Below are 48,853 nucleotides of genomic sequence, written 5' to 3' on the forward strand. Positions count from 1 at the left end.
CCGGCGGCGCGGGTGGTCGTCCTCACGACCTTCGACGACGACGATCACCTCTATCCGGCGCTGCAGGCGGGCGCCTGCGGATTCCTGGCCAAGAACGCCGGCCCCGACCGGATCCTCGCCGCGATCCGCGCGGCCGCAAACGACGAACGCCCGTTCAGCCCCGAAGTCCTCGCCCGTCTCGTCGGCCGGGCCGTCGCCCACAGTGCCGCCCCGGCGCATACTCCGCTCACCCCGCGCGAACGCGAGGTGGCCGGACTGGTCGGCGCCGGGTACACCAACCAGGAGATCGCCTCGGCTCTGCATCTCGGGATCACCACGGTCAAGTCGTACCTGACCACGGCCATGGACAAGACTGCGGCCAGGAACCGGGTTCAGCTCGCCGTCTACGCCCTCCGCCACGGACTGGTGCCGTAACCGCTACGAATGCTGCTCGCCGTGCCTGATCCGGTCACGCGGTGCGGCGAAACGGACGGTCTCCCAGACGATCAGCAGCACCAGGACCGCGCACAGCATCGCCAGGGCGGCGAGTGCGGGCAGCGCCGCCGCCAACGGGATGAGGGCGAGCAACACCACGATCGCGACGACGCGGGATACCGTCACCTGCCCGGTGGCATAGGCCTTGCCGCCGACGAGCCCGATCAGGAAGAGCGCGACACCGCCGTACAGCGCGAACAGCGGGATTCCGTACAACGCGTCGGTGAGCCGGTGGTGCGAACTGTCTCCGACGTAATAGAGCACCTTCTTCAGGCCCAGGGACAGCGCGATGACCCCGACGATCATCGGGAAATGCCAGTAGGTGTAGCAGTTGCGAGCAATCTTGATCTGCCGTTCCCCGTCGGCCGCGGCCAGTGCGTGCTCGACCGACAGCGCGGCGACATCGAAGTACGCCCACCACAGCAGTCCGGAGACCGCCAGGCCCAGCAGCGAGCCCACGGTGATGGGCCAGGAGATGGGCAGCGCGGCCACCCCGATCCCGATCGAGACGATGGATTCGCCGAGCGCCACGATGATGATCAGACCGTAGCGTTCGGAGAAATGCTTGGCCGAGTTCACCCGCCAGCCGTTACCGGCGAGCAGGGTCCAGGCCATATCGCCGGCCACCGCCGCGATCCACAACCCGATCTGCACGGCGCCCGAGGTGGTCGCCGCGATCACCAGCAGCACGGTCCCGATGGTGATCGACCCCAGCCCCCAGCGGATCACCTGCGCGCGCAGTTGCGGATCCTGTGCGCTGGCCAGCCAGAACATGCCCAGATGGACGAGCCGGGCCGCGAGATAGGCCAGTGCGAAGACCAGCGGGCCCGACCAGCCGCCGGGCAGGTCGTGGAAGGCCTCCGGAATGGTCAGCGCGGCGATGAACCCGGCGCCCATGGCCGCGAACATGGCCACCCGCGCCAGGCCTTCGTCGGCGCGCACCACATTGCCCAGCCAGCTGAAGGCGATCCACACCCACCACATCACGGCCAGGACCAGCAGCGCCCGCAGCATGTTCACGGCCGAGGTGTCCTCGGCGGCCAGATCGGTGACCTTGGTGAGGGCGAAGACCACCACCAGATCGAAGAACAGTTCGAGCTGGGTGACCGCGGCTCCCTGGGCGACCGGCTGCAACCGCATGCGCTTGGATCCACTCATACGGCAAATACTCGCACCCGGCGGCGCTCGTCGCAGCTCAGCCGGATCGGCGACACGACCAGGTTTCGAGCGCCGGAAATCGGACACGCGGTCTACGGAGGATGCCGGAGCGGATCCTACGGCCCGGCACCCCGACGAGAAGGGAGGTCCGATGAGTACCCGCGATACGATCGCCCAGCTGAATCAGGACATCACCACCGCCGAGGACGCAGGTGACGAGGCCACGGCGGCCCGGCTGCGGCGCGAACTGGAAACCGCCCTGCGGGAAGCGAAGGATCCGAGCGGATCGGCCGATACCGAATAGTCCCCGCGGGGACCCTCGGTGATCGACCGGGTGACCTGTCCGGACGGGCGGGCCACTCGGTGGGTTCCACCGCTTGCGGACGGCGCGCGACCTCGCACGATCCCGGCGATCACCTCCGGGTTGCCGGTCCACGACCACACTCCGCGGCAACCGGATATGATCTTGGTCGGGTCGGGGGCGGCGAGTAGTGCGTACATCATGGTGCCTCGTCGAACGATTCATGAGTTCTCCCCCAATCCGCTCATGCGATCGATGTCGATGGAGGAATTGTCATGTCCAGACGCGCGCCCGTATTCCGGGTCCGGAACCTGCTCACCGGGTTCGTCGTGGCCGGTTGCGCCGTACTAGCGCTGTCGGGGTGCTCCGGCGCGGATTCGTCGAGCTCCGCGAGCCCGTCCCCCGCGACCACCGTCCCCGGCCAGAACGGGACCGACGAGGGTGGCGACGTCTCCTTCGACGCCGAGATCGGCCAGTGTGTCACCCTGTCGGGAACCATGATGGACGCCGAGATCGACCACGCCGAATGCGGTAGCGAGAAGTCGAACTACAAGGTCGTCGCCAAGGCACCGACCCAGGACGACTGCGCCGCCGACGTCGACCAGACCTACTACGTCACCCTCGGCGGCGAGGAACAGGGTGCCCTGTGCCTCGATATCGACTGGGTCGTCGGCCAGTGCATGACCATTCCTACCGGTATGGACAGCCCCTCGCACAGCCCGTGTACGGCGGGCAAGCCCGATACCGTCCGGGTGCTCGCGATTCTGCCCGGCACCACCGATGAGGCCGGTTGTCCCGCGGAGGCCACCAGCTACTACACCTACGACGAACGCAAACTCGTCACCTGCGTCGCCGAGGTCTAGCGACCCGAGCGCGATATGTGGCCTCGGCCCACGGTCGAGGCCACATACGCGTTCTCGGCAGCACGGGGTGCGAACTCCGCGCGGAATACCGCCGGACGCAGTCGATTCCGGCCAGGCGATCGGTTCGGGGCAACCCGCCGATTTCGATGCCGTACCCGGTGCCGGTTGCCTACGCTCTGTACGGGGAGCAGTCGCGCCGGTGGGCGTGTGGTCACCCTCGACGGCGGCCCGACCGGTGTCGAGATGCCCTGACACCGGACCTGCGTCCGCACAACCGTCTGGAGCCTGCATGAGTTCATCCACCCTCACCGTCGCGGTGCTGGGCGCCGGCCTGCTCGCCGATCCGATCGCGGACCGGATCGCGGAGCGGGCCGATCTGGAGCTCACCGCACGGATCGCGCATGCGCAGGCACCGCCCGCGGGCACCGAATGTATCGTCTACGTACCGTCTTTCGCCGAGATCGCCGCGGACGCGCCGGCCGCGATACTGCCGCGCCTGCTACGCGCCGGGTACGACGTGATCTCCACGGCGCCGCAGAACACGCACGGCCGCGAATCCGCACTCGCCGACGCCTGCCACACCGGAAATTCGGCCTTCCATGCGACCGGCGCGTTCCAGACCACCGTCCCGGCCCGCCTCATCCGATCGATCACCGAGGTCACCCGCGATATCCGCCGGGTGGAACTCGTGGAGGAACTCGACTTCACCGGAACCGGTGTCTACCCGTGGGGCGCACCGGCCGAGGTCGGGATCGGCGCTGTCGACCCTGCGGTGGCCACGCGGGCCGCGGCCTTGGTGGACGGCTATTACACGGCGGGACTCCATGTTCTGGACGAGGCGGTTTTCGACAGCACGACCGGCGCCACCGAGATACCGGCCGGCACGGTGGATGTCGTCACCGACAGCACGGGCGTGGTCGAAAAGGTGATCGTGGACCGCGATCTCGGCCCGGCCTTGAGCTATCGCTCCATCTGGTCGGCGGCCACCGCGGACCGGGCGCCGCTGCGCTACCGGCTCACCACGACCACCGATACCACCGAGGGGACAGCGAATGTCCGCTTCAAATGTATGGCGGGCGTCCATCCTGCCGACCATCTGACGTGCGTCAATGCCGTGGAAGCGATCCGTCCGGTCCACGAGAGTGCCCGGGTGCGGCCCGCGACGACCTGTGCGCCGTCCGTCCGATGCGCGACCGGCGGCTGACCGGCGGACCCACGGGTACCGCTCCGGGCGGGAACGGGATGCGCCACGAATTCAGGCGTCGAACAGCAGATAGAGCCCGGTGAAGGTGTAGCCGACCATCAGCAGCATGAGTGCGAGCTGGCCGGTGAGCCGATGCGCCGGCGGGAGCAGGCGCAGGCAACGGTCGTGGGCGGCGGCGACGCCGAGCACATGGCCGGTCACCACGGCTACGACCTTGATGGTTCCCAGCATCGCGGGGTGTGCGGACAGGAGGTAGGCGACCTCCCGGTCGGCGAGGCCGAACAGGTTCCATCCGGCGGCGAACGGGTCCGCGAACAGGATCACCGTGGCCTGCCCCTTCTCGACCAGGAAGCTCAGATAGTGCGCGACCACATAACCCGCGATGATCGGTGTCAGGGTGTAGGCGAGCCGGGTCGGGAGCAGGCGGCGTTCGGTGCGGTCGAGACCACCGGTCGCCGCGGCGGCGACCCGGAAACTCACCCCGACGACGGCGATGAACACCAGGAGACCGGCAGTACTCACCACGGTCCGCGGGAACGAACCACCGGCGTCGGCGAGCAGGCCGCGCCACCATTCGAACAGCGAGAAGCTGTCGAATGCCGTGGAACCCAGCAGGGTCGCGGCCACGGCCACGGAACCCGGCCCCACCGGCGTCCCCGCCAGATTGGCCAGCGGCGAGCGGAGGACGAGGGCGCCGCCGGTATCGCGCCCGAGCGGGCTCAACCGGCCGAGCAGACTGCTGTACACCTCCAGCGGGTCGGCGTGCTCGGCCCATTCGGCGCCGAAGACGACCGACCCGAGGACTGTGACGATCAGGTACCCGGCGACCCAGCTGGTCACGGCGGCCACCGAACCGGGGTCGGGAGATGCCAGCTCCAGCCATACGAAGGTGAACAGCCCGAACGCCGCCGGCCACCGGCCCCACGCCCGCGGATACCGCAGCCATCCGTCCTCGGGTGCGCGACCGGTGGCCGCGCACAGCGCGCGGTGCAGGGCCCGCGCCGGCGACAACAGCTTCCACACCGGCCCGGCGACCAGCGAGGCGACCATCACCCCGACCCACATGAGGACATAGACGACACCGGGTACCGGGTTCGCGGCAGGATCGGCGGGACCGAAGACTCCGACCGCCAGGAGCAGCGCGGTCGCGGCGACACTCACCACGGCGACGACCGCACGCAGAACCGGGGAATCCACCACAGCACGCACCGTCGCCGGTACCGGTTTTCCGCGTGCGGCCGGGTCCAGGCGGGGTTCCCGCCAGGCGAACGCGATCACCGCGAACGAGAAGGCCAGGGCCCAGGCCGCACCGAGCAACGCGTAGGTCAGCGGGATCGGCAGATCGGCGGCTCCGCCGATCCCGTGGGCCAGCGTTGTCACGGCCGGACGAGCAGGGTCGCCACCGTGACCCCGGCATGGTGCAGTTCGATCTCCACCCGGCCCGGGACCTCGACGGCGAACCGGAAACGCTGTCCCGTCCCCGGGACGACGCCGAACGTATGGTCCGGATTCGCGTGCACATGCAGTTCGTCGGAGACGTCACTGTCCACGATCACCTCGACCGGCTGACCGACCCGCGCGTCGAGCCTGCTGTCCACCGGCGTCACCACGCCGTTTGCGATCCGCACGGGTAGCCGCACGCTCGCGACCGACTCCGGTGCGCCCGGCGTCGTCTCCGCGCCGGGGCCCTGCGGTTCGGAGGCCGCGCAGCCGGCCGTGAGCAGGCCCGCCACGAGCAGCGGCGCGCACAACCGCGATAGGGACATCAGTTCTCCTCGTCGATATCGGACGCGGTATCCGCCTTGCGCGGCGGAGCCGGTTCGTCCTCGCCGCTCCTGCGGTCGCGCACCGCGATGACGAGGACGACACCGGCGATGAGAAAGGCCGGGAGGAAGGCGGGGATCGCCAACAGGACCGAGTGATCCGCCAGGACCACCACACCGTCGTACCGGTCGTTCACGAAACCGGTGCCTGCTCCGGCGCGTGAACCCCGGATCGGCGGGGGTAGCGGTCGTTGATCCGGGCCGCGCCCCAGCACAGCGCGGCGATCAGCACCAGGCTGCACAGCAGGACCAGCAGCGAGGCGGCCGTGAAGAGCCAGGCGGGGTGATCGAATGATCGTTCCCGCTGCAATACCGTGATCTCCGCGACGAACGGGCGGGTGAATTCGTCCAGCGCCGGGACCTCCTCGGCACCGATACCGGGGTCGGCGGCCATGAAGATCGGCAGCGCGGTCTGCGTGCGCCCGTCCTGGAGGCGCAGGATCGTCTTCCAGGTGCCGTGGGCCGGAACAGGTTTCGTGGTCACATAATGTCCCTCGCCCACCCGGCTCAGCTGGTCCACCACCAGCCCGCGCCCGGGGCTGTCACTGCCCACACCGCCCTGCCAGGCCAGGATCTGGACCCACTCCGGGTCGGCGCCGACCAGGTCGGCGGGCGTGATCCGGATATCGGCGTGCACCATGCGGCCGCCGTCCGCCGGGGCTTCTCGCAGCTGCACTGCCGCGCCGGCGTCCTGCGGAACGTCGATCACCAGACCGTTGGCGGTGGCTGCGGCCACCACGACCACGGCGGCGGTCACGAGTGTGCGCCGAACCGCGGGGCGCGGTAACGGTTCCCCCAGCAGCACGGTGGCGAGCAGCGCGCCGATCACACCGCCCGCGATCCCGGTCGGGATCGTCATCAGCAACAGTTCCGGCCACATCGCGGCGGGCCACGGGTCGACGAACATCGCCGCGACCCATAGGGATTCCAGCCAGATCCCGATCGTCGCGGCCACCAGACCCGTCAGCGCGCCCCACAGGATCCGGCGCCGGGCCGCGGGTAGTAGTGCGAGGACCTCCACCACCACGGCGATCCCCAGATAGAGCGGGAAGACATTGCGCGGCGCGTCGATGATCGGCCCGCCGACCAGCCAGGCCACCACGAGACGTACCACGGCGGCGAAACAGGCCACCACCAGGGCGGCGCCCGTTCCGAGGGTCAGCCGGGCGGCGATCAGTGCCACGGTCGCCGCCGCCACGATCAGCATGGGCTGCAGTACCAGCCGGAACTGCTCGACACCGAAGTCGTACTCCACCTGGAATACCGAAAGCCCGATGAGCAGCCCACCGAATGCGAAGGCCCGCATCCACCACATCCGGCGCGGGCGTGGCTCGTCCGGGCTCGGACGGCTGCGCCGACCCTCGAATTCGAGCAGCAGCACACCCACCAGCGACAGCCCCGCACCGCCGATGAGCATCAGATGCGTCGGACCCCACAACGTGACGTCCTGCCCGAATATCCGATGCCACAGATCGTCGAGCGGAAATCCGATCAGGGCATACAGGCCGGCGCCGGCCAGCAGGATCCCGCCGACGGGCGCGTACCAGGTGCGGGTGATCCGCACCGCCGCCGGGCCGGGTTTCTCGTCGAGTGGCAGCACGATCGCCGCCATACCGGCGGTGAACAGGAAGAACAGGCCCGCGAGGATGAAGTAGTGCGCCGGATTCGCCAGCGGGCCCTCGTCGCGGCCGTTACCGATGTGCAGACTCACATCCCAGATGAAGCCGAGCAACGCGGTGAGAATGGTGGCCAGGAACATGGCCAGTGGCAGCGCGACCCAGCCGGGCTGATCGAATATGCGGCCGAGCCGGTCCGCGATCCGCTGTAACCAGGTGATGCGGCGGGTGCGGTGCAGGTAACCCACCCACATCAGTCCGAGGGCGATCACCCCCGCGGCCCCGGTCATGATCGCGACCTGGTCCAGGGCGGCGCCCCCGCCTTCGTTCCCCTGGGCAAGCGACCGCCCGATCATTTCGTGCACGCCGTACGGCACTGGACCTCCACACCAGCCGGAATGTATGTGACGAAAAGTAGCATGAAAAATGACCGGGGGCGCAGTGTTCGCCTGACATCGGCGAAGCGTTCGGCCGCAATACTATTCGTCGGACGGTGCCGGGATCGGCAGTGCCCGCCGACCCCGGCTCACCGCAGGCAACCGCTCAGTCGCGGAAAGCGTCCTTCACCTTCTCGCCGGCATCCTTCAGATTCGATTTGACCTGATCGGCCTTGCCTTCGTTCTTCTTGTCCTCGTCTCCGGCGGCCTCGCCGTATTTCTCCTTGGCCTGACCGGCGAGTTCTTCGGCCTTGTTGCTGATCTTGTCTGTTCCGCTCACAGCCGGACTCCTCTCGTATCGGCGACCGGCCTGCCCTATCCGGCCGGCCTGCGGCGCGGGTAACCATCGACCGGCCGCGTAAACAGGCAGGACACGGAAACCGATCACCCGGACTCCGCACCACAACACGACCGGCCCACGCCTGCGGCCCGAGCGGCAGCCCCACGGCATGCATTCAGGCAAGCTTGCGCTTTCATATCAACTGATGCTATAAGAAATCTGCGTCATCTGGCATAGGTTATCTCTTGGAGAAGTACTTGGTCATGACCGTTTCGGAACTACAGACAGCGCCCGCCCGTGAGCGTGGCGACGCCTTTTCGGAAATGAATCCAGTGGTGTGGCCGGAGCCGAGCCCCCTCGACGAGTGGTGGCAGCAGATCATGCACGGGACCGCGCCGAAGGGCGGTCGGCGATGAGCGCACCCGCGTCCCCGTGCTCGCATACCGAATCCGGACCGCACTCGGTGGACGACACGTCCCCGTGGCGGCACGGCCGGGTGATCTGGTTCGACGCCCGCAAGGGTTTCGGATATCTGCAACCCGACGACGACATCGCGCCGGTGTTCGTGGAATACCGCAGTATCGACGCCTCCGGATACCGGACGCTTTTTCCCGGCCAAGGTGTGATGTTCACCAGTGCTCAGCGAGCGGGAGGCGCGGAGGCCGTCACCGTCCGCACCTGCGACCGCCCCGGAGACCGAGCCGCGGAACCGGTGACCGACCTTCCACGGTCGGCGTGAGAACACGCCCGGCTCCTGCCGCGGCCGATCCGCACCGCGCCGCCCGCGAGACCCTGGAAGCGTCCGGCCCGCGATTGTTCCGCCGGCCCGACATCAGGCAGGATGGCCCGGTTCCAGATCCGCCACGCCCTGATAGTGCAGCGTCCCGGGTTCCGGCGCCAGGAACTCCCCGCCCTCGGGCGCCAGGACCAGCCCGACGTGATCGCCGAAATCATGGCGGGCGAGAACCCGGCCGCAGAACCAGGCCGCGGCGTCGTCCAGCACCGGCACATCATGCGGCCCGGCCCGCCACGAGCAGTGCGCGAACTTGTCGATCTCGTCGCCGGTCTCGCCACCGAACAGCATCGCGAGGGAGGCGTGGCCGGTGCCGATGAGGTGCACGGCCACGAAATCGGTGTCCTGCGCCAGCCGGTAGGTGTGGTTCGCCTTGGACAGGCACACCAGGAACCGCCGCGGTTCGATGGCCACCTGGGTGGCGAAACCCACCAGGCATCCGGCCCGCTGCCCGTCGGCGGTGAGGGTCACCACGAACACCGGCGGGTCGGCCGCGGCGACCAGAGCGTCGAAGGAATTCTCCGGCATCTGCCGTGTATAGCAGGTCGCCGGGGTTCGAAGCGCCCGGCTCGCGCCGCTGGGTACGCATCGACCCCACACCGAATTGGTTGCGCACCGCCTTTCACCATTCTCGCGTGCGACCCGACCAGTTCTACTATCATCCGTAGTAGACAGTGGGAGGGCATGTCATGCACACCATCACAGTCGAGCGGGTCATCGCGGCACCCATAGGCGAGGTATTCGACTGGTTCGCCGATTCGCGCAACTACGCCGGTTCACCGTTCGTTCTGCGCAATCGCTGGGCCCGGTCGGGGGACGAGGCACCGTACGGCAGCGGTGCGGTCCGGGTCCACCTCTGGTCGATCGGATGGTTCCGCGAACGCATCACCGCGTACAACGCACCGCACGGCTTCGAATACCTCGTCGAGCGCAGCTTTCCTCCCGCACGCCATGAAGGCGGCAGCATGACCTTCACCGAAGTGCCGGACGGGACGCGCGTGGTCTGGAGTACGACCTCCGAACTGCCCCTTCCCTTCCCGGCTCTGCGCGCTGCGGCGATGCGGCTCCTCGGGCCGGTGGTTGGGAAAGCATTCGAGACAATCCTGGATGCCGCCGAAGCCGCCCTCGCCGATCGGCACCGCGGATCGGCTTCCAACCAGTGACTTCGGACGTCGTTCGCCGGTGGATTTCCGGTGTCGGTGGCCGGTGATGTTCTCCCGGCATGAGGCGGATGGGCCGTGGCGACGTGGAGGATCCATGAGGGCGGCGGGGATACGATGGCATCCATGTTCTGCGACCGAACGCTGCGGGCTACCGGAGTGATGGTGGTTCGCCGGACCTGTCCGGAGGATGTCTGTGCCTTCCGAATCTGATTCCGAGGAGCTACTGGTGCCCGCGGTGCTGGGGCGAGCACATGAACAGGCCGAGGAGCTGGCCGAGATCGCCGGCCGGGCCGGGCTGCAGGTGGCGGTCGCGGAATCGCTGACCTCCGGCCAGATCGCGGCGGCGCTGGGCGCGGCCGGCAACTCCGGTGAATGGTTCCGCGGGGCCGTCGTCGCCTACAGCAGAGCCGTCAAACATCATGTGCTGGGTGTGCCGGACGGGCCGGTGGTGTGCGCGCCGGCCGCCGCCGCGATGGCCGAGGGCGTGCGGACACTGTTCGAAGCGTCCCTTGCCGTGGGTGTAACGGGCGCCGGAGGCCCCGATCCGCAGGACGGGCACGAGCCGGGGTCGGTGTGGTTCGGCGTATCCGTGGACGGCTCGGTGCGGACCCACCATCGGAATTTTCCCGGCGAGCCTGCCGAAATCCTCGATCAGGTCGTTGCTCACGCGGTGCAGCTGCTGCTCGACGCCGCGCGGGAAAAGGCGGCCTGAGCCCGGACCTCCGGCACACCGCGCATTCGTGCGGTCGCGACCTCACGAACTCCGCAGCATCCGGCCCGCGGCCTCGACGGCCGGGCCGGAACTGCCGGCGTCGGCGACGAAGACCGCGAAGGCGAGATCGCCGCGGATACCCACGAACCAACCGTGCGCATTCGTGTTGTCACCGTATTCGGCGGTCCCGGTTTTGCCGAGCAGGCCGGGGATATCGGCCAGCTGGGTGGCGGTACCGGCGGTCACGGTCTCGCGCATCATGGTTTTCAGCTGGTCGGTCACAGCGGTGGGCAGCGGCGGCGGAGTACGGTCCGGTTTTCCGGGCTGTCCGGCCAGCATCACCGGTGCCGGGGTCGCGCCGTCGGCGATCGAGGCGGCGACCAGCGCCATCCCGAACGGCGTCGCCGTCACCGCACCCTGGCCGATACTGGCCTCCACCCGTTCCGCCGAATTCGCCGGGACCGGCACACTGCCGGTCACCGTGGTCAATCCGGGAGTCACATAGTCGACGCCGAGGCCGAGACGCTCGGCGGTGGTGGTGAGCGCCTCCGGCGGCAGCTGGACCGCCAGCCCGGCCATGGTCGTATTGCACGAACGTGCGAACGCGGTGTGCAGTGGTACCTCGCCCAGATCGAAACTGTCGTCGTTCGGGATCCGGCGGCCCTCGATATCGGCGACGCCGGGGCACGGCAGCACGGTATCGGGGGTCGCGGTACCGGCATCCAGCACCGCGGCGGTGGTCACCGTCTTGAAGGTCGAACCCGGCGGGTACAGACCGGTGAACGCGATGGGACCTTCGGCGTCGGCGGCGGCGTTCTGGCCGGCGGCCACGATCTCGCCGGTGGAGGGCCGGATCGCCACGATGGCGGCCGCCTGCTCGATCGGGTCGAGAGCGGTTTCCGCGGCGCGCTGCAAACCCGTGTCGATGGTGGCCTGGAGATCGGCGGTCTGCCCGGGATCCCGGCCGGCGATCCGAGTGGCGCCCTCGGGCGTCTCGGCCTGTACCACCCAGCCGGCCGCCGCGTCGGCCTGCTCCTGCCACAGTGCGGCCGGGCCGGACAGCGTCTGCGCCGATATCGCCCGGTCGGTGGTCAGTAGCCGCGTCTGCGGAACCAGGGTGACCCCCGGCGTGGCAGTGAGCGCCGCGCGGATGGGCGCGATATCGGATTCGCGCAGGCTGATCGCCGTCACCGAAGCACCCTGGGCCGCGGTCAGATCGGCGTCCAGTGCGGCCGCGGTGATCCCCGGCGCGATCGGGGACACCAGATTCGCCACGGCCGCGGTATCGGCGCCGGGCGCGAGCTGGACGAGCGTCACCACCTGTTCGGTGAGCAGTTCCCCACCCGCCGCGTCGAGCACACGCGCCGGTTCGGGATACACCGGCGCGTAGGTCAGTTCCCCCTTGTCCAGGCCGGGCGCGAGAACAGCCGGGTTCCAGCGGATGCGGTGGCCTGCGTCGGTCTCCACGGTGGTGCCGGTGGTCGTGTACTTCCACTCGGCCGGTTGCTTGCCCAGCTTCCAGGTCGTCTCGAGGGTGAACGTATCGTCTTCGACCCCGGCGACCGTGTATGTCACCTCTTTGCCCAGCCCGTCGTACAGTGCGCCGAGGGTCTGCTCCGCGCGGGCCGGGTCGTCGGTGAGCTGCGCCGCCGCGCCGACGTCGTCGTGGTTGAGTGCGTCGGCGAAACGGCCTGCCGTGGTTTCGGGCTCGGGCGGCCCGGACGAGCAACCGGCCAGGGCGAGACCGAGGATCGTCAGCAGTACGAGGACTTTCCGATCGATGCGCATCACCTGCGACTGTATCGACCGCTGCGCGGCAGTACGCCGCATCCCTGCCGAACGGCGCGTATCTGTCGTGCCGGCCCCGTGTTTCCGGGCCGCGCAGCACTCCCCCGGCACCGAACCGGCCGCGACACCCGTACCGCCGTCTACCCTCGTCTCATGCCTGCCCTGCCCCCCACCGTCACCAGGTTGCGGCCGTTCGCGGCCACGATCTTCGCCGAGATGACCGAACTCGCCGTCCGGCACGAGGCAGTCAACCTCGGGCAGGGGTTCCCCGACAGCGACGGTCCCGCGGCCATGCTCGAGGTCGCCCGCGAGGCCATCGCGGGCGGCGGTAATCAGTACCCGCCGGGCCGCGGTATGCCGGTGCTGCGCCGCGCGATCGCCGCGGACCGGGCCCGCCGCTACGGCACCCGGTACAACCCCGATACCGAAGTGCTGGTGACCGTCGGAGCGACCGAAGCAGTGACGGCGGCGGTGCTCGGGCTGGTCGAACCGGGTGCCGAAGTGGTGCTGATCGAGCCCTACTACGACTCCTATCCCGCGGCGGTCGCGCTGGCCGGGGCCCGGCGGCGCACCGCCCGGCTCACTGCCGACGGCGACCGGTTCGTCCTCGACCACGACAGTCTGCGGGCCGCGATCGCCCCGGCCACCCGGATGCTGATCCTGAACTCACCGCACAATCCCACCGGCACCGTCCTGGATCGCGCGGACCTGACCGCGATCGCCGAGCTCGCCTGCGAACACGATCTGCTGGTGCTGACCGACGAGGTGTACGAGCATCTCGTCTACGACGGCGCCGAGCACATCGGTATCGCCACCCTCCCGGGGATGGCCGAGCGGACACTGGTCGTCTCCAGTGCCGCGAAAACGTTCAGCGTCACCGGCTGGAAGATCGGCTGGATATGCGGACCGGCCGCGTTGATCGACGGCGTACTGGCGGCCAAGCAGTTTCTCACCTTCGTCGGCGGTGGCCCGTTCCAGCCCGCTGTCGCCCATGCCCTCACCCACGAACTCGAGTGGGTGGCCGGGCTGCGGGATTCGCTGGCCGAGCGACGGATGCGGTTGTCCGCGGCGCTGACCGAAACCGGCTTCCGGGTACATCCGAGTGCCGGAAGTTATTTCGTCTGCGCCGATATCCGCCCGCTCGGCGCGGACGACGATATCCGGTTCTGCCGCGAACTACCCGAGCGGCTGGGTGTGGCCGCGGTGCCGGTCAGCGTTTTCACCGATGATCCCGGGTCGTGGCGTCACCTCGTGCGGTTCACCTTCTGCAAGCGGCCCGAAACACTCGACGAGGCGGTGCGCCGGCTCCGGCTCGCACCCGCCCGCTGAGCGCGGTTCGTCAGCTCCCGTTCTCGGGATGCACCGGCACATCGTCGTCCCACGGCTGACGGACCACCATATCGGCGACCCGCACGTACCCGCGTTCGAATTCACCGGTGGCGGCGTCCACCAGGCGATAGTTCTGCCGCTGGTGCTGGATCGGCTGGGCATCCAGCAGCACCACCCGCACCTCACCGGGTTCGAAACCGCAGCGCTGCTGCAGGGCGGCGATCAGTTGTTCGTTGTGCAGGTGGCCGTCGCCGAAGTTCCAGCCCAGGGCGGTGGAACAGATCCGCTCCCCGTCGGTGAGGACGTAGTCGCTTTCGTCGTGCCCGGCCATCGCCCGATGCGCGAGGGTGAACAGCGCTTTGCCGTGGGTGTTGAACGCCCGGAAGGCGTAGCCCAGGTACAGCGGGATCTGGGCCGCCTCCCGGCTGCCGTAGTACCGCTCGAGCTGCGCGGCCGGCATGGCGGCGACGGCGGTGATCCCGGCGCGGATCTTGGCATCGGCCGACGGTTTGATGCACCACAGGGTCGTATCCCAGTTACCGGCGTAGTACCGCATCCCGGGCAAAAAGGAGACCTTGCGCGGGAACATGTTCCCGATCGCGACCGTCCCCGCGAGAAGCACGAACAGGATCACCACCGGCACCGGATTGCCGAGGTCGGCGAGGCCGACGTCCGCGTGCGCGACGAACAGCGTCAGCGCGCCGAAGATCATGAAGACGTTCCATTCGAGCGGCACCCCCATCGGGATCGCGGTGAGGATCACCAGATGGAAGCAGATGAGCGCGATCGCGGCCAGCGTGGTCGGGAGCCCACCGTCGCTGAAGAACAACACCAGCGGGGCCAGCATCTCGACGGCCGTACCGCCGTGGGCGAACAGCCGCGACAGCCGCCCGGGCCGCAGATCGTCCGGGAACCGCTCGAAGAACAGACGTTTGAGCGCCCGCGGCCGGACCACCGGACTGTTCGACATCATCGTCGACACCACGAATGGGAAGTGCTTGTTCAGCTTCGACACCGCGGCGCCGACCCAGATGACGACGAACACCACCTTGGCGGCGACGATCGTATCCGCGCCGCCGAACAAGAACGTGACCGCGAGCGCCCCGTACACCTCCCCCCGCGCGGCCAGGAAGATGACCTTGTCCCGCAGGCCGAGCACCGCCAGCAGCGCCAGGACCGCCGCGATCTCCCACACCGGCAGCAGACCCACCGACGAGCCGATCTCGGGTACCGGCCCGGTACCGTCGGAGAGCAGCCCGACCACCAGCATGATCAGCAACGCCGCGTACAGCACCGCATCGAACGGGGTGCGGGTGGTGCCCCGGGTCAGCGGCACCCGGCCCGGCCACGGTGGCAGCCGGATCGTGCCGGGACGCAACCAATACAGGATCGACCCCATCGGCGGAAAGAAGCGGTTGTTCAACGGGCCGAAACCGCAGCCCAGACCGACGACTTCGAACAGCATCGTGAACAGCACGACCTTCTGGAAGACGATCGGCTCGGACCACCACGACCCGGCCGCGGTGAACCCGTCGATTCCGGTGGTGGTCAGCGCGAACAGCATTCCGCCGAGGATGTAGAGGGCGATCTTGACCACGTAGAACAGGTGCAGTGGCGGCGGGGTGCCGAAGCCGACCTCGGCCCAGTGCCGGGCCATCGGCCGGATCTTCTCCGACCGGGTGCCACGGCTCCATTCGTCCAAATCCACCACCGGCAACTCCGGCCGGAGCATGCCGAACAACCGATCCGTTGTACCCACTGGCGCCCGATCCCTCTTCGTTCAATCACTTGATTGAAAAGTTACTACGCCCGGCGCACGCCGTGGTGCGATTTCGGCCGAATACGACACCGCCCGGAAGAGGGCGCCGACTGCTCACCGTCCAGTACCCGAGCGACGACACCGGTTCCAGCTTCCGGTGCCGGATGCGCGATATCGCGATCGGGGGCCGGTCCACGACCCGAAAGCCGCCGCGGGGCCGGGCGCAGGGAACCCGGTCACCGGCCGGACTATTCGACCAGGCCCTCGCTCTTCAGCCAGTCGTAGGCGACATCGGCGGGGTCCTCACCGTCGATATCGACGCGGGCGTTGAGGTCCTGCATCAGGTTGTCGGTGAGGCGTTCGGAGATCGTGCCCAGCAGTTCGCGCACCGGTGGATACCGTTCGACGATCTCGCCGCGCACCACCGCGGTGCCGCTGTAGGGCAGGAAGAACTTCCGGTCGTCGTCGAGGATCACCAGGTTCAGATTCTTCACCCGGCCGTCGGTCGTGTAGATCATGCCGAAATTGCACGGAGCGCTCTGGGCCGTCGCGGTGTAGACCACGCCGGCGTCCATCCGGGTGACGTTGGCGGCCGGCACACCGTTCGGTTCACCGTAGGGGATCCCGTATTTCTCCAGCATCGGCAGGAAACCGTCGGACCGGCTGAAGAATTCGTCGTCGACGCAGAAGGTGCGGTCGGCGACCGGGAGGGCGGCCACATCGGACAACGAGCGCACTCCCAGCCGTTCGGCGGCCGGAGTCGAGGCCCCGAAGGCGTAGGTGTTGTTGAAGTTTGCCGGTGGCAACCACTCCAGGTCGTATTCGCTTTTCTCGATATCGTGGACGCGCTGCCACAGTTCCTGCGGGTCGGCGATGGACTCGGTCTGGTTGTGGTAGTTCACCCAACCGGTGCCGGTGTACTCCCAGAGCACATCGGCGTCGCCGTTGAGCTGGGCCTGCCGCGACGAGGCCGAGCCCGGCGCACCCGTGAGATCCGTGACCTCGGCGCCGGCGGCGGCCAGATAGGTGGCGGTGATCTTGCCCAGCAGCACACCTTCGGTGAAGCTCTTGGAGGTGACGGTGAGCCGCGCACCGTCCAGCGGTCGGGCGCCGCCGGGCAGGGTCGCGTCGTGGAAGGTTCCCGACGAGCTCACCAGCCCGCAGCCGGTGAGCACCAGCGCCAGCGTGGCGATCACGGTGACCAGCCGGGTACGTGGCGCCGTCATGAGATCCCTCGCGGTGTCGCGGCCAGTTCGACGAGCCGGCCCAGCCAGTCGATGATCAATGCCAGCAGCGCGACCAGGATCGCGCCGGAGACGAGCAGTTTCGGCAGGAACAGGGTGACGCCGGTGGTGATCAGCGTGCCGAGGCTGGTGGCGCCGATGAAGGTGCTCAGCGTCGCGGTGCCGACCAGGATCACCAGCGCGGTGCGCACACCGTTGAGGATCACCGGTACCGCCAGCGGTAGCTCCACCTGGAGCAGTGTGCGGGCGCCCGAGAAGCCGATCCCGCGTGATGCCTCGATCGTGCGCTGATCCACCTGCCGCAGGCCCACGATCGTGTTCTGCAGAATCGGCAGCACCGCGTACACGACCAGGCCCACGATCGCTGTCCGGAATCCGGTGCCCAGCCAGAAGGTGAACAGCACCAGCAGGCCGACCGCGGGCGCGGCCTGGCCGATATTGGCGATGTTGACGGCGAGGGGCTCGAATCGTTTCAGCGCGGGCCGGGTGAGCGCGATACCCAGCGGAATCGCGACGACGACCACGATCACCGTCGCCACCACGGTCAGTTTGATGTGCTCGAGAATGGTGGTCTGCAGATTCGCCCAGCTCAGCGACGCCTGCTCGGTCGGGGTGAAGGTCGTCGACCGATACCACAGGAGGTAGCCGATTCCGATGACCACGATGATGAGCGGCTCGAACCAGACATCGAGCGGTAGCCGGCGCAGGCGGTTCATGACGGGCCGGCCGAATCACTGTCGTCGCGACCGGATTCCGCGGTGGCCCCGCGGTCGGTGGCCGCGGGGCGCGCGGAGCCGGTCGTCTCGGACGCGGTGCCGGGCGCCGGAGACTGAGGGCCGGTTCCGGTGGCGGAGTGTTCGCCACCGGCCGCGGCGGGGGTTTCGTCGTCGGCCGCGATCACGGGTGTCGGCGCCGGATCCGTTCCGTCCACGTAGGTGGTGTAGGAAACCTCGGTTTCCTCCTCACGCACTTCGGCCAGTTTGTCCCGGATCAAATCGGTCACCGACCCGATGCTCAGCGATCCGACCACCGCGCCGCGGCCGTCGGTGACCAGTGCGGCCCCCTGACTGGTCGCGAGCATGGCGTCCAGTGCGTCGTTGAGGGTCGAGGACCGGGCTACCACCGGCAGGCGCCGGTCCAGGAAATCGGAGACCTCGGGTTTGGTCGCCATCTCCGTGAGTGTCGGCCAGGACCGCGGCCGGCCGGCACTGTCGACCACCACGACCCAGGTGTGCCCGGCGGCTTTCGCGCGCTCGATCACGGCGGGCGCGGGCTCCCCGATGCGAGCGGTGATCACGTCGTGGATCTCGACATCGCGCACCCGGGATACGGTGAGGTACGCGAGTTTCGCGCCGGAGCCGACGAATTCCTCCACGAACGGGGTCGCGGGGTCGGTGAGGATTTCCTCCGGAGTCGCGTACTGCTCGATATGACCGCCCTCGGACAGGATGAGCACCCGGTCGCCGAGTTTGGTGGCCTCCTCGAAATCGTGGGTGACGACCACGATGGTTTTCCCGAGTTCCTGCTGGATGGCCAGCAGACTGTCCTGCAGGCGGGCCCGGGTGATCGGGTCGACCGCGCCGAACGGTTCGTCCATCAGCAGCACCGGCGGATCGGCCGCCAATGCGCGCGCCACACCGACGCGCTGCTGCTGTCCGCCGGACATATCCTTCGGCAGGCGGCCGGCGAATTCCGCCGGGTCTAGTCCGACCAGGTCGAGCAGGTATTCGGTGCGTTCGGCGATCCGTTTCTTGTCCCAGCCCAGTACCCGAGGAATCGCGCCGATGTTCTTGGCGACCGTCCAGTGCGGGAAGAGCCCGCCGGACTGGATGACATAGCCGATGGACTGCCGCAGTTTGTCCGGGTCCTCCCGGGTCACATCGCGGTCACCGATGAGGATGCGTCCCTCGGTCGGTTCGATCAACCGGTTGATCATCTTCAGTGTGGTGGTCTTACCGCAGCCCGAGGGCCCGACGAACGCGACGATCTCGCCGGCGGCGATCTCGAGGTCCAGGCGGGCCACCGCGGGAGTTTCCTGGCCCTTGTAGCGCTTGACGACCGAATCCAGGGTGATCGATGCTCCGGTCACCGCCCGGTCCGGGGTCGCCGGCGCGGTCCGGCCGGTTACTGCCTCTGTCACGGTGCCTCCTTCGAAGCGGGGTCGTGCGGGCCGCGGAGGCCGGAGCGTTGGCGGAGGTAGTGCATCATGACAATCCCTTTGCGATGGTGAAACGTCCGAGCGCGACGAGCAGCGCGTCGAAAACCAGCGCGATGGCGACGATGAGAATCGTGCCGGTCAACGCCATTTCCAGCGCGTTCGCACCACCGAGCCGGGAGAGTCCGTTGAAGATCAGCGAGCCGAGGCCCGGCCCCAGTACATAGGCGACGATGGCCGCGACGCCGACGATCATCTGCGTGGACACCCGGATACCGGTGAGGATCACCGGCCACGCGATGGGCAGTTCGACAGTGAGCAGGATCCGCCATCGGGAAAAGCCGATCCCCCGGGCGGATTCGACGACCGAGGCCGGTACCGAACGCAAACCGACGATCGCATTGCCGATCACCGGCAGGGCCGCGAAGAACGCCAGCATCAGGAAGGACGGGACCACACCGAGCCCGAACGGCACCAGCAGCAGCGCCAGCAGGGCCAGCGAGGGAATGGTCAGCGCGACCCGGCTCGAGGTCAGCGACAGCGACGACAGCAGCGGCGTCCGGTACACCGCCACCGCGATGAGCACGGCGACGATACTGCCGGCCAGTACCGTCTGGAATGCCAGCGAGGCATGCTGGTAGGTGAGGAACGCCAGCGTCTCGCCTCGCCCCTGGACGTAACTCCACAGATTCACGGGGATTCCCCTCGTCGGCGGCGGACCGGTCCGGCACCGGCCCGCACGAGCTCACAGACGCGCGAGTCGCAACACTAACCGAAACCCGGACACCTGACCGGGTACGCCGCGCGGTGGACCGAGCGCTGTACCCCGGACCGCAGGCGTATATGCAGCGCTCAGCGGCCTTCCGGCGATGGTCCGGACTGCCGGGTGGTTTGCGATCACAGTGATTTCATACCCACGTCCGGCCTCGCCGACGCGCCCCGCCTCCGCTCCGAATCACTCGCCCGAGTAATCCACCCGACCCCATGTGGCCTATGGCGCCCGGGACGCCGCCACTCGCCTGGCGGTGGCGGCGCTCCCGTTTTCGCCCGTGCGGCCACCACCTACGGCACCGAGATGCGGTGGCCGCACCGAACCGCGTCCCGCCGGTATCGTTTCACCGCTCACGTTCCATCCGAATTCATGCTCGTGCCGAACCGGTCGAATCACCCTGGGCATACGTTTCCCGCAGAACAGTTTTCAATACCTTGCCGCTGGGGTTGCGCGGTAGCTCGGCGACCAGCGCGACTTCCTTGGGACATTTGTATCCGGCCAGCCGGGTGCGGGCGAAGGCCTCGACTCCCTCGGCCGTCGGCGGCGTCGCGGGATCCGCCGGGACGATCACCGCGAGCGGCGCCTCGCCCCAGGTGGGATGCGGGACACCGATCACCGCGACATCGGCGATGCCGGGGTGCGCGGCCAGGATGTTCTCCACTTCGGCGCAGTAGATGTTCTCCCCACCCGAGATGATCATGTCCTTCTTGCGGTCGACGACGAACAGATAGCCGTCTTCGTCCCGGCGCACCAGATCGCCGGAGTGGAACCAGCCGCCGGCGAAGGCACGTTCCGTCTCCTCCGGTTTGTTCCAGTACTCCTTCATGACAGTGGGCCCCCGGTAGACGATTTCGCCCACCTCCCCGGCCGGCACATCGTTCATCTCGTCGTCGACGATGCGGATCTCGACATTCAGAATCGGCGTGCCGACCGAGCCGATCTTGCGGATCGCGTCTTCACCGCGCAGGGTGCAGGTCACCGGGCTGCACTCGGTCTGGCCGAATGCCGTCGACACCGAAGCCTGCGGGAAGGTCTCGATCATGGTGCGCAGCAGTGTGGTCGAGGCGGGTGCCGCACCCCAGGAGATCTGCCGCAGGGCGGACAGGTCGTATGTCCCGATATCCGGCAGCGCGCAGATCGCCTGCCACTGTGCCGGGACGAAGAAACAGCTCGAAACACGTTCCCGCGCCAGGAGTTCCACCGATGCCGCGGGATCGAACCCACCAGAGGCCGTGATCACGAACGTACCGCCGGGCAGCAGGCACATCAGATAACTGGACAACCCGGCGATATGGAACAGCGGTGCCCCGTTGAGCGCCACGGGGTCGACATCACCGGAGGTGCCCTGGTGCAGACTGACACTGAAGGCGTGCAGCAGCAGGTTGGTATGCGTCAGCACCGCCCCCTTCGGGCGCCCGGTGGTGCCCGAGGTGTACATGATGTACGCCGCCGAATTCTCGTCGACGGGGTCGGCCCGGCACACCGGATCGGCCGCTGCCAGCGCGGCCTCGTAATCGTCGCCGCAGTCCCCCGCTGCGCCGGATTCCCCGTCGATCACCAGACAGGTCCGCACACCGGGCGCCTTTCGCCGCGCATCGGCCAGGACACCGGCGAACCGGGCATCCACCACGGCCGCGACCGCGCCGGAATCCTCCAGCAGATAGGCGATTTCGGCGGCCGTCAGCCGGAAGTTGATCGGAACGCAGATCGCACCGGCCCGCATCGGCGCAAGGAACGCCTCCACGACCTCCATCGAATTCAGGCCCAGCACAGCCACACGATCTCCCGCGCCGACGCCGCGCTCACGTAACGCGTTCGCCAACCGGGAAACCCGTTCGTCCAAAGTACGGTAGTTACGCGAAATTCCGCCGAATCGCAAGGCGGAAGTCTCCGGCGTCTTCCGTGCGTGCCGGGCAAGCTGATCGCCTGCGCTCATTCCTCGGGACATCATTTCCGCAGCACCGGCCATGTTGCACTCCAGATTCGGGTCGATCGAATCCGAAGCCTACGCCCGACCCGTAACGCTTCGTAGCGTATTCGGCATTCCCAGACAGTGACCGCCGCATGTTCAGTGGGATGACGGCGCGCCGGTTCAGGCGTGGACCGCGGGCTGACCGACAGTGATCGGCACGGTTTCCCAGCCGCGCATCGTCGAAGTGGACGAGAGTTCCAGCGCGTCCCAGTCGACCTCCCACACCGGGAAACGTTTCAGGAACTCCTCCAGCGCGACTCGCGCCTCCAGCCGGGCCAGTGAGGCACCGAGGCAGTAATGGGTGCCGAAGCCGAAGGTTCGCAGATTGCTGATCTTGCGGTGGATATCGTAGGTGTCCGGATCGTCCCAGCGACCGGGGTCGCGGTTGGCGGAAGCGACCAGCAGCATCATGGCACTCCCGGCCGGCACCGTGGTGCCGTGCAGTTCCACATCGGTGGTGACATACCGGGCGATGGCGTGGCCGGTCGGTTCGAAACGCAGGGTCTCCTCGATCGCGTTCGGGATGAGCCGCGGATCCTCGACCAGTTCGGCACGTTGCCGCGGGTGGCGGGCCAGTAGTGTTCCCAGCCAGCCGAGTAGCCGGGCGGTGGTCTCGTTACCGGCGCCGGCGACCACCGAGATATAGGTCAGGATCTCCTGCCGGGTGAGCGTGCGCGTCACGCCTTCGGTGTCTTCGAATTGCGCGTTCAGCAGCTCGGTCATCAGATCGTCGGAGGGATGCTCGGCGCGCCAATCGATGTACTCGGCGAAGCTGTCGGCGTGCGGAATGGCCTGATCCGATATCTGCATCTGCTGTCCGGGCTCGGTGCGCAGATTCGCATCCGCCCGGTCGCGGACACCCTGCTGATCGTCCTCCGGGATACCGAGCAGCATCCCGATCACCCGCATCGGCACCTCGTTGGCGAACGAGGTCATCAGGTCGAAACTGCCCGCGCCGGCGAGGCGGTCCAGCGATCGCGTGCACATATCGCGGATCTGTGGCTCCAGCGAGAGCACCCGGCGCGGCGTGAATACCCGCGCGAGCAGCGCACGGTGGATATCGTGCGCCGGCGGGTCCTCCATCAGCAAGGTACCCGGCGGGATCTCGATTCCCGCCTTGATGATTTCGAGGATCGGTCCGCGCGACGAGGAGAAGGTCTGCCAGTCCAGCAGGGCGCGGTCGACATCGTCGTAGCGGCTCAGCACATAGAAATCGTGCTCGTCGTTGTAGTAGAGCGGTGCTTCGCGCCGTAACCGGTCGTAGATCGGGTAGGGGTCGCGGGCGATATCACGATCGAAGGGATCCCAGTAGACCTGGTCTGCACGGCGCACGGGCGAACTCCTTCGATCACTACGGGCTCAGCGGCGTCGAGCTTCAGTTCGGACACCCGAAGAATCCCACTTTCAATTGTCGATAACGACATTATCAATTGTGGATTCCCGCAGTGCCCGAATGCAACTGTTGCCTCGGCGGATCGAGGACGCCCAGGGCACCGCCGCAAACGCACGCACACCGCGATTGCACGCCTACGGCGACAGACAGGTGCCACAGAACAGCGCCGAGCGAGCCGGTCGACTCGTTCGGCGCTGCGGCAAGCCCGGACGGGCAGACTCAGTTGCCCGGGCGCGGTACATCGCCGCGCCAGGCACCCGTTTCGTGGCCGCGGGTTTCGATGAACTGCTTGAACCGCTCGAGATCACTCTGGACACGGTGATCCAGGATCTTCAGCTTGTCCGCGGCATTCTCCACGAAACCTTCCGGGTCGATATCCATCTGCGTGATGATCCGGGTCGTCGAATCGTCGATCCGGTGGAACGTCACCACGCCGGCGTGACGGGGCCCGCTGTCGGAGCGCCAGGCCACACGTTCCTCGGGGTGCTGCTCGGTGATCGTGGCGTCGAACTCGCGAACCGACGGGCCGATCTCGATCTTCCAGTGCGTATGCGTGGCGTCGAGCTGGTCCACCCGCTCGACACCCTCCATGAACTGCGGAAACGATTCGAACTGCGTCCACTGGTCGTAGGCCGTGCGAATCGGTACCTCGACCTCGGTCGAAGCGGTGACAGTGCTCATTCACTACCTCACTTGCTCTCGCGCCCGGTGCCGCACCCGCATCGGATCAGTCGGGCGAGGCCCCGGGTGTGCGGTTTCGGTACATGCGAGGCCTACCCGGGCGACCGCCGGACAAACAAGGCGCGCGAACGGCAGCCGTCCGGTGAAAATCCGCATCGAGAGAAATATCCATGTTTCAAGTCACCGTTTTCCGCAACCGTTCCGATCCCCGGACCGGCGAACCGGAATCGTCGCTGCTCGAGCGGCCGCGGGAAAAACGGGATGTCCGATCGGACCGAGGATGGTTTGCCCGACTTCGCCGGTAACGAATGCGTCACGTTACCATCGCCCCCCGTGACCGACACGATGGTGAGGGCGGACCTGACGCCCGCGGAGCAATCTCGGGCCACCCGGCCCGCACGCGGACAATGGGCGAGGCCGGTGGCGTTGATCGCCGGTCTCCTCGCCACCGTCTTCGCCCTCGCGGTCCCGCTCCTACCGGTACACGTCGACAAGACGACACTCACCTGGCCGCAGCAGGGCTCGACCGGCAGCATCGCGGCCCCGCTGATCTCCTACGCACCGGTCTCCTTCGACGCCACGATCCCCGGCCCGGCGCTGCAACAGCTCACCGAACGCGGGGGCCTGGCTACGGCCACCATGCCCGCCGAGGCCCCCGATCTGGAGAAATACGGATTCGTTGCGCGGGTCCAGCCCGCGGCGGACGGCTCGCCCGCCCGCCTCGAGGTGGTGCTGCGCAGCCAGTCGATGTTCAGTGTGCCGGTCGCCGAACTGCGCGACGCGACCCTCACCGTGCACTCCGACAATTCGGCGACCACCGCCGAGCTCACCGGAACAGACACCCAGCCGGTGTTCCTGGCGGGCGATTTCCGGCCACAGCTGGTCGGCGTCTTCAGCGATCTGACCGCGTCGGCCGGGACCACGGTGACCGCGGAGGTGGACAGCCGCTTCTCGGTCGTCCCGACCCTCGCCAAACGCGCCGCCGGGGTACTGGCGGTGGTGTGTGCGCTGGCCGCCCTGGTGGCACTGTTCCGGCTGGACCATTCGGCAGGCAGGCGGATACGCCGGCTGCTGCCACAGCGCTGGCTGACCTTCACCGGTGTCGACGCCGCGGTGTTCACCACACTCGTGGTCTGGCATTTCATCGGGTCCACGACCTCCGACGACGGTTACCAGTTCGGCATGGCCCGCACTTCGCTGGCGTCGGGCTACATGGCCAACTATTTCCGCTTCTTCGGCGTACCCGAGAACCCGGTCGGCACGCCCCCCTACGACGTGATCGCCCATATGACCGAGATCAGTATCGCCAGCCCATGGGTGCGGTTGCCGACATTGCTCGCCGGTTTCCTCGCCTGGCTGGCACTGAGCCGGGAAGTGATCCCCCGGCTCGGGGTCGTCCTGCGGCACGACAAGGTCGTCGTCTGGACCGGTGCGCTGGGATTCCTCGCGGTGTGGCTGCCCTACAACAACGGGTTGCGCCCCGAACCGGTGATCGCGGTCGCGGTGCTGCTCACCTGGTGCTTCGTCGAACGGGCCATCGCGACCAGGCAGCTGCTGCCGTACGCGATCGCCATTCTGATCGCCGCGTTCAGCCTGACCGCGGCGCCGTCGGGCGTGATCTGTTTCGCGCCGCTGGCCGCCGGGGCGCGGTCGGTCGTCCGCTTCGGTATCGCCCGGGCCCGCAAGATGTCGGATCCCGGCACCGGCATCACGACCGGACCGTCCTGGTCCGCGCGAATCCTGGCCTACGGCGCCCTGCTGGCACCCTTGGCCGCCGCCGGAACCCTCGTCCTGGTTTTCGCCTTCGCCGTCCAGCCCCTGTCGGCGATGTTCGAGATGACCCGCGTGCACAACGAGGTGGGCCCCTCCATTCCGTGGTACGACGACTATGTCGCCTATCAGCGGCTCTTCACGCCCACAGCCGACGGTTCGATCGGGCGCCGGTTCGGGATGGTCGCGATGTGGCTGGGTCTGCTGGTGTGCGCGTTCGTGATACTGCGCAAGGGCGGCCGGATCCCGTTCGTCGCCCCCGGCCCGGCCAAACGGCTACTGGGGATCACCTTCGGGGCGATGCTGCTGATGGCGACCGTCCCGACGAAGTTCACCCACCACAACGGGGTTTTCGCCGGACTGGCCGGGGCCGTCGCCGTCGTCACCGCGGTGGCGGTGGGACCGAGGGTGATGCGGGCGCCGCGCTACCGGGCCTTGTTCGCGGCCGTTGTCGCGGTGGCACTGGCGCAGATCTTCACCGGGGTCAACAAATGGTTCTACGCCTCCGATCACGGGATCCCGTGGTGGAACGAGGCGCCGTCGATCGCCGGCCTCGGGATGAGCGAGATCTTCCTGACCGTCGCCTTGCTGTGCCTGGTACTCGCCGGCTGGTGGCATCTGCGCGCTCCGGAACCCGGGACACCACATCGTGTTTCGCGCCGGGCGTGGCGGCTGGCGAAGATCCCGCCGCTCACGGTGGCGGCAGCGCTGATCGTCCTGTTCCAGGTGGGCTCGTTCGCGACTGCCGCGGCCACGCAATACCCGGCATTCTCGCTGGCCCGCTCCAATATCGACGCGGTCCGGGGCGAAGCGTGCGGGATGGCAAACGATGTGCTGGTCGAAACCGACCCGAACGCCGCGATGCTCACGCCGCTGTCCGGCGACGCCGCGAGCACCTTCGCCGGTGACGGCACCGGATTCGTCCCGCACGGTGTGGCGAACGTGACCTCCGACGACGATCAGTCGAAGGACGAGGAGAGCAGTATCGCCGACGCCCTGGACGACGAGGGTTCCGACGGTAGTTCCCGGACGCAGACCGGCGGCGCGCCGCTGCCCTTCGGGCTGTCCGCGGCCACCCCGGTGCTCGGCACCGCCGGGCAGCAGGAGGCGGCCGAACTGACCACCGGCTGGTACCGGCTGCCGGCACCGCAGGACCGCGACGGAATCATGGCGTTCACCGCGTCCGGCCGCTTCCGGGCGATCACCCAGGACGGTTCGGTGATGCCCGGTCAGCCGATCGATATCGAATACGGCACCGCGGAATCGGCGACCAGTGCCCGGCCCCTCGGGCAGGTGATGCCCATCGATATCGGCCCGACGCCGTCCTGGCGGAATCTGCGGGTGCCACTGGATCAGATTCCGGACCAGGCCGATGTGGTCCGGATCAAAGCCAAGGATCTGTCCGTCGACGCCCAGGAGTGGATGGCGCTCACTCCGCCGCGCATACCACGGACACAGACCGTCAACGAACTGATCGGGTCGCAGCAGCCGGTACTGCTGGATTGGGCGGTGGGCCTGCAGTTCCCGTGCCAGCGGCCGTACGACCACAAGGACGGTATCGCCCAGGCACCCGGCTGGCGCATCCTGCCCAACCGCCCGGCCTCGCACACCACCTCGCTGTGGCAGAGCCACGACGGCGGCGGTCCGCTGGGCTGGACCCGCCAGCTGCTGCGCTCACAAACGCTGGCCACCTATCTGAAGGACGACTGGAGTCACGATTGGGGGCAGCTGCAGCGATTCACACCGATCGACCCCGGGGCACGTCCGGCGGTACCGGAGGTGGCCCAGGAGACCCACGGCGGTCTGTGGACCCCGGGGCCGATCAATGTGACCTGGTAGCCCTCGGACGGGTGAGCGGTTCTCGCCGCACCACGCGGGAACTGTTCGCCTGCCGCAGAGTCCGGCGCTTCCAGTACGCACCGTCACACCGAGTACGGTCCGTGGTTGTGTCAGTCGCAGACCGCACCCTGGGACGCCGAACCCACGAGACGCACATACTTCGCGAGCACTCCGCGGGTGTAGCGGGCGGGCAGCGGCGCCCAGCCGTCGCGGCGGCGGCTGAGTTCGACGGGTTCGACCAGGAGATCGAGGGTGCCCGCCCCGACGTCGAGGCGGATGCGGTCCCCGTCGCGCACGAAGGCGATGGGACCCGCGTCCACCGCTTCCGGCGCCACATGCCCGACGCAGAGACCGGTGGTGCCGCCGGAGAATCGTCCGTCGGTCAGCAACAGTACGTCCTTGCCGAGTCCGGCACCTTTGATGGCACCGGTGATCGCGAGCATTTCGCGCATCCCCGGGCCGCCCTTGGGACCCTCGTAGCGGATGACCACCACATCGCCCGCCGTGATCGTCCCGTCCTCGAGCGCGTCCATGGCGGCCCGCTCCCGATCGAAAACCCGTGCGGTGCCTTCGAAGACATCGGAGTCGAACCCGGCCGATTTCACCACGGCGCCGCCGGGTGCCAGCGAGCCGTGCAGGATGGTGATTCCACCGGTCGGGTGGATCGGCGACGACAGCGCACGCACCACCTTGCCGTCCGGGTCCGGCGGCGCGATCTCGGCGAGGTTCTCCGCGACGGTGCGGCCCGTCACGGTCAGGCAGTCGCCGTGCAGCAGTCCGGCCTCCAGCAGGGTTTTCATCAGTACCGGAACGCCGCCTACGCGGTCGATATCGGTCATCACGTGCCGGCCGAACGGTTTGACATCGGCCAGATGCGGGACCCGGCGGCCGACCCGGGCGAAATCGTCCAGGCTCAACGCGACCCCGGCCTCGTGCGCGATCGCCAGCAGATGCAGGACCGCGTTGGTGGAGCCGCCGAACGCCATCACCACCGCGATGGCGTTCTCGAACGCCTCTTTCGTGAGGATATCGGCGGTGGTGATCCCGCGGCGGATCAGTTCGATCACCGCCGCCCCGCTACGGCGGGCGTAACCGTCGCGGCGGCGGTCGGTCGCCGGCGGTGCCGCGCTCCCCGGCAGCGACATCCCGAGCGCCTCGGCCGCGCTGGCCATCGTGTTGGCCGTGTACATACCACCGCAGGCGCCTTCCCCGGGGCAGATGGCGCGCTCGATGGCGTCCACGTCCGCCCGGCTCATCAACCCCCGCGCGCACGCACCCACGGCCTCGAACGCGTCGATGATGGTGACTTCACGTTCACTGCCGTCGGACAGTTTCGCGATACCCGGCAGGATGGATCCGGCGTAGAGGAACACACTGGCCAGGTTCAGCCGCGCGGCCGCCATCAACATACCGGGCAGCGATTTATCGCAACCGGCCAGCAGGACCGATCCGTCGAGCCGTTCGGCCTGCATCACCGTTTCCACGCTGTCGGCGATGACCTCGCGGGAGACCAGGGAGAAATGCATTCCTTCGTGCCCCATCGAGATACCGTCGGAAACCGAGATGGTGCCGAACTGCATGGGGAACCCGCCGGCTTCGAACACACCGTCCTTACAGCCACCGGCGAGGCGGTCCAGCGAGAGGTTGCACGGTGTGATCTCGTTCCACGAGGACGCGACACCGATCTGAGGTTTCGCCCAGTCGTCGTCGCCCATACCGACCGCGCGCAGCATTCCGCGCGCGGCGGTTTTCTCCAGGCCGTCGGTCACATCGCGGCTGCGGGGTTTCATATCGGGGGTGGCGGGGGTTGCTGAATCACGGGACACGAGGCCATCGTCCTCTTCTCCGGGCGAGATTTCCTGGTCCCACGCCGGTCGGACGCACGCGACCGCGCCTGCCCGAGTGCCACGTCGGTAACGGTGCGGATCGCCGCGTGCCGGGCTGCCGGCGTGGACTCCCGGTCTGCTCGAGCGGGACCGAAGCGCGCAGTGGTGGCGCCGACGAACGCATCCGCGCCCGCGAACGCGCCAGGTCTTCGATCAGCTGCAAGCCCCGACGCCGCCGACGGGCCGGCCGGAGCTCGCCGGCCTTGTCCAGCGCACTCAGCAGTACTTCGGCCGGGGTTCGGGTGGTGATTGCGTCGATGGGCACCCCGGCTCCGATCGCCCGGTGCCCGATACGAGGTCATGCCGCCGACACGTGCCGGCGGCATGACCTCGCCCTCATCAGCCCGCCTGCGTGGCGGGCAGTATCCGGGCACGGACCTCCCCGAATCCGATCCGCGAGCCTGCGGGTCCGGGGGCGGTGGCGGCGATGGCGACCTCGTCACCGTCCTCGAGGAAGGTCCGGGTTTCGCCGGCCACCTCGACGGGTTCGGCGCCGCCCCAGGTGAGTTCGATGAACGCGCCGCGCTGGTCCGGTTCCGGTCCGGAGATCGTCCCGGACGCGAAGAGATCACCGGTGCGCGCCGTGGCGCCGTTGACGGTGGTGTGGGCCAGCATCTGCGCGGGTGACCAATACATCTGGGCATACGGCGGGCGGGCGACGAGCTGCCCGTTCCACTCGACCGTGAGATCGATGTCGAGACCCCATTTCTCCGTGCCGCGCAGGTAGGGCAGCGGTTCCGGGTCCTGTACCGGGGTGTCGATCCGGGCCGCCTCGAGCGCCGCCAGCGGCACCACCCACGGCGATATCGAGGTCGCGAAGCTTTTGCCGAGGAAGGGCCCCAGCGGTACGTACTCCCATGCTTGGATATCGCGGGCCGACCAGTCGTTCACCACGACGGCGCCGAAGACGTGATCGGCGAACCGGTCCGGTGTGATCACCGTGCCGGGTGCGGATGGCACGCCGACGACGAAGCCCAGTTCGGCCTCGATATCGAGGCGGCGCGACGGCCCGAAGGACGGGGCCTGTTCTGTGGGGGCTTTGCGCTGCCCGCACGGCCTGACGATATCGGTGCCGGACAGGATCACGGTGCCGGCGCGGCCGTGGTAGCCGACCGGTAGATGCTTCCAATTCGGCATGAGCGGCGCCGAATCGGGTCGGAAGAGCCGGCCCAGATTGGTGGCGTGGTGTTCGGAAGCGTAGAAGTCGACGTAGTCGGCGACGGCGATGGGCAGGTGCATCGTCACGTCCGCGATATCGTGCACCGCGTGCGCGTCGATATCGCCGCGCACGAGTTCGGTGATACGGGCCCGGACCCGTGACCATTCCCGCGGACCACGGGACATGAAATCGTTGAGGACCGGCCGGGCGAACACCTCGTCGCCGAGCGCGAGCGCCAGGTCGACGACCTTGTCCGCCACCCGGACGCCGATCCTGGGCGTTGTCCCCGGGGTGGAAAACGAGCCGTAGGGCAGATTGTCCAGCCCGAACAGTGAATCGGCGGGGATTTCTATCACGGTCATGGTGCTGAACTTTCGGGGACGGGCCGCAGGGCGGCGGGAAGCAGCTGTAGATCCACCAGCTCGGTCAACGGGTCGCCGATACTGCAGGTCCCGAAGGACCGGAACGCCGTTCGCACGGCGTCGATTTCGGCATCGGTCAGCGCGGCCAGCCGCTGTGCGATCGTGCTGCCGTCGCGATCGGCCAGTACTTCGGCGAGTTCGGCGGTCTCGGCGCCGGTGAGTGCCCGATGCGTCGCGAGCAAGAGGTTGAGGAACCCGTGCTGATCGAATCCGGTGGCGGGATCGGTATTGCGGACCGCGTGGTGCAGGCCCGCGGTCGCTTTGAACGGCGTGCCGGCCGTGACGGCCGACCGGATGGCGGCGGCGAGTTCCGGCACGCCGGGGTAGGCCTCGGCGACCACACCCCCGGTGCGGAACTTCGCCACATAAGGCGAGTCCGCCAGCCGGTCGAAGAATTCCGGCCGGCGGCTGTCCCGGGGAACCTCGACCGCTACGGCGAGCTCCGGCCATCCCGGTCTTGCCCCGGGCAGTGCCGCGAAGAACTCTTGCGCGGATCGGCCGGGCTGCGCGGCGATTTCGACGCCCACAACGGTGACCCCGGAAATCTCGGCGGCCTGATCCAAGGCACGGGCCACCGTGCCGGGACCCTCCGGCGCCGTGAGCACCACCTCGATCGGCGCGGGTTGCTGCGCGGCGAGCTCGGCGAGTCGGGGAATCGGGAAGATCAGCGGGCCGACAAGCGCCGCGAAGTCGCTGTCGCGGTAGCGGGCATGCGCCGTGAGCGCGGCCGGCAGCGGGGCGTTACCGGGTGGGAACAACGCCGCGTCATCGCAGAGACCACGCAGCAGCGCGGGAATCATACGCCCGCCTCCCCCAGCCAGGACCACGCATAATTCGGGTCCTCACAGGCCAGTGCGCCCTCCCCCAGTTCGAGCGGCGCGAAGGTATCGACCATCACCGCGGTCTCTTCGACGTCCTCGAGCCCCAGAGAGCGTTCCATACCGCCGGGCTGTGGCCCGTGGGCGTGGCCGCCGGGATGCACCGACACCGACCCGAGACCTATCCCGGATCCCTTGCGCGCCTCGTAGTTTCCGCCGCAGTAGAACATCACCTCGTCGGAGTCGACATTCGAGTGGTAGTAGGGCACCGGGACGGCCAGCGGGTGATAGTCGACCTTGCGGGGGACGAAATTGCACACCACGAACCCGTTGCCTTCGAAGGTCTGGTGCACCGGCGGGGGCTGGTGCACTCGACCGGTGAGGGGTTCGAAATCCTCGATATTGAAGGTGTACGGATACAGGCAACCGTCCCAGCCCACCACGTCGAACGGATGCCGCGGGTACACCATTCGGGTGCCGACGATCCCGCGCGAGGTCCGATGTTTGACCAGTACCTCGATATCTGTACCGTCGGCGAGCAGTACCTCCGACGGTCCGTGCAGATCGCGTTCACAGTACGGTGCGTTCTCCAGAAGCTGCCCGAACCGCGAGAGGTAGCGTTTGGGCGGCACGATATGACTGCTCGATTCGATCGTGTACGCGCGCACCGGTTCGTCGCCGCGGGGAATCCAGCGATGTGTCGTGGACGTCGGGATCACCACGTAGTCGCCGGGCCGCGCCTCGAGCGCCCCGAACACCGTTTCGACCCGCGCCGCACCGGATTCCAGGTAGACGACCTCGTCGCCGAGGGCATTGCGGTACAGCGGCGAGGTCTGCTGCGCGACCACATAGGAGATCCGCACATCGGCGTTGCCCAGCAGCAGCCGGCGTCCGGTCACGAGATCGGTCTGCGACCAGCTCTCTCGCGGGAACAGCTCGTGCAGTTTCAGATGCCGCGGCCGCAGCGGATGATTCGGTTCCGTGGACTGGTCCGGCAGCTCCCAGACGGTCGAATCGGAGATCGCCGACGGGATACCGCGGTGATAGAGCAGTGACGAATCCGAGGAGAAGCCCTCCTCACCCATCAGCTCCTCGTAGTACAGGCGGCCGCTGTCGTCGCGGTGCTGGGTGTGACGTTTCGGCGGAACATTGCCGAGCCGGCGGTAATACGCCATGCCTACCTCCTCGGGAAGACGAATGTGTGTCGATGACGGCGCGGGATCAGTCCACCCGCAGGGCGATGCCCTTGGTTTCCTCGATGAAGAAGACCGTCACCAGGGTGAGGAGCGCGCAGAACACGAAGTATCCGGCGGGCGCGAGGGAATTGCCGGTGAGGTCGATGAGATAGGTCGCGATGAACGGCGCCGTCCCGCCCAGCACCATATTGGTGGTGTTGTTGCCCAGCGCCAGGCCGCTGTAGCGCACGGAGGCCTTGAGCATCTCCACGTAGGTCACGTACGAGGCGCCGTTGACGACCGAGACGCAGATGAACAGCACAGACTGCCCCACCACGGCCTGCCAGGCACCCGCGCCGGCCATCAGCATGAACATCGGGATGCCGAGGATCGCGGCGGCCGCACTACCGCCGAACAGCACCGGTTTACGGCCGTATCGGTCGGCGAGGTAGCCGGCGATCGGCAGCGTGATGACACCGAGGACCAGCGCGAGCGAGGTGGACAGGAACGCCAGCGTCGACGAATGCCCGCCGGAGGTCTGCAGATAGGTGGCTGCGTACACCGAGGCGATGTAGTAGCCACCGGTGATCAGCGCGCCCAGGAAGATGATCTTCACGACCGCGCCGCCGGAGGTGCTGAGCAACTCCATGATCGGCAGCTTCTTCGTTTCCCCCTTCTCCGCGAGTTCCTCGAACTGCGGGGTGTCCTCCATATGGTTGCGGATCCAGATGCCGACGACACCGATGACCACGCTGAGCAGGAACGGGATGCGCCACGCCCAGGAGAGAATGGTTTCCTCGTCGAAGAACGAGGTCAGGCCCAGTGCCACCAGGGACGCCACGAGCGAGCCGAGATAGGTGCCCGAGTTGACCATCGAGGTCTGCGTCGCCCGCCAGCGCGCCGGCGCCGATTCGGAGACGAAGGCATTGGCGCCACCGAGTTCGCCGCCCGCGGCGAACCCTTGAACACACCGGGCCAGCACCAGGACGGCCGTGGCCCAGACGCCGAGAGTGACGTAGGTGGGTAGCAGGCCCATGATCACCGTGGCGATCACCATCAGCAGGATGGTCCACGAGAGCGCGCTCTTGCGGCCGTAGCGGTCGCCGATATGGCCGAAGAAGATCCCGCCCGGGATCCGCAGGAAGAAGGCGACCGCGAAGGCCGCGAAGGTCCCCAGCAGCGCGGCCGTATCGTTCTCCGAGACGAAGAACAGCGAGGCGATCACCGTCGCCATATAGCCGTAGATGCCGAAGTCGTAGTACTCGACGACGGTGCCGACGACCGCCGCGCGGACCACCTTCACCGGCGACTGCTTACCGGCCGGGCTTGTGCCGCCGGCCGATTCGGAGCGGTGCACTGCTTCGGGCATCAGCTCGTTTCCCAACATGTCATCGTCCTTGTGCGTTCGAAAGGGTGCGCGACGCGAGCGCCGCGCTGCGGCCGGCGATCCGGCCCATGGTGAGCGCGTTGGCGACAGCGTTACCGCCGCCGACGTAACGCAGTCCGAGAACCCCGCCGCCCGCCTCGCCGGCGGCGAAGAGCCCCGCCACCGGTGCGCCGGTGGTATCGAGCACGGCGGCACGCGCGTCGATCTCGAGGCCGGTGTGTGTGCAGACCAGTTCCGCGGGCAGAATCCTGGCCGCGTAGAAGGGCCCGGTCGCGATCGGGTCCAGGGGCGCCGGAACACCTTTCGCGGCCAGCGAGAGATGCCGTCGGAATTCCGAGTCCCGGCCCGCGGGTAGTTCGGCGTTCCACCGGTCGATACTGGTGCGCAGCGCGGCGGCCGGGACACCGATGGCTGCCGCGAGCTCTTCCCAACTGTCGGCTCGCACCGTACGTCCGGCCGCGACCTCCTCGGCCACTCGGTCGGCGGTCCAGTCGGTATATCCGGGCGCGAGCCCGGTCCGCGCTTTCTCGTCGAAGATCATCCAGCCGTAGCCGCCCTGCCGGTCCAGGATTCCGGTGGAGACGGCATAGGAGGCGTCCTCGTCCATGAAACGCCGGCCCTGCCGGTTCACGTAGATGCGCGACGCCGGCGGGAACCCGGACTGCCAATGGTGGTAGCGCTGGAAGTACACGGTGGGCATGAGCAGACCCCAGTCGTGGCCGGTCAGCGCCGCACCGACGGCGTCTCCGAAGCGGAGGTGGTCGCCCCGGCTGCCCGGTGCCGCGACGACGAACAAGGATTCGCCCGCCTCGCGCGCGTCCGGGAAGTAGCGGTCCACGAATTCGGGGTTCTGGGCGAAACCTCCCGACGCGACGACGACCGCATCCGCGCGCATCTCGATCCCGTCGGCGACGACTCCGGCCACTCGGCCCTGCTCGACCAGCAGTTTCTCCACCCGCGTACCCAGCACCACCTCGATTCCGTGCGCACGGGCGGCCCCGGCGAGAACTTGAACGAGACCGTAGCCCTGGTCCTTCGGTACGTGCCCGCGCCACACGTCCTCCACTCCCGCGCGGGTCAGGCCCGGCTGGTGCGCGTTTCCGGAAACGGCCGCCGGAACCTCGAGTCCGAGGCCGAGGAGCCATTCGAGTGTCGGTCCGGCATTCTCGCAGAAGGCGTGGATCAGTCCCGGGCGCAACACCCACTGGTTGAGGTCCATGTAGTGCTGGAAGAACTTTTCCGGCGAGTCCTCGATCCCGAGGGCCCGCTGCACACTGGTGCCTGCCGCGGTGAACAGTCCCGCGGACAGCTGAGTGGAGCCGCCGAGTTCCCGTTCGGATTCGAACAGCAGCACCGAGGCACCTTCTTCGGCCGCGGAGACCGCGGCCGCCAGACCGGCTCCGCCGCCGCCGATCACGATCACATCGAATTCGTCGTCCACTACCGGCTCCCCTCGATATCGGCGAGGATGCGGTGGTACAGGCCGTTGGAGACCAGTCCGCCGTCGACGGTGACCTCGCTGCCGGTCATATAGCTCGACCGATTCGACAGCAGATGCAGGACGGCATCGGTGATCTCCTCGGCCGCTCCCATACGGCCCATCGGAATGGACCGCAGCGACGAGTCCACGAACGCACCCGAACCGCTGACCAGCGCGGTCCCCACCAGACCCGGATGGACCGAGTTGACCCGGATACCCCATTTCGCCAGACCACCGGCCGCCGATTTGGACAGCCCGGTCAGCCCCCATTTGCTGGCCGAGTAGGCCGGGGAGAAATACCCGATCTGTCCGGTGATCGAGGAGATGTTGACGATGGATCCGCCACCGGAATCACGCATGAGCGGTGCCACCGCCTGCATCCCGTAGAAGGGACCGGACAGGTTGATCCGCAGCGTCTGCTCCCAGATATCGTCCGGGGTGTCGGTGAATTCCAGCCGCCGCGAGATACCGGCATTGTTGACCAGTCCGCCCAGTTCGCCGTGCTCGGTGCGGATCTCGTCGACGACCCGGTCCCAGGCGGTTCGGTCGGCGACATCGAGGACGTGTCCGCCGGCCGAACCACCGGCCGCGGTGATCTCCGCGGCCAGCTCTGCGGTGTCGGTGATATCGGCGAGACACACATGGGTGCCGAGTGTGCCGAGCGCCCGCGCATGGGCCGCGCCCATTCCGGCCGCGGCACCGGTCACCAGGACGACCCGGGGATACTCCGGCCGATCAGACATGGCGCGAACCCCCGTCGACGGCGATGCTGTGCCCGGTGATGTAGCGGGCACTGTCGGACAGCAGGAACAGCAGCGGCCCGAAAACCTCCTCCGGCGAACCGAGCCGGTGCAGCGGGACCACCTCGAGGGCGTGCGCGAGCGCGGCGGGGTCCTCCTGGACCCAGCGGGTCATGGCCGTATCGATATAGCCGGGGGCAATGGAGTTCACGCGAATCCCTTTGTCGCCCAGTTCGACCGCGAGGGATTCGGTCATATGCGCGACCGCGGCCTTGGAGGTGCAGTACGCGCCGCGTCCCTTCCGTACCCGCAGCGCGGAAACCGACGACATGTTCACGATCGCGCTGCCCGGTCGCATATGCCGTGCCGCGGCCTGGGCGCCGTAGAGCACGCCTTCGACGTTCACCCGCAGCGTCGCGCCGATCTGTTCCGGGGAGATGTCCTCGGCCAGCGCGAACGGGAAAATACCCGCGTTGTTGATCCAGAAGTCGATCCGCCCGAAGTCGGCGACGGCGCGCCGGGCGAGCTCCTCATGGTCGGCGGGCGCGGTGACATCGGCCCGCATACCGACGACCCGGCCGGGTGGTACGTCCGATGCCTTCCCGGCGAGTTCGGCGTCGATCCGGTCCGCTGTGGCGGTGACCTGCTCCTCGTTGATATCCGCGGCCACCACCGACACTCCGCGCGCGGCCAGCCCCGCCGCGAATACCGCACCCATTCCCTGGGCCGCGCCGGTGACGACGGCGACCTTGCCCGCCATTTCCGGATACTGCGCGGTCATCGGGGTCGTATCGGTGCGGCCCGGATTGTCCCGGTCCGTGGTGGTGCTCATTTCTGATCCTTCCTGGGATGTGTGAACAGGCCGTGGGGTCCGGTGTTATGCCGGTGGTCTGTCGTCGCGCGAAACGCGGCGGCGGGCAATCGCCCAGCCGCCGTCGGTGCGCTGGAGGCGGTCTTCGAAGGTGGTCATCCGCGCCAGAAACGAGCGCCCGCCGCGGGGGGTGGCGACAATCTGCAGGTAGGCGCCGACCTCGAGCGTCGCGTCGTCCAGCTGCCGGATCGCGATATTGGTGACGACATGGCGATGCACCTCGTCGGCCGCACGCGCTGTCTCGTAGAAATTGCGCGCGAACTCGGTGAGCGCGCCCCGCCCCGTCACCGGTTCGGGGTAGCTGGGTGAATGGAATTCCCCGGCGACGGTGAAGGTGGCCGCCCAGTCGGCGGCGTGGCCGCTGTCTATGAACTGGCTCTGCCAGCCGTACAGCTGGTGGACCGCGGCCACCGTGGCCGGATCCGGCAGGCCGCCGGATGTCACCGTGCTCATCGAACTTCTCCTCGGGTGATCGCTGCTCCGCCGGCTTGCCCCCACCCAGCAGCTGTGCGATAATCGCACGCACTGTGCGATATGCATAAAGGCTAAGTGTCCGCCCTCACAGAAGTCAAGAAGGACGAGATGAACCACAGCACGGCACCGGCAGGCGAGCGCACGTCCGCGGTCGAGCTCGACTCCGGAATGTCGAAAACGCTGCACCACGGACTGGCGATCCTGGAGGTGCTCTCCCGCCATCCCCACGGGCTGTCGACCAGCGATCTCGCCGATGCGGTCGGCGTACACCGAACGGTCGCGCACCGGCTGGTCCGCACGCTCGAGGCGCACCGCCTGTGCCGCCGCGACGATGCCAAACGGGTCACGCTCGGCACGGGCCTGGTCACGCTGGCCGAACCGGTGGAACAGGATCTGCGGACCGTGGCCCGGCCGGTGATGGAGGATCTCGCGGAACGGACGCGGGCCACCGTCCACCTGGTTCTCCGCGAGAGCGAGAACGAGGTGCGCGCGCTGGTGGTCGTGGAACCGCGCAATGCCCAGGTCCACGTGGCGTTCCGGCCGGGCCAGGTCCATCCCATCGACCGCGGATCGGCCGGTTTGGCCATGCTGGCCGCGCTGCCGCCGGCCCCCGGCGAACGCCCAGAAGTAGAGGCGGCCCGCAGCCGGGGTTACGCCGTCACTCGTGGCGAGGTCGTATCCACGGTGTACGGGATCTCGGCACTGATCCCCCGACGCCGCGGCGCACCGCTGTCCTCGATCGGAATCTCGGTATTCGAAATCGACGACGAACCCGCGCTCGCCACCGCCGTCGGCGAGGCCGCCCGGCAATTGGGCACTCTCCTGCACTGACCGGAGCTGGGCGACGGGCGGTCAGCGGCCGTCGGCGGCAGTACGGCGGATGCACTCGTCGCGGCCCTGCGCGACGAGTCACTCCCGGAATTGCTGCGCCGGGCAACAGGTGACCGGAGACGCTCCCGGGCCGCCGCGGCGTGCCCGGGTGGCTGGACTCGGTGTGCAGGCATGGTCGACGATGGAGCGATGTCACTCAGTACGCACGAGGCCGATCTCTTCGAGGGCCTACGGGGGCGGCTCGAGGCGATCGCCTACCGGCTGCTGGGGTCGGCCGGGGATGCCGAGGACGCGGTGCAGGAAACGTACCTGCGCTGGCATGCGGCAGATCGGGAACGGATCGAGACACCCGAGGCGTGGCTGACCAAGGTACTGACCAACCTCTGCCTCAACCAGCTGACCTCGGCACGGGCCAGGCGGGAAACCTATGTGGGGCAGTGGCTTCCGGAACCGGTCCTGGCCGGTGACCCGATACTCGGCCCCGCCGATACCGTCGAGCAACGCGAATCGGTTTCCCTGGCGATGCTCGCCCTGCTGGAACGGCTGTCGCCGAAGGAACGCGCGGTGTACGTGCTGCGTGAGGCGTTCGCTTATCAGCATCGGGAGATCGCCGAGATCCTCGAGCTCAGCGAGGCGAACTGCCAGCAGATCTACCGGCGTGCCAGACAGCATGTGACCACCGATCGGTCCCGAACTCCGGTCGATGCGGCAGCCGCGCAGGAAATCGTGCGGGAATTCCTGACCGCGGCCCTCAGCGGCGATACCGAACCACTCATCCGGTTGCTCGCCGGCGACGCCGTCAGCATCGCCGACGGTGGCGGCCGCGTTCCGGCGCGCCGGGGTCCGGTGCTCGGCGGTTTCGCGATCGCCCGGTACCTCAGCGGTCTGTTCCGGCCGACCGATACCAAACGAGCGTTCATCGGCGGCAAGCCGGCCTTCTACAGCGTCACTGTCAACGATGGTCCCGCCCTGCTCATCGAGGTGGACGGACAGGTTCTCGGTGTCTTCTGCCTCGAGCCGGTCCCGGGCGGTATCCAGGCGATCCGTATCCAGGTCAACCCGGACAAACTGGGTCGGGTGCGGCGACGCTGGTCGGCGACCGCACCACATCGACCGCTCCCCGTGGCGTGGTGACCCGCCCCGGGCCGAGAGCGCGGGCGGGAGGCCGGCGTACTCAGCCCGTGCGCCGGTCGTGGACCCGGACCGCGCCGACCCGGAGGAAGTCGAGTTTCTCCGCTTCCGGTGATCCGCCCACAGCGGTGTAGACGACAATTTTCAGATCGACGCCCGGAACGTCGAGCACGTCGCAGTCCAGGATCACGTCACCGACCACAGGATGAGTCACGGTTTTCCGATCATGGACGTGCGCCCCCACGGCACCGCTGCGCCACAGTTCGGCGAACCGCGGACTGTCGCTGCGGCAATCGGCGATGAGCCGGTGCAGACCGAGGTCGTCGGGATACCGGACCTGCGCGGCACGCAGGTCGGCGACCAGTGCGGCCTCAACAGCCCGATCACCACGTTCGGAACGCACCGGCACCACCGGATCCCCGGGCCCGCTCAGAAATGTCAGGCGGACGAGATTGCGTCGTTCGACGGGCACGGTGCGCGGGTCCCCGATCAGCGCCGCCCACAGCGGGGTCCAGGTGATCAGAGTCCAGTCGGCGCAGAACACCGCTATCGGCAGGTCGCCGAGCCGGGCAACGAGTCGCTGGATACTCGGCGGGATATGCCGCGAGATCCGTCCCGGCGGTGGTGGCAGCAGACCCGCGAGGCGATAGAGATGATCGCGTTCCCCGGCCTCCAGCTGCAACGCCCGGGCCAGTGCGCCGATCACCTGCTCGGACGGATGGGTCGCCCGCCCCTGCTCCAGCCGGACGATGTAATCGACCGACAGACCGGCCAGCGCCGCCAGCTCCTCCCGGCGTAAACCCCGCGCCCGGCGCCCGGGGAGATCGGGCAGGCCCACATCGCCCGGCGCCAGGCGGTCACGCCAGCCGCGGAGTGCGACCCCGAGCTCATCGGTTGTGCTCACCTGTCCAGTGTGGGCGATCGGATCGTAGCCATGGTGGTACTGCGCGTACCACCGTCCGGCAGGGCACTGGCTGTCCGGAGTCCGCTACGGGACTCTCGGGTGATACGGCGCCGGCAGCGGCGCCATCGGTGATGAGCATGAGCACTCCAGAAGGATTGATCGAGAATGAAATACACAGTCGTCATGACCGGCGCCAGTCGCGGTATCGGCCGGGTCGCGGCCGAGCGCATGCTCCGAGCTGATCCGGACGTCCACCTCGCGGTCATCGCGCGGGATCCGGCCGGCGCCGGCACGGCCGCGGACTTGGAACACCGGATCACTCTCGTCCCCGCCGACCTGGCGTCCTCGGCCAGCGTCCGGACCGCCGCCCGGAAGCTGCACGAACTTCTGGATACCGGCCGGCTGCCCCCGCTGCGCGGTTTCGTCGGAAATGCGGGCATCCAGTACACCGACAACCTGACGGCCGGAGCCGAGGGATACGAGGCGACCTTCACCGTCAACGTCCTGGCAAATCACTTGCTCATCCGGCTGCTGCTCGATCGGTTCGTTGCTCCGGCACGGATCGTGATCACGGTGAGCGATACGCATTTCGGCGACCTACGGCACAACATGGGGATGGTCCCTGGGCCCCGGTGGAGCACACCCCACTCGCTCGCGGCCCCTGGCTCGTTCGCCCGGCCCACCACCACCGCGGCCGGGCGCACGGCCTACTCCACCAGCAAGCTCGCCGCCATCTACCTGGTTCACGAGTACGCTCGCCGCCTCCCCGCCGGTATCGGCATCGTCTCCTACAACCCGGGTTTCGTCCCCGGAACCGGGCTGGCCCGCAACGCCGATCCCGTCTCCCGGTTCACCATGCGTTACATCCTGCCGATCATGACGATCACCCCGCTCGCCGTGAGCCGCACAACCGCCGGGCGCCGGCTCGCCGACCTCGCGCTAGGGCGCATCGCCTTCACCAACGGCGGCTATATCGATCGCGACCGTGCGGCCCGGTCGTCCGGCGAGTCCTACGCGCCGGACCGTGAACGAGAACTGTGGGCCGCAGCCGAAGAACTCTGCGGCTTCTGACCACCGGCCCGCCCAGTACACCAGGAGGCTGTGTACCCGACCGCTGGCCTCTTCCGTGTATAGATCTCAGTACTGCTGCGGGGACGGGGTGCTCACCCACCTTCACATTTCGTGGCCGGTCGGCCGTCCGGTCCAGATTCGGCGGCGGCCGCCCGGCGCGAGCGCGGATCGTGCCGTCATTGTGCGGAATTGCGCCCGGTCGGCGATGCCTCGGCGTCCCGGCTTCCGGCATGATATCGACGGTCCCGTACGAGTTCGAGTACAAACTGCACGACCGGCCGGGTCACCGCTGATACACGAACTCGACACCCTCGTCACCGCAGAGCTTCGCACCGGCTCACCGCGGATGATATCCGCTACCGGATCCGTCGCGGCCTTACACGGAGATCACTCGATGGGCGGGCCGGTCCGTGCCCGAGCCGCGGCGCGGCACGGCGGATGAACCCACCGCGCGGGCCGGGCGCGCCGAAAGAGAGCCGGGGACGGGGCGGCGCTCACCATGTTTCGATGATCGGAGCAGGGTGTTCGCTGCGCCGCCACTGCTCGGTGACCCGGCCCAGCCGTTGTCCGGCGGCCATCCCGCAGACGGCCGCGATCTTCTCGTCGCGGACCTCGAGGACCACCACGCCCACCACGCGGTCCTCGGTGGCGGCGATCATCGCCGGGGCGCCGTTGACCAGGCCCGCGTGGATGGACAAGGGAGCACCCACGAACCGGCGCTTCGCCGCGGTCGGTTTGAAACCCGCGCGCAGGGTCGTCGCGATCCGGCGCGGCGTCGTCATGACCTGGAGTTTCGCGGCCAGGCCGGCGCCGTCGGAGATCGCGGTCGCGTCATCGGTCAGCAGAGCTACCAGCTGTTCGGTGTGGCCTGAAGCGGCGGCGGCAACGAATGCCTCCACGATCCGGCGGGCGGAGGCACGGTCGGCGGCGGCGGCGTTGCGCCCGGCCGCGATGCGCTGCCGGGCCCGGTGCGTATGCTGCTGGCTCGCGGACTCGGAGATGTCGAGGATCTCGCCGATCTCGGCGTGGCTGTAGGAAAACGCTTCACGGAGAACATAAACGGCACGTTCGACCGGGGACAGCTGTTCCATCAGCCGCAGCACCGCCAGCGTGACCGATTCGCGCTGTTCGACGGTATCGGCCGGGCCCAGCATCGGGTCGCCGTCCAGCAGCGGTTCGGGAAGCCAGGTGCCGGCCGCGCGTTCGTGCCGGGCGCGGGCCGAGCGCAGCCGGTCCAGCGACAGATTGGTCACCACCTTGGTCAGCCAGGCCTCGGGGATTTCGATCCGGTCGCGGTCGGCGGCCTGCCAGCGCAGGAACGCGTCCTGTACGACATCCTCGGCATCGGCGGCCGATCCGAGCAGCCGGTACGCCAGCGAGGCCAGCCGCGACCGGCCGGCCTCGAAGCGTTCCACGGTGGCGGTGTCCACGGTCGCCACTTTAGGCCGCGACCTCCTTGTGGCGCCGCCCCGGCACGGCCTCCACATGATGCCTGCGGGTGGGCATGCCGTAGGTCGGATGCCGCAGACTCCACGGTCCGGCGTTCAGGATGGCGGCCTTGACCCGTGCCGCCGCGCGGCCTCGCAGAGCCCAGGATTTCGACCGCTCGGCGGCGTCGACGAGCTGGAAGATCCCGTCCGAGCGGCCGAGGCTGATGTGGTTGCCGACATAGGACAGCGAGGTCTCGGGTACGTCGCGGCCGGTGAGGTCGCCGACGATCGCGGCCACGGCCTGGGTGGCGGTGAATCCCGCCGAGGCGCAGGACATCGGCAGCGGCCGGCCGTTGTCGCGGATGGCGACAGCGCTGTCGCCGGCGGCATAGACATCCGGATGCGATACCGACCGCATCATCCGGTCCACCCGGATCCGGCCGTTCTCCTCGACCGCGAGCCCGCTCGCGGCGGCCACCGGATGCACGGCGAATCCGGCCGCCCACACGGTGGCGTCGGTGGGCAGGACGGTACCGTCGGCGGCGACGGCATGGGACGCCTCGACTCGTCCGACAGTGGTGTGCTCGTGGACGGTGATATCGAATCGGTCGAATGCCCGCAACAAGTGGCGGCGGGCCGCGGGACCGAGCCAGCCGCCCAGTTCGCCGCTGGTGGCGAGGGTGACCCGGAGGCCGGGCCGGGATTCGGCGAGTTCGGTGGCGGCCTCGATGGCGGTGAGATTGCCACCGACGACGAGCACCGTCCCGTTTCCGCCGAGGTCGTCCAGACGCCGGCGCAGCCGCAGCGCCGACGGCCGCCCGGCCACGTGGAAGGCGTGTTCGGCGACGCCCGGCACTCCGTGGTGGGCGGCGGTGCTGCCGAGCGTGTACAGCAGGGTGTCGTATTCGAGCCGGTCGGTTCCGGCGGCGCCGGTCACGGTGACGGTTCGCTGCCCGGCGTCGACCGATTCGACGCGCGCGACCAGGAGCCGGATACCGGTGCCTGCGAACAGCTCCGCCAGGCCGTGCCGGCGCAGTTCCTGGCCCGCGGCGAGCTGATGCAGGCGCATCCGTTCGACGAAATCCGGTTCGGCGTTGACGACGGTGATCTCGACCTCGTCGCGATGCAGCCGCCGGGCGAGCAGGCCGGCGGCGTAGGCGCCGGCGTATCCGGCCCCCAGGACCATGATGCGGTGCTTCATAACGGTGCTCCTGTCCGGTTCGGTGAACCTCTCGTTCGCGTGCCCTCTGAACGGGACAGCGACCGGATCCCTGACAGGAATCGACTGTGATCTGAATCACCACATGGGTGTCAGCGCCGCAGCACCCGCCGCGCCCATGCCCGCAGCCGGGCACGCCGCGGCTCCGGTTGGGTTGCCTCGACCGTGTCCGCGGCCACCGCCTGCGCGAACCGTGCGTGCAACTGTTCGCGAACCTCATCCGGTGTGTACGCACGGCGGCGCCGCTCCGCGCGCACCACCACCACACCGGTGGCCACCACACCGGCCGCACCCGCCAAACCCAGCAGCTTCCACCACCTCATACGCATAGGCTACGTGTATGGCGGGTGCGGATATCGATCTCGACCGGGCTGTCGAGATCACCAGAACGGGCGATATCTGGTTGTTCCGTGGACATTCCACGGCCGACCGGATGATTCGGATGACCACCAACAGCCCGGTCAACCATGTCGGGATGGCCGTGGTGATCGACGATCTACCGGCCCTGATCTGGCATGCCGAACTCGGCCGGTCGCTCACCGATATGTGGTCGGGTACCACTCATCGCGGCGCACAACTGCACAACCTGCGCGATGCAGTGATGGTGTGGGCCAACCGTTATGGCCAGCAGGCCTGGCTGCGCCAGCTCGATCCCCCGGCCACCCGCGCGATGGAGGACGGTGTACTGCGCACCGTCGCCCGGCTCGACGGCACCCCCTTCCCCTCGACCGCCGCCCTCGCCGGGCGCTGGTTCCGCGGCCGAATCCAGTTGCCCCGCCGCCGGTCCCGCAGACCCGACGCACGCGAAGTCGAGAACGCCTACTGCGCGGAGATCGTGGCCGCCACCTACCAGGCGATGGGCCTGCTACCGGAGACTCGCGACCCCGACTGGTACGACCCGGGCCGATTCTGGAGCGGTGACCACTTGCGGCTCACCGGCGGCCACACACTCGGTGGCGAGGTCGCGGTCGACGTACCGACCGAAACCACGGGCTGACCGACCCGCCCCGCCGGCGCTCGGCCGGAGCACAGCCGACAACAGGACTCCCGGCGGCAAACCGATCGCTCGACCCGTCGCTGCCCGACTGCCCTGAAACATCGATGAGCGGATGTCAACCGGCGAATTTCGCGACTGCCTGCGCAGTGACCGGGGTGAAGAGGTTGATCAGGTTGCCGTCCGGGTCGCGGAACAGCAAGGACCGGTTTCCCCACGGCATTGTCGTGGGCTCGTTGACGAAATCGTCGACCTTGTCCCGCAACCGCCGATAGTCCGCATCGACGTCGGGGACGAGGAATTCGATGATCGCGGTGCGGTTGTCGGCTGCGCGGGCGCTGCCCGCCCCGAACAGCGCCACGGTCCGGGTGCTTCCGATGGCGAGGGTACCGGCCGGTGTGACGATTTCGGCGAAATCCGGTGTAGCCCAGAGGGCGTCGACACCGGTGACGTGCTGATAGAAGTCGACCATCCGCTGGATGTCATCGGTGATCAAACGGATCGAGACGAGTTTCATGGGTGCTCCTGGTTCTGTCGATGCGGCGGCGACACCGCCGCACGCGACCCTAGATTCGAAACAGGACAGCTTCTGCCCGCTATACGAGCGCCACAGCGAACGGCACGGGCACGCGAGCGGACCATCACCCAGCCCGCCGGTTTCGAGCCGGCCCGGTTCATCCAGGAAAATCGGTGGCACAATGCGGCCGGGCGAGGTTGACTGCGCAGCCATGATCCCACTCGACGTTCGGCCGCTGTTCCGGCGGGAGAGGCAGATGCTGCTCGACCTGCTCCGGTCGCTGGACTCGCCGGATTGGCAGAAGCCGACGGTGTGTCCCGGCTGGAGCGTGGCGGATGTGACCGCGCACCTCCTCAACGATTACCTGCGGCGCATATCCGGCAGTCGCGACGGCCATGGCGGTGCGGTGTTCGCCGACGACGAGACCTTGCCTGCCTACCTGGCGCGCGTGAACGGAGAGTTCGTCAACGCGATGCGTCAATGCAGTCCCCGGGTGCTCACCGATCTGCTCGCTCAGCTGGGCCCGGAACTGGACCGTGTCTGGGCGGCAACAGCGGACCTCGCCGGCCCCGCACGGCTGAACGTTTCGTGGGCGGGGACCGGTACCAGTCCGGCCTGGCTCGATATCGCCCGTGAGTACACCGAATTCTGGGTCCATCAGCAGCAGATCCGCGACGCGGTGTCTCGTCGCGGCGCCGACGATATTGCGCTGATGCGCCCGGTGCTCATGGCATTTCTGCACGCGGTGCCGTGGGCGCTGCGTGATCGGGCCCGGCCCCACGGGACGGCGGTACGTTTCGAGATCACCGGTCCAGCGGGCGGTTGCTGGTCGGTGGTGTCGGACGGTACCAGCTGGGATCTGACGGCGGTGCCGGCAGAAAACCCGGCCGCGACTGTACGTATGGACCAGGACTCGTTCTGGCGCCTGGCCACTCGCGGAATCACCGTCGACCAGGCACGTCGGCGTTCCGAGTTGCGCGGCGACCCGGAACTGGCGGAGTCGGCGACGACACTGCTCGCGGTGGTCGCCTGAATCAGGGGTTACGGCCCGAGCACAGTGTTCAGGTGGGCGTCCAGTGCAGCGAGTGTGCGTCTTCTGGCGGCTGGTTCCCTCCGACAAGGGCCAGTAGTACCCAGGTGGCCCTGTACGAGCAGTCCGGTCGCCCGGCATGCTCGTCGTATGATCCGACGTCTCGTGGCATTGTTCGCCGGCCTCTGGTTGTACGGGTTCTCCATGGCCGTGATGATCCGTGCCGCAGTGGGTTTGGACCCGTGGGATGTGTTCCATCAGGGGGTGACCCGGCATCTCCCGATGAGTTTCGGGACGGTCACCATCGTGACCGGGGCGGTCGTGCTACTGGCCTGGATACCGCTGCGGCAGCGGCCCGGATTCGGCACCGTGAGCAATGTCGTGCTGGTCGGGGTGTCGGTCGATATGGGGTTGTGGTTGCTGCCGGAGTGGGAATCGCTTCCGGGAAGGCTGGGCGCGATGGTGTTCGCGGTGGTCCTCAATGCGCTGGCCAGTGTGCTGTACATCGGTGCGGGACTCGGGCCGGGACCGCGCGACGGGTTGATGACCGGTGTGGTTCGCCGGACCGGTTTGTCGGTCCGCCTGGTTCGGACAACCATCGAGGTCACGGTTCTGGCCACCGGCTGGCTGCTCGGGGGCGGGGTCGGCCTCGGCACCGTGGTCTACGCGGTCGCCATCGGACCGCTGATCCAGGCGATGATTCCACTGGTCAGCGGCTGGTTGCCCGGTTTCGATACACCGGCGTCCGATAGAACTCCGGCCGATACCGACGCGACTGCGCCTCCCCCGGAGGATGCCGGCTGCGGTGACGCTGCGGTCTGTTCCGCTCGAGTCGTCGCTTCGGGCCGGGTCGGCGGGGCAGAACCGGCGCCCGCTCGAGAGCTTCTACGGAGGCGTGGACGGGAGTAAACTGGCGGTTCGCTGTTCGACCGCGTTGGGTGCTGCGACCGGGGGATCGAAACGACCAGGACGTCTCCTATGGAAACCCGAACCGACGAAATCGCCGACGGGATCTACCGGTTCTCCACCTACGTTCCCGAGGTGGGGCCCAGCGGATTCACCTTCAATCAGTTCTTCGTCGACGCCGAAGAACCACTGCTGTTCCACACCGGGCTGCGAGCCCTGTTCCCCGCCGTATCCGCCGCCGTCGCGCGCATCAGACCGGTGGAGCAGTTGCGCTGGATCACCTTCGGCCATGTGGAGGCCGACGAATGCGGGGCCATGAACCTGTTCCTCGCGGCCGCCCCGAACGCCGAGGTGGCGCACGGCGAGGTGGGCTGCCTGGTCTCGATCGACGATCTGGCCGACCGTCCACCGCGACGACTGGCCGACGGTGAGGTGATCGATCTGGGCGGACGCCGTATCCGGCATCTGGACACCCCGCACGCACCGCACAACTGGGAGGCGCGGGTCCTCTACGAGGAGACCACCGGGGTGCTGTTCTGTGGCGACCTGATGACCCAGCTCGGTGACGGTCCGGCGCTCACCGATGCCGACCTCGTCGGGCCCGCGACGGTCGCCGAAGACGTATTCCACGCGACCTCGATCGGCCCCGCAGTCCCCGCGGCGCTCAATCGCCTCGCGGCACTGGAGCCCGTGACCCTGGCCGTCATGCACGGTTCGAGTTACACCGGGGACTGCTCGAACGCCCTCCGTGACCTCGCCACCGTCTATCAGGAGCGGATCCCGGCCTGACCGCCCGGCCGCGCGCCGGCAAGTGGAAAAGACTCGGGCCGGGCGCACGGCCGGGTGGTTAAATAGCCCCCGCCCCGGCCACCACGGCCACGT

At 68.2% G+C, this 48,853-nt stretch carries 46 protein-coding genes; 16 read left to right on the forward strand and 30 right to left on the reverse strand.

Annotation, left to right across the window (positions count from 1 at the left end; genetic code table 11):
• Positions 1-414, forward strand: a 414-nt coding sequence (locus QH195_RS02215; RefSeq protein ID WP_280434145.1) for a response regulator transcription factor, incomplete at its 5' end; no start/stop codon positions are given.
• Between the two features lie 3 nt (positions 415-417).
• Here the strand turns inward: QH195_RS02215 and QH195_RS02220 are convergent.
• Complete coding sequence (locus tag QH195_RS02220; RefSeq protein WP_280425329.1) at positions 418-1,632, reverse strand: low temperature requirement protein A; 1,215 nt, start codon at positions 1,630-1,632, stop codon at positions 418-420.
• A 151-nt stretch (positions 1,633-1,783) separates the two neighbouring features.
• Here QH195_RS02220 and QH195_RS02225 point away from each other — a divergent pair, with 151 nt between their 5' ends.
• The 3 genes from QH195_RS02225 (at position 1,784) to QH195_RS02235 (ending at position 4,000) form a co-directional block, all read left to right on the forward strand.
• The gene (locus QH195_RS02225) at positions 1,784-1,936 is read left to right on the forward strand and encodes a hypothetical protein (RefSeq protein ID WP_280425330.1); all 153 of its coding nucleotides are present in this window, start codon (positions 1,784-1,786) and stop codon (positions 1,934-1,936) included.
• A gap of 272 nt (positions 1,937-2,208) precedes the next feature.
• Positions 2,209-2,796 (forward strand): LppU family putative lipoprotein, encoded by a 588-nt coding sequence (gene lppU, locus QH195_RS02230; protein ID WP_280425331.1) that lies wholly within the window; start codon positions 2,209-2,211, stop codon positions 2,794-2,796.
• A 289-nt stretch (positions 2,797-3,085) separates the two neighbouring features.
• A complete protein-coding gene (locus QH195_RS02235; protein WP_280434146.1) occupies positions 3,086-4,000 on the forward strand; it encodes a hypothetical protein in 915 nt (304 codons plus the stop codon).
• Between the two features lie 51 nt (positions 4,001-4,051).
• Here the strand turns inward: QH195_RS02235 and QH195_RS02240 are convergent, their stop codons facing one another.
• From QH195_RS02240 to QH195_RS02260, 5 genes are all read right to left on the reverse strand, one after another.
• On the reverse strand, positions 4,052-5,380 hold the full coding sequence (locus QH195_RS02240) for a hypothetical protein (RefSeq protein WP_280434147.1): 1,329 nt from the start codon (positions 5,378-5,380) through the stop codon (positions 4,052-4,054).
• The gene (locus QH195_RS02245) at positions 5,377-5,766 is read right to left on the reverse strand and encodes a hypothetical protein (protein ID WP_280425334.1); all 390 of its coding nucleotides are present in this window, start codon (positions 5,764-5,766) and stop codon (positions 5,377-5,379) included. The genes QH195_RS02240 and QH195_RS02245 overlap by 4 nt, the downstream gene beginning before the upstream one ends.
• The gene (locus QH195_RS02250; RefSeq protein ID WP_280434148.1) at positions 5,766-5,960 is read right to left on the reverse strand and encodes a hypothetical protein; all 195 of its coding nucleotides are present in this window, start codon (positions 5,958-5,960) and stop codon (positions 5,766-5,768) included. The genes QH195_RS02245 and QH195_RS02250 overlap by 1 nt, the downstream gene beginning before the upstream one ends.
• The gene (locus tag QH195_RS02255) at positions 5,957-7,795 is read right to left on the reverse strand and encodes a hypothetical protein (RefSeq protein WP_280434175.1); all 1,839 of its coding nucleotides are present in this window, start codon (positions 7,793-7,795) and stop codon (positions 5,957-5,959) included. The genes QH195_RS02250 and QH195_RS02255 overlap by 4 nt, the downstream gene beginning before the upstream one ends.
• Positions 7,796-7,982: 187 nt before the next feature.
• Complete coding sequence (locus QH195_RS02260; RefSeq protein ID WP_280425336.1) at positions 7,983-8,156, reverse strand: CsbD family protein; 174 nt, start codon at positions 8,154-8,156, stop codon at positions 7,983-7,985.
• 412 nt (positions 8,157-8,568) lie between these two features.
• On the opposite strand from QH195_RS02260, the gene QH195_RS02265 reads away from it, so the two are divergent.
• Entirely contained in the window at positions 8,569-8,895 is a 327-nt protein-coding gene (locus tag QH195_RS02265; RefSeq protein ID WP_280425338.1) for a cold-shock protein, read from the forward strand.
• A 93-nt stretch (positions 8,896-8,988) separates the two neighbouring features.
• Here the strand turns inward: QH195_RS02265 and QH195_RS02270 are convergent, their stop codons facing one another.
• Positions 8,989-9,477 carry a flavin reductase family protein gene (locus QH195_RS02270; RefSeq protein WP_280425339.1) on the reverse strand — a complete coding sequence of 163 codons (489 nt, stop codon included), beginning with the start codon at positions 9,475-9,477 and terminating at the stop codon, positions 8,989-8,991.
• A gap of 161 nt (positions 9,478-9,638) precedes the next feature.
• On the opposite strand from QH195_RS02270, the gene QH195_RS02275 reads away from it, so the two are divergent.
• Positions 9,639-10,112: an SRPBCC family protein gene (locus tag QH195_RS02275; RefSeq protein WP_280434149.1), complete on the forward strand. Its 474-nt coding sequence runs from the start codon at positions 9,639-9,641 to the stop codon at positions 10,110-10,112.
• Between the two features lie 193 nt (positions 10,113-10,305).
• A complete protein-coding gene (locus QH195_RS02280) occupies positions 10,306-10,824 on the forward strand; it encodes a CinA family protein (protein ID WP_432278415.1) in 519 nt (172 codons plus the stop codon).
• Positions 10,825-10,866: 42 nt separating this feature from the next.
• Here QH195_RS02280 and QH195_RS02285 read toward each other — a convergent pair whose 3' ends face one another.
• Positions 10,867-12,612 carry a penicillin-binding transpeptidase domain-containing protein gene (locus QH195_RS02285; protein ID WP_280434151.1) on the reverse strand — a complete coding sequence of 582 codons (1,746 nt, stop codon included), beginning with the start codon at positions 12,610-12,612 and terminating at the stop codon, positions 10,867-10,869.
• A gap of 153 nt (positions 12,613-12,765) precedes the next feature.
• Between QH195_RS02285 and QH195_RS02290 the strand changes: the two genes are divergently transcribed.
• The gene (locus QH195_RS02290; RefSeq protein WP_280434152.1) at positions 12,766-13,941 is read left to right on the forward strand and encodes a pyridoxal phosphate-dependent aminotransferase; all 1,176 of its coding nucleotides are present in this window, start codon (positions 12,766-12,768) and stop codon (positions 13,939-13,941) included.
• Positions 13,942-13,951: 10 nt separating this feature from the next.
• On the opposite strand, the gene QH195_RS02295 is transcribed toward QH195_RS02290, so the two are convergent.
• From QH195_RS02295 to QH195_RS02330, 8 genes are all read right to left on the reverse strand, one after another.
• A complete protein-coding gene (locus tag QH195_RS02295; protein WP_280434176.1) occupies positions 13,952-15,673 on the reverse strand; it encodes a DUF3556 domain-containing protein in 1,722 nt (573 codons plus the stop codon).
• 275 nt (positions 15,674-15,948) lie between these two features.
• Positions 15,949-16,926 carry a glycine betaine ABC transporter substrate-binding protein gene (locus QH195_RS02300; RefSeq protein WP_280434153.1) on the reverse strand — a complete coding sequence of 326 codons (978 nt, stop codon included), beginning with the start codon at positions 16,924-16,926 and terminating at the stop codon, positions 15,949-15,951.
• Positions 16,923-17,660 (reverse strand): ABC transporter permease, encoded by a 738-nt coding sequence (locus tag QH195_RS02305; protein WP_280425345.1) that lies wholly within the window; start codon positions 17,658-17,660, stop codon positions 16,923-16,925. Before QH195_RS02305 ends, QH195_RS02300 begins: the two co-directional genes overlap by 4 nt.
• Positions 17,657-19,084 carry an ABC transporter ATP-binding protein gene (locus tag QH195_RS02310; RefSeq protein ID WP_280434154.1) on the reverse strand — a complete coding sequence of 476 codons (1,428 nt, stop codon included), beginning with the start codon at positions 19,082-19,084 and terminating at the stop codon, positions 17,657-17,659. Before QH195_RS02310 ends, QH195_RS02305 begins: the two co-directional genes overlap by 4 nt.
• 64 nt (positions 19,085-19,148) lie before the next feature.
• Positions 19,149-19,793 (reverse strand): ABC transporter permease, encoded by a 645-nt coding sequence (locus QH195_RS02315; protein WP_280425347.1) that lies wholly within the window; start codon positions 19,791-19,793, stop codon positions 19,149-19,151.
• Positions 19,794-20,238: 445 nt separating this feature from the next.
• On the reverse strand, positions 20,239-21,840 hold the full coding sequence (locus QH195_RS02320; RefSeq protein WP_280434155.1) for a long-chain-fatty-acid--CoA ligase: 1,602 nt from the start codon (positions 21,838-21,840) through the stop codon (positions 20,239-20,241).
• Between the two features lie 123 nt (positions 21,841-21,963).
• Positions 21,964-23,175: a cytochrome P450 gene (locus QH195_RS02325; RefSeq protein WP_280434156.1), complete on the reverse strand. Its 1,212-nt coding sequence runs from the start codon at positions 23,173-23,175 to the stop codon at positions 21,964-21,966.
• Between the two features lie 280 nt (positions 23,176-23,455).
• Complete coding sequence (locus tag QH195_RS02330; RefSeq protein WP_280419960.1) at positions 23,456-23,917, reverse strand: SRPBCC family protein; 462 nt, start codon at positions 23,915-23,917, stop codon at positions 23,456-23,458.
• Positions 23,918-24,262: 345 nt separating this feature from the next.
• On the opposite strand from QH195_RS02330, the gene QH195_RS02335 reads away from it, so the two are divergent.
• Positions 24,263-27,526, forward strand: a complete 3,264-nt coding sequence (locus tag QH195_RS02335; RefSeq protein WP_432278416.1) for an arabinosyltransferase domain-containing protein — start codon at positions 24,263-24,265, stop codon at positions 27,524-27,526.
• Positions 27,527-27,636: 110 nt separating this feature from the next.
• Here QH195_RS02335 and ilvD read toward each other — a convergent pair whose 3' ends face one another.
• From ilvD to QH195_RS02380, 9 genes are all read right to left on the reverse strand, one after another.
• Entirely contained in the window at positions 27,637-29,316 is a 1,680-nt protein-coding gene (gene ilvD, locus QH195_RS02340) for a dihydroxy-acid dehydratase (protein WP_280420007.1), read from the reverse strand.
• 435 nt (positions 29,317-29,751) lie between these two features.
• Positions 29,752-30,933, reverse strand: a complete 1,182-nt coding sequence (fahA, locus tag QH195_RS02345) for a fumarylacetoacetase (protein WP_280434158.1) — start codon at positions 30,931-30,933, stop codon at positions 29,752-29,754.
• Positions 30,930-31,793 carry a hypothetical protein gene (locus QH195_RS02350; protein ID WP_280434159.1) on the reverse strand — a complete coding sequence of 288 codons (864 nt, stop codon included), beginning with the start codon at positions 31,791-31,793 and terminating at the stop codon, positions 30,930-30,932. Before QH195_RS02350 ends, fahA begins: the two co-directional genes overlap by 4 nt.
• Positions 31,790-32,986 carry a homogentisate 1,2-dioxygenase gene (locus tag QH195_RS02355; protein WP_280434160.1) on the reverse strand — a complete coding sequence of 399 codons (1,197 nt, stop codon included), beginning with the start codon at positions 32,984-32,986 and terminating at the stop codon, positions 31,790-31,792. Before QH195_RS02355 ends, QH195_RS02350 begins: the two co-directional genes overlap by 4 nt.
• Before the next feature lie 46 nt (positions 32,987-33,032).
• Positions 33,033-34,355, reverse strand: a complete 1,323-nt coding sequence (locus QH195_RS02360; RefSeq protein WP_432278296.1) for an MFS transporter — start codon at positions 34,353-34,355, stop codon at positions 33,033-33,035.
• A 19-nt stretch (positions 34,356-34,374) separates the two neighbouring features.
• Positions 34,375-35,814 carry an FAD-dependent oxidoreductase gene (locus QH195_RS02365; RefSeq protein WP_280434162.1) on the reverse strand — a complete coding sequence of 480 codons (1,440 nt, stop codon included), beginning with the start codon at positions 35,812-35,814 and terminating at the stop codon, positions 34,375-34,377.
• Positions 35,814-36,596, reverse strand: coding sequence for an SDR family NAD(P)-dependent oxidoreductase (locus QH195_RS02370; protein ID WP_280434163.1), 783 nt, complete (start codon positions 36,594-36,596; stop codon positions 35,814-35,816). Before QH195_RS02370 ends, QH195_RS02365 begins: the two co-directional genes overlap by 1 nt.
• Positions 36,589-37,425, reverse strand: a complete 837-nt coding sequence (locus QH195_RS02375) for an SDR family NAD(P)-dependent oxidoreductase (protein ID WP_280434164.1) — start codon at positions 37,423-37,425, stop codon at positions 36,589-36,591. Before QH195_RS02375 ends, QH195_RS02370 begins: the two co-directional genes overlap by 8 nt.
• A gap of 45 nt (positions 37,426-37,470) precedes the next feature.
• Positions 37,471-37,917 (reverse strand): nuclear transport factor 2 family protein, encoded by a 447-nt coding sequence (locus QH195_RS02380; protein ID WP_280434165.1) that lies wholly within the window; start codon positions 37,915-37,917, stop codon positions 37,471-37,473.
• 189 nt (positions 37,918-38,106) lie between these two features.
• Between QH195_RS02380 and QH195_RS02385 the strand changes: the two genes are divergently transcribed.
• Positions 38,107-38,769, forward strand: a complete 663-nt coding sequence (locus QH195_RS02385; RefSeq protein ID WP_280434177.1) for an IclR family transcriptional regulator — start codon at positions 38,107-38,109, stop codon at positions 38,767-38,769.
• A gap of 189 nt (positions 38,770-38,958) precedes the next feature.
• On the forward strand, positions 38,959-39,903 hold the full coding sequence (locus QH195_RS02390) for an RNA polymerase sigma-70 factor (RefSeq protein ID WP_280434166.1): 945 nt from the start codon (positions 38,959-38,961) through the stop codon (positions 39,901-39,903).
• Positions 39,904-39,943: 40 nt separating this feature from the next.
• Here the strand turns inward: QH195_RS02390 and QH195_RS02395 are convergent, their stop codons facing one another.
• Positions 39,944-40,804 (reverse strand): helix-turn-helix transcriptional regulator, encoded by an 861-nt coding sequence (locus tag QH195_RS02395; protein WP_280434167.1) that lies wholly within the window; start codon positions 40,802-40,804, stop codon positions 39,944-39,946.
• A gap of 165 nt (positions 40,805-40,969) precedes the next feature.
• Between QH195_RS02395 and QH195_RS02400 the strand changes: the two genes are divergently transcribed.
• Complete coding sequence (locus QH195_RS02400) at positions 40,970-41,875, forward strand: SDR family NAD(P)-dependent oxidoreductase (RefSeq protein WP_280434168.1); 906 nt, start codon at positions 40,970-40,972, stop codon at positions 41,873-41,875.
• Positions 41,876-42,369: 494 nt separating this feature from the next.
• Here the strand turns inward: QH195_RS02400 and QH195_RS02405 are convergent, their stop codons facing one another.
• From QH195_RS02405 to QH195_RS02415, 3 genes are all read right to left on the reverse strand, one after another.
• On the reverse strand, positions 42,370-43,305 hold the full coding sequence (locus QH195_RS02405; protein ID WP_280434169.1) for a sigma-70 family RNA polymerase sigma factor: 936 nt from the start codon (positions 43,303-43,305) through the stop codon (positions 42,370-42,372).
• 10 nt (positions 43,306-43,315) lie between these two features.
• Entirely contained in the window at positions 43,316-44,506 is a 1,191-nt protein-coding gene (locus tag QH195_RS02410) for an NAD(P)/FAD-dependent oxidoreductase (protein WP_280434170.1), read from the reverse strand.
• 110 nt (positions 44,507-44,616) lie between these two features.
• Positions 44,617-44,847, reverse strand: a complete 231-nt coding sequence (locus QH195_RS02415; protein ID WP_432278365.1) for a hypothetical protein — start codon at positions 44,845-44,847, stop codon at positions 44,617-44,619.
• 17 nt (positions 44,848-44,864) lie between these two features.
• Between QH195_RS02415 and QH195_RS02420 the strand changes: the two genes are divergently transcribed.
• Positions 44,865-45,521 (forward strand): hypothetical protein, encoded by a 657-nt coding sequence (locus tag QH195_RS02420; protein ID WP_280434171.1) that lies wholly within the window; start codon positions 44,865-44,867, stop codon positions 45,519-45,521.
• A 115-nt stretch (positions 45,522-45,636) separates the two neighbouring features.
• On the opposite strand, the gene QH195_RS02425 is transcribed toward QH195_RS02420, so the two are convergent.
• Positions 45,637-46,035, reverse strand: a complete 399-nt coding sequence (locus tag QH195_RS02425; RefSeq protein ID WP_280434172.1) for a VOC family protein — start codon at positions 46,033-46,035, stop codon at positions 45,637-45,639.
• Between the two features lie 211 nt (positions 46,036-46,246).
• On the opposite strand from QH195_RS02425, the gene QH195_RS02430 reads away from it, so the two are divergent.
• From QH195_RS02430 to QH195_RS02440, 3 genes are all read left to right on the forward strand, one after another.
• Positions 46,247-47,068, forward strand: a complete 822-nt coding sequence (locus tag QH195_RS02430) for a maleylpyruvate isomerase family mycothiol-dependent enzyme (RefSeq protein WP_280434173.1) — start codon at positions 46,247-46,249, stop codon at positions 47,066-47,068.
• A gap of 147 nt (positions 47,069-47,215) precedes the next feature.
• On the forward strand, positions 47,216-47,974 hold the full coding sequence (locus QH195_RS02435) for a YczE/YyaS/YitT family protein (protein ID WP_280434174.1): 759 nt from the start codon (positions 47,216-47,218) through the stop codon (positions 47,972-47,974).
• Between the two features lie 69 nt (positions 47,975-48,043).
• Positions 48,044-48,760 carry an MBL fold metallo-hydrolase gene (locus tag QH195_RS02440; protein ID WP_280419982.1) on the forward strand — a complete coding sequence of 239 codons (717 nt, stop codon included), beginning with the start codon at positions 48,044-48,046 and terminating at the stop codon, positions 48,758-48,760.
• The last annotated feature ends 93 nt before the right edge of the window (positions 48,761-48,853 follow it).

The sequence above is a fragment of the Nocardia carnea genome (assembly GCF_029868855.1).
GTDB lineage: Bacteria > Actinomycetota > Actinomycetes > Mycobacteriales > Mycobacteriaceae > Nocardia > Nocardia carnea_A.

What these genes read in the sequence shown, in the direction of transcription:
- QH195_RS02220 (WP_280425329.1), bottom strand. Translation starts at nt 1,632, where the DNA reads ATGAGTGGATCCAAGCGCATGCGGTTGCAGCCGGTCGCCCAGGGAGCC.
- QH195_RS02225 (WP_280425330.1), top strand. Translation starts at nt 1,784, where the DNA reads ATGAGTACCCGCGATACGATCGCCCAGCTGAATCAGGACATCACCACC.
- lppU (WP_280425331.1), top strand. Translation starts at nt 2,209, where the DNA reads ATGTCCAGACGCGCGCCCGTATTCCGGGTCCGGAACCTGCTCACCGGG.
- QH195_RS02235 (WP_280434146.1), top strand. Translation starts at nt 3,086, where the DNA reads ATGAGTTCATCCACCCTCACCGTCGCGGTGCTGGGCGCCGGCCTGCTC.
- QH195_RS02245 (WP_280425334.1), bottom strand. Translation starts at nt 5,766, where the DNA reads ATGTCCCTATCGCGGTTGTGCGCGCCGCTGCTCGTGGCGGGCCTGCTC.
- QH195_RS02255 (WP_280434175.1), bottom strand. Translation starts at nt 7,795, where the DNA reads ATGATCGGGCGGTCGCTTGCCCAGGGGAACGAAGGCGGGGGCGCCGCC.
- QH195_RS02265 (WP_280425338.1), top strand. Translation starts at nt 8,569, where the DNA reads ATGAGCGCACCCGCGTCCCCGTGCTCGCATACCGAATCCGGACCGCAC.
- QH195_RS02270 (WP_280425339.1), bottom strand. Translation starts at nt 9,477, where the DNA reads ATGCCGGAGAATTCCTTCGACGCTCTGGTCGCCGCGGCCGACCCGCCG.
- QH195_RS02275 (WP_280434149.1), top strand. Translation starts at nt 9,639, where the DNA reads ATGCACACCATCACAGTCGAGCGGGTCATCGCGGCACCCATAGGCGAG.
- QH195_RS02285 (WP_280434151.1), bottom strand. Translation starts at nt 12,612, where the DNA reads ATGCGCATCGATCGGAAAGTCCTCGTACTGCTGACGATCCTCGGTCTC.
- QH195_RS02290 (WP_280434152.1), top strand. Translation starts at nt 12,766, where the DNA reads ATGCCTGCCCTGCCCCCCACCGTCACCAGGTTGCGGCCGTTCGCGGCC.
- QH195_RS02295 (WP_280434176.1), bottom strand. Translation starts at nt 15,673, where the DNA reads ATGCTCCGGCCGGAGTTGCCGGTGGTGGATTTGGACGAATGGAGCCGT.
- QH195_RS02300 (WP_280434153.1), bottom strand. Translation starts at nt 16,926, where the DNA reads ATGACGGCGCCACGTACCCGGCTGGTCACCGTGATCGCCACGCTGGCG.
- QH195_RS02305 (WP_280425345.1), bottom strand. Translation starts at nt 17,660, where the DNA reads ATGAACCGCCTGCGCCGGCTACCGCTCGATGTCTGGTTCGAGCCGCTC.
- QH195_RS02320 (WP_280434155.1), bottom strand. Translation starts at nt 21,840, where the DNA reads ATGGCCGGTGCTGCGGAAATGATGTCCCGAGGAATGAGCGCAGGCGAT.
- QH195_RS02330 (WP_280419960.1), bottom strand. Translation starts at nt 23,917, where the DNA reads ATGAGCACTGTCACCGCTTCGACCGAGGTCGAGGTACCGATTCGCACG.
- QH195_RS02335 (WP_432278416.1), top strand. Translation starts at nt 24,263, where the DNA reads ATGGTGAGGGCGGACCTGACGCCCGCGGAGCAATCTCGGGCCACCCGG.
- ilvD (WP_280420007.1), bottom strand. Translation starts at nt 29,316, where the DNA reads ATGAAACCCCGCAGCCGCGATGTGACCGACGGCCTGGAGAAAACCGCC.
- fahA (WP_280434158.1), bottom strand. Translation starts at nt 30,933, where the DNA reads ATGACCGTGATAGAAATCCCCGCCGATTCACTGTTCGGGCTGGACAAT.
- QH195_RS02350 (WP_280434159.1), bottom strand. Translation starts at nt 31,793, where the DNA reads ATGATTCCCGCGCTGCTGCGTGGTCTCTGCGATGACGCGGCGTTGTTC.
- QH195_RS02355 (WP_280434160.1), bottom strand. Translation starts at nt 32,986, where the DNA reads ATGGCGTATTACCGCCGGCTCGGCAATGTTCCGCCGAAACGTCACACC.
- QH195_RS02360 (WP_432278296.1), bottom strand. Translation starts at nt 34,355, where the DNA reads ATGCCCGAAGCAGTGCACCGCTCCGAATCGGCCGGCGGCACAAGCCCG.
- QH195_RS02370 (WP_280434163.1), bottom strand. Translation starts at nt 36,596, where the DNA reads ATGTCTGATCGGCCGGAGTATCCCCGGGTCGTCCTGGTGACCGGTGCC.
- QH195_RS02375 (WP_280434164.1), bottom strand. Translation starts at nt 37,425, where the DNA reads ATGAGCACCACCACGGACCGGGACAATCCGGGCCGCACCGATACGACC.
- QH195_RS02380 (WP_280434165.1), bottom strand. Translation starts at nt 37,917, where the DNA reads ATGAGCACGGTGACATCCGGCGGCCTGCCGGATCCGGCCACGGTGGCC.
- QH195_RS02385 (WP_280434177.1), top strand. Translation starts at nt 38,107, where the DNA reads ATGTCGAAAACGCTGCACCACGGACTGGCGATCCTGGAGGTGCTCTCC.
- QH195_RS02390 (WP_280434166.1), top strand. Translation starts at nt 38,959, where the DNA reads ATGTCACTCAGTACGCACGAGGCCGATCTCTTCGAGGGCCTACGGGGG.
- QH195_RS02400 (WP_280434168.1), top strand. Translation starts at nt 40,970, where the DNA reads ATGAAATACACAGTCGTCATGACCGGCGCCAGTCGCGGTATCGGCCGG.
- QH195_RS02410 (WP_280434170.1), bottom strand. Translation starts at nt 44,506, where the DNA reads ATGAAGCACCGCATCATGGTCCTGGGGGCCGGATACGCCGGCGCCTAC.
- QH195_RS02415 (WP_432278365.1), bottom strand. Translation starts at nt 44,847, where the DNA reads ATGAGGTGGTGGAAGCTGCTGGGTTTGGCGGGTGCGGCCGGTGTGGTG.
- QH195_RS02420 (WP_280434171.1), top strand. Translation starts at nt 44,865, where the DNA reads ATGGCGGGTGCGGATATCGATCTCGACCGGGCTGTCGAGATCACCAGA.
- QH195_RS02425 (WP_280434172.1), bottom strand. Translation starts at nt 46,035, where the DNA reads ATGAAACTCGTCTCGATCCGTTTGATCACCGATGACATCCAGCGGATG.
- QH195_RS02430 (WP_280434173.1), top strand. Translation starts at nt 46,247, where the DNA reads ATGATCCCACTCGACGTTCGGCCGCTGTTCCGGCGGGAGAGGCAGATG.
- QH195_RS02435 (WP_280434174.1), top strand. Translation starts at nt 47,216, where the DNA reads ATGATCCGACGTCTCGTGGCATTGTTCGCCGGCCTCTGGTTGTACGGG.
- QH195_RS02440 (WP_280419982.1), top strand. Translation starts at nt 48,044, where the DNA reads ATGGAAACCCGAACCGACGAAATCGCCGACGGGATCTACCGGTTCTCC.